This window comes from Pseudophaeobacter leonis, from assembly GCF_002087335.1.
Taxonomy (GTDB): Bacteria; Pseudomonadota; Alphaproteobacteria; order Rhodobacterales; family Rhodobacteraceae; genus Pseudophaeobacter; species Pseudophaeobacter leonis.
This window is the reverse complement of the sequence record NZ_MWVJ01000034.1, coordinates 1-44,304: the sequence shown is the minus strand read 5'-3', so window position 1 is coordinate 44,304 and position 44,304 is coordinate 1. Positions and strand designations below refer to the sequence as shown.

The following is a 44,304-nucleotide window of genomic DNA, read 5'->3' as shown; positions in this document are numbered from 1 at the left end:
CCAGACATCCCGGCGATATAGACGCCATCAAGGATTTGCGGTGAATGCTTGTCAGCTATCGTGAGCCGCGTGCCCATCTTGGCGAGACCAACCGCCGTGCCGCGCGACCCATTCGGGCGTTGATGCCCGTGCATCCCGCATTCAATGCCCCCGCTATCTTGGCAGATCACGAATGAGCCGCCCATTGGCACGAAATCAATGCCCTCAAGCTCACGTGCATCCTCATTTTTGAGAGCCCACCGGCAAAGATTGAACCCCTCAACGCCCTCGCGGATCGACCGCAAGAGGGAAAGGTTGCACTCATGCCAATACTCAGCGTTGCCGGTATCCATCCGATCAGCATCGCGGCGCGCCCATTGCATCAAGCGATCATCATGATTGCTTTCAATCATCACCGTGCGGCAGGTTTCGCGTTCAATTGCGCGCAGGAATTTCGCACCCTCGCGCACTTGCCAGCGGATGCCGGAATGCCCGTCGGCATCCATCCGGGCGAGATGGATCGGATCACCATCAACATGGCGTGAGGCCATTTCAAACGACATCAGGTCATGAATAAATTGATATTCAGGACGCAGAACGCTCATCAGGCTATCAGCGTGATTGCCCCAAAGCGCCGCAAAGACATCATCGGCAAGGCTTGGAATGTGAATGTCACCAAACGTCACCGCCTTAACACGGTTTCCCGTGCTGATCCGCCCGGCGCGCACGATAGTATCCAGGTCTTGAAACGCCCCGTCATTGGTTGCCGAGATCTGGCGAACCCAAGCGCTGCCATCCTCGCGCGCCTCAACAATTGTGGCCCCCCAAAACGTGATGAAACTCAGCCTTGAGCCCGGCCTTTTTCTTCACATAGTTTGGCACCGTGCAAGCGCCCGTTGTCATGACCGATGGCACGAATTTTCCGGGCATCTCTGGCACGCTTTCAAAGGCAAGCTTGGCGTGCGGGAAAACCGCCGTGCGCCCCTGGGCATAGGTTGTCAGGCCGCTCAGCGGGCGCACCGCCGTTGGCAAAGTATTCATTTCAGCGCAGAACAATACCGGCCCGCAATCCATCGGGTCAAAGCGCAAATGAGGCAAGACCTCGCGCGCAAATTGAGCCGTTCGGGTTTGGTGAGCGGTATAAAGCGCGTGATTATAGGTGAAGCCACCAACCACAACCTCAGCGCCGACATGGCGCGCATAGGCTTGCAGGTTTGACCAAAAGCGCAAATGCACATCCGTATCATCCTGCGCGCTTGTCAAAATCCAGCGCCGCACCTCGCCCTTGCGGATCGCAGCAGCGGGCGCACCAGGGCGAGCGAATAGATCCCAATCAGGCATGAAATGATCATCACCGCGAGCCTCAGCCTCGCCCTGCGTCTTGAGGAACCCGCGCACCATGCGCTCAGTTGTCTCATAGCCCTTTTGCGTGAGACTGCGCGCCGCCTCAGGCACGCAAGAACCCTTGCCGCCGCGCGGATCGCGGAACGGGTCAAAGCCATTCCTCAACGCCGCCTCAAGGGCATCTTTGATCCGCTGCGCGCGGGCCGGGTCTAGCGCCCCGGTCTTGCGTTGACTTTTCATTCTGATTTCCCACCCTTTAACCGCCGGATGCGCCCATAAAATTGCGAGGCGTCCGTTAGGGCCTGCACAATCAAATCATGGCGCGGCGCGGCGTCGATCTCTGCCGCAAGCGCGCGTTTAAAATCCACCGTGTAGCGGGGCGGCTCAGGCACCGCCGCCGCATCAAAGACAGCCCGATCCACCCCGCCGCAGGCAGTCAAGAAACTCAGAGCTGCTAGGGCGAGGCCCCGGCGCAGATCGCTTGATTGCATCTTTCACCTCTTGGATTTGCTGCGCGTCCAGATCCCGGCGCAGATCATCCACCGCATCAGATCGCTCACGCGCTATAAACGCCGCCACGGCACCCCAAAGGGCGAGAGCGGCCACCACAATCAAAAACGCCCGCCGCAATACAGGGCGGGCGCTCAGGGCGCGCAGGGCGGCAAAGGCCGCGCCGATCATTTGCGATCAACGCGGCTCATGCCCGCCTTGATCAGCGAGCGGGTGCAAAGGTCATGCTCAGCCTTGCGACGATTGACCAAACCGGGCACCACCCGGCCCCCCGCCCGGTTCCAGCGCAACAGCTCATCACAAGCCCCGAACAGATCGCCCGCGTTTGCCTTGCGCACTGCCGTTGAGCGACACGCCGCGCCGGTGCCTACATTGTAAGACCAGCTCAGGAACGCGACCCCTGCGCCCTCAGGCATTGGGGCATTGAGGCACTTGCCGAGCCCAACCGCGTATTGCCGCAGCTCCTTATCAAGCATCGCCTCACATTCCGCCGATGTGTAAGCATCACCGGGCTCAACGCCCTTGGTTTCGCCATAACAAACCGTCCAAATCCCAATGACATCCTGATATGCTTGCGTGCGCAGCCCTTCCCATTGCGCCACAAAGGGAGAGGCAGCAATTGCGAGAGCCGCGACAGCCCCGGCCAACGTGCGTTTGCGCACCCGCATCGCGCCGCTTTCACCCTCCCTGAAACGCTTGAGCGCGCCGCTGATGGCCGCTTGCTGGATCACGCGAGCGATCACCGCCAAAGCGCTCACCAAAGACGCGAGGGCGGCAAAAACGACCGGATCAACGCCGAGCAATTCGGCATCAACCAAGCCAAAGAACACCGGCAGCGCCGAGAGGATTGCAGCAAGCACCATCAAACGCACCGACCATGCGGCAACGAAGATTGAGCGCCAGTTTTCCACAAGTTTCATTTGTCATTCCTCCAAAACAAAAAGCCCCGCAAAAGCGAGGTGATTTAACGTGTCAAAATTTGATTTTCCGCCTCAGCCTTAGCTCAGGACGTTAAGGCTCAGAACGCCGCGTCAAAGGCCGCGACTACATCGAACCCGACCAACTCCCCATCAGTCAGCGCCGAGACCTGCATATCCACAGCGCGCTCAGCCGAGAAACACGCCTGAACATGCGCGGCCACTACCTGCGCAATCGGTGTAAACGCGGCCAGATCAAGAGCCATCCAGCCGGTGACCGCCTTCCATTCCACCGAGGACACAAGGCCATCTTTCAGGGCGCTATAGGTGCTGCCGATCTGCGCCTGTGCTTCGCGGGTTGTTTCGATCTGCGCGCCGCCTAGGGTCACGCCGCCGGTTTCAACAGCCCAGCGATGCGCCGCCAGTTCCGCGATCAACTGCGCCCGCAGCGCGTCATGCTCTGCTGTAATTTCCTCTGGCGTCTTGTCGTGCAGCACCCAGTCACCATCGCCCCAGGTGACAAACTGATTGACGCCGGGGGCTGGCTTGGGATCGACCGCGACAAAGCCAGCATCGGCAATTTCTTCCGGCGTGAAGCTGGCCGGATTTGTGCGGGTTCGGCCATCAGGCAGACGAATGCGGAATGGCATGGGGGCAGGCTTCGCGCCGCCTTTCGTAAATAGGGTCATTATGGGTTCCCAATATCTATTGATGTGGCAGTTACGGTCACGCCATCCAAACTGGGAAAGTCGCCGCGCCCCCAAACAATATTCACACCGCCAGGGGCTGCTGAACCGGCCAGCATCGTGCGCGCATCCTTGGCGGCAATGGTGATCTGATAGGCCAGCCGCGTGACTGCATTCGCATCGCTCGCATCCGTCCACTGCAAGGTCACATCCACACCGTTTGCGCCATCCACATTGGCAATCTGCACCTGCAGGATATGGCGCACCTTGCTTGCAGGCACGGTAAAGAGATCAGCGGCAACCGTGGTCAGAGGAACGCCGATCACGTCTGGAATTGGGTTTGTCATGAGTTATGATCCTGTCCAAAGGGAATGAAGGCGGCTGCGGCGGATCGCAAGTGTCAGCCCGTCAGTTTGAATTGCCGTGTCAGCTTTTCCGCCCTGTGCAGCCGTTGCGTAGTCCACATCGCTGAAATCTGTGATCTGAGATTTGGTGTGAGCGTGCGCGGTTGGCGCGCGGGCGTCACTCAGACGGCTGTCATTTCCTTTCACCACCTCACCAGCGGCGGCAGCCTCAACCGCAGACTGAGCGGTCAACATGGTTTCAGCGCGCATGATGTCGCGCGCCGCATCCGGGGAGATCCCAGCGCGTGCGGCGTAAACCCCGGCATATGCCCCGGCCATCACGTCCAGCTCAGCAGCAGAGGCGGCAAGCGATAGCAGGGTTGCCATATGCGCCAATTGAAGGATCATGGATGAGCATCAGAGAGCCCGCCGACATTTCAATTCGATCCGCCGCCATGATCATCAGCGAGGCGGCAGAATGCGCATTCCCGGTGACTTTCACCGTGACCATTCCGGGGTGAGCCTCAAGCGCCGCCCGGATCGCCTCGCCCTCAGAGGGCATCCCGCCATCCGAATTGACAACAAGTGTGACATCACCCTGCATCCCGGCGAGGGCAAAGCAGACAAAATCTTAAGTTTTGACCCCATTTCGAGCGCCTTGATCACTTCGGTCTGAGTTCCCCGAGGATCTGGCTGGCGCTCCGTTGCTGTTGCTGGCTATGATCAAGCCAACATTTGGGTTCGGCGAGATAAGGGCATGATGAGCATGAACTATTACTGGACGAAGACCTGGGGTGCCCCCGATGTTCCTGAATATGATGGCCTCGCACTGAGCCATGAGGGATATCGCGCCAAGATCCTTGAGTACATTCAGCCTGGCGATATCGTGCTCTACTTGACCAGTGACGCGAAGGAGGCGGATCCAAAGTTGCATGGACGCCTTGCAGGTGCTGTCCAGATCTCGGATCCAATCGAAATCATCGACATTGAATTCCGGCGTCCCGGCATCAAAAGGCCAGCCGAACACTATCGTAAGGACGGAAAATTCCGCTGGCCATTTGGAATTGCTATCTCGCGATCATGGAAATTCATTGATCAGGTTAGTAACAACGTACTGATCCCCGACCATGCCGACTACGGAATGCAGGGCGCTGCGACCATTCACCCGATGTCTCATGATCAGGTCGCCCAGCTTCATGTCCCTGCAGGTACGCGAGGTCATAAAGGATGGTAGAGCAGAACGGCTTCCATTCGCGGGGTCACTGAAACGCCCATGGCACCAGAAGGCGGGTCCCCGTGCAGCGACCGTGATCGATCCCGGACGTGAGCTCTACATCGCTTGGATCGCTGATAGCTATGGTTTGACCTACAAAATTGGCTCCGGCAAGGCGTCTGAGCGTGTGGCAGAGTTGAACAAGTATCGACGTGGCTCCCTTGGGGAGATGCTCTGGTCAAAGCAATCGAGCTACGAATTTGACAGCGTCGAAGGTGCCCGCGCCGCGGAGGACTATATTCTTGTTGAAGCTAAGACCGCTGGTCATGGCTCAAAAGACCATAGCGAGTTTTTGGTCGGCATCTCAAACAAAGATCTGAACCTGCTCTATGGCAAAGCCATCGAAATCGGTGTGGCGAAGGATCAGGAAGTACTAGCGAGTCGGAAAATGTTAGGCGACAAGCCGGTAGAGCAATTCAGTTCCTAACGCGAACGGCCCGCACCTGCCGTCAATTCCCAGCGTATCATCATGCAGGAGGTGAAATCCAGAGGCGGGTCCCAGCAGGTGCATAAAAGGAACCGACGCGCGGGCATGGACCCGACAAACGTAAATTAGTTGATGCGTCATCGTTGACGGAATCAAAACGCCCCCATTTCACGCGCCTTGATTCCAATATAGCAGCCATACAGTTACGAGGATTACGGCATTATGGGATAACATCATAAGCTCCAAGATTATCTTGAAGTGGAAAACATCCCGCCTCAAACCTACTTACTGGCGACAGTCTCTGGCGCAGCCCACACCCTCCTAGCAATATTGGTGTATAGATCACCTCTTTCTGACAGCTCAACTTTTCCAAATTCCTCGTAGGCGGAGAGCTTAATCTCGTCAAAATCTGTCATTAAGACTCTAATTCTCGGGTTGTTTTCATAAAAATTCGCCGTCAAACTTTGAGTCAAAATATTCTCCGTTCTGTACGCACCAAGCTTTTCCCCATAAGGCTTGTCCTGCAGGGATCTATTTCGTGACCTCGGAAGCAGCACAAGTGCACCGATTTTATTTCTTAGTAATCCGTATTCAACTTCATCGTTGAACGGATTAGTGCTATGGGCCGGGGATGCGCCAAAGGGCTTCGGGAGAATGTGCTCAATGTCATAAGTTTTGACGCCCTTGTCGCGTGCCCAGTACGCATTGAAATCGCTTTTTCCATCCTGATTGTAACCCTCTTCTAAGAAGCACGCTATCCGAGCCAAGACAAACAAAAGGTCAGATCTATCAGAGTAACTGTACTCCAAATCAGGCAGTTTATCGATTGTCGGATAGTATATCTTCCATTCACGCGCTGCATATTCCCTCAGCTGCCCTTCATTCATATTCCTAACGTCTTTTGTTATGGAAAATGCAAGTTCTTTGATGTTGTCGTAAGTATTACGCTTTCCTTCAATTACTCGACTGGTTAAAATCAAATCTAGCAACTTTGAAAGGATGTAAATTTTATTCTTCCAAACCTTGGTGGAGTCATTTTTATCTATTGCAGATAAAAATATCATTGATTGAGGACCAAACCTTCGGATGGCATTGAAGTAAACCGACTCAAATCCAGGAGTCAGATTTTCTTCCGCATCTTTAATGAACATGTAAACTTTAGCAAAGTTATGGATGTCAACTCTGACAAAATCAGCAAAGTCATCTGCAACCTCCAACCCAAGATCCTTCAGGTTGTCATCAAACCATCTATGGTAAGCATCGCCGATTATGTCAAAATCACCAGGCTCCGATCCTCTAGATTTACCTCTAGTTGTACTTGCCCATTTAGACCTAAAAAGTGTTCGGACGAAAAGAGAATCCTCTTCTGGATCATACTCCTTTAACCTCGAGAAGATGTTTGTCCACTTTTCATGGCAATCTGCCGTTTCGGTGTCATTTACAATTCTAGACAAAATCTGCCCCTTGAGGAGATCGATTGGAGAGAGGCGAAGGCCACGATCGTTCATCGTAACGAACACGCGATGAGCCTCGCTCTCCGTTTCAACTGAGATGTCAATAATAAGAACACGTTCAATTACATAGTCAGTGAAATATTCAATATTATTGACATCTCCTCATCGAGGCCTTCCTGAATAGATCGGAGCGCAGAAACTATTCTCTTGTCGCTCTCATTGGTCTCATCAATATCAGATACTGCGTCCAAAGATTCTTCAAGATCCATATCCTCGTTGAGGAATGTATCAAATATTGACTTTCTCTTTTCACTAAACTCTATTGTGTAGTCCATCTCTCCAAAGGCGACTGAACCTATCAATCCAGAAATATCTGTAATTGTAGCAGGTGAGCTGCTTCCAAGCTTCTTGAGGAAAGCCAGCAGAATAAATATTGACGTTAACCTTTGCTGTCCGTCTATCAAAGGCTTCTTGCCGTCTTTTGTGCCGGCTGTAATAATTGAGCCCAGAAAATAGGGCGGATACGTCGCTACTGCTTTGCGGCCAATCTCACGATCAAAGTTGAGCAGGAACGCCCCTTGAATATCATTAATCAACTCTAAGAAGTGCCGAGATTCCCATTTGTACTCCCGCTGAAAATACGGGAGGGCATAATGCTTTCCAAAACACGTTTTTATGGTTTGTGTTGCTGTTTGAACGTCAGACATGAAACTCTCTGCTCTTTGATTACATGGATCGTTTAGCACGAATGTAGATGATGTCCTAGCTCGTGATTTGGCTCACGATGATCCTCGCGCTGACCCGCGGTACGAGTGTGTCAGTCGCGCCGCGCCGATGGCAGATCAAGAATTTTTACACCTTGTTCGAGTAACTACTTCTGAGAATGCTACTTGGCAGGGCTCGGTCTGGTTGGGCCTCAGAGAGGGGCCGATCATCCCTGATACATGGGCTGTACCGTCGGGACTTTGCAAATGTCGCTTGCTGCGCATAGCTGACCTCGGTGCGCAGCGCAGCATGTGGGTTTCCGTCTGCTAGGGCTTGAATGGCCGCTTTTGCCTGTCTGGTACGGAACCTTCGCAGACGCAGCTAAGGTCCGCAATCCGCCCCTCGTGTCGATCAACGCGAACGGCCCTTAGCAGGCATTGGCAATCGCCTTTTTGCTTTCCTGAAGGCGGTCATTGATGCAGGTCCTAGGATTTCGCGCGAATTTGGATTGGCACCCTATGACGCAAGGGTATCTCGCGAGAGGAAGGCAAACAAAGACCCTGTTCTGACATTATCCAGTGAACAGGTGACGCAACACAGCTTGGGCTATGTCTAGGGTGGGAAATGCCAGCAATAAATAACCGACAACTCCGCACACAGCCGATGATATGCGGGCTGGTCGATATGTATGCATCATTCCGAACCACCATTCTCTAGCCAGGAAACCAATGTAGTCACCATGTTTCGAGAACATCGCCATTCTGGAATCAGGCCTATACCCTGAAACCAATGATTTTTTCGAGCGATTTTGTCCTAAAACAAGCCAGAAAGCTTCTGTTCGTTCCTTCCAACTCTCTGAGTGAACGTTCTCTTCCAACTTCGCGAGTTCATAGACGCTGTAGCGTTGCCTGACGATCTCGGAAAACTCCAAGTCGTTTTTTGAGATCTCCAGAACCTCAGGACGAAATACTCGATAGATCGAAAAAGAGATTAGCACTAAAAGGCTTCCGAGGAACACCAGCCGAAGCTTAGTCAGACCATCTAGGATAAAAGGCGACCTGTCATCTTCGCCAACGCCAGCTAAGGCATTGAATGAAGCCATTCGGACTATTTCGTCGTTAAACAGGATCAGATACCCGGCGACAGGGATCAGAGCCACGACTCGGGTGAAGTCGTTGTTTGCGACCCCTTTCACGAAATCCCAACGTACTATTTTCCAGTCCATGCTAGGCTTCGTTGTAAAATCGCACCTCCTTAAGAACTTACGGCACTGTACTTGTTCTTGAGCTGATTGCCAGCGTGTACGAAATCGGCCCCCACCTGCCGTTGGCCAGATATCCAAGTGCTGCGTTGCAGCTTCCCCGAAGCAGCCGTTCAACACATTGTGCAGCATTTTTGTTGGCCAGAGGCAACAGTGCGGACTAAGTCAACCTTGGGAAACGCGCCCCAATGAGGTATCTAACACAAACCCATGCTCATAATATTGGGTCAGTTAGCATGGAGCACAATTCCGAGTGAAACCCGCCCTTTTGTTTCTTGTACTTGTTTTCTGGATCAGCAGTTGGCTTCCAACCTCGCTGGATAAATGGGCGCTCTTTTCTAGCTTCATCTGCATACTCGGGCTATTCGCGGCACTTTTTGCCCAAAATCAAATCAAGGATCGCCGTTGGCCAGCAAAGACGCTACTGGCACTCGCAGTCCTTGTTCTGATTGGCGGAGCGTTTCTCGCTATTGTAGCATGGGGCTTGGGAACATCGGTGGATGGGGTAATTACACTATTTTTCGTCGTGGGATCTGCCGGTTATCTACATATGATTGCTAAGATTATTACGCCCGGACAAGTTTCGAATGTTCACTTTGGTGCAGGGTTCTTGGTTCTGTTTCTTCTTGCAAGTTGGTCCTGGGTTTCAGCGGTAGGCATGTTCGTTCATCGTGGAGCATCTGGCAACACCGATGAGGCGTGTATTCTGGTGCCCAAACCCATTCGATATGACACCGAATTAGGCTCTATCTGGGAAATGCGTCTTCCCCAAGTTGCGACGAGTAGAACAGGCCCGACAGGCACAGTCGTTTTGGATTACCACGCTATTCTTGTTGTACCAGGTAACGAGCGGACCGAAGTTTACAACTGGTCAAAAAGGCAAATGCGCTTCGAAGTTCTCGACACAAAACGAAATCCATATCTACCAACTGTATGTCCATAGATCCGTCAAAACGGGCTCACAGCGGACTTGCGGCGGTGCAGCGTGTGGTTTTCACCGACACTCTGTAGCCGGTCTGATCGGCACACCTGGTTGATTGCTGTCAGCCCAAAGCGGCTTTGGCGCTTCAGGGATAAATTGACATTGCGGACGTTCATGGTGTTATTTCCTAGCGACAGCTTGGCGGGGCGGTTTCAACGGGTCGACGCAACACTTTAGTCTTTATAGAAAGATGGAGTGTAAATCATGGCCTATCGCCGCAGACATTTTTTTACAGATAAACAGAAGTCAGAGATTTGGGATCGTTTGCAACGCGGAGAGTCGATGAGTTCGATTGGACGTGGATTTGATCGTGCATCATCATCTATTTATCCGCTGCTGGCGCGCACCGGTGGTATCCGCCCGTTAGATCGCATGAGGTCCCGATTGGCTCTGAGTTTGGCTGAACGTGAGGAGATATCACGAGGGCTTACTGCGCAACTATCTGTGCGATCAATTGCAAGATCCTTGAAACGGTCTGCGTCGACCATCAGCCGCGAGATCCGGCGCAACGGTGGTGCCAAATTTTATCGTGCGGCTCAATCAGATGCAGCTGCGTGGGACCGTGCCCACCGCCCAAAGCCCTGCAAATTGGAAGGCAATGTCTATCTCTGCCGCGCGATATCGGCCAAGCTGACGCGTAAATGGTCCCCGCAGCAAATCGCAGGCTGGCTGATGCGCGAACATCCCAATGAGGAAGACAAACGGGTCTCACATGAGACGATCTACCGAAGCCTGTTTATCCAGAATGGTGGCGTACTTAAGAAAGAACTGCTGTCGCACTTGCGGGAGACGCGATCCATTCGTCGCTCTCGCCACGCCACCATGAAGCGCAGCGGCCTTGGCCAGATCAAGGACACTATATCGATCCGACAAAGACCGGCGGATGTGGACGAACGTGCCGTGCCAGGCCACTGGGAGGGCGATCTGATTGCGGGTTCCGGCAACAGCTTCATTGCCACGTTGGTCGAGCGACATACGCGTTATGTGATGCTAGCCAAAGTTGGCAACAAAGACAGTCACAGCGTTATTCAGGCGCTGATCAAGCAAGCTCACAAGCTACCAAAAGAACTCTACCGTTCACTGACATGGGATCGTGGAAGCGAGATGGCGGGGCACAAAAAGTTTACCTTGGCGACTGATATCGACGTCTATTTCTGTGATCCGCGATCACCGTGGCAACGCGGCACGAACGAAAATAGCAACCGTTTGCTGCGACAATACTTCCCAAGGGGCACAGATTTGTCGATACATAGTCAAGCAAAGCTGAGTGCCGTCGCAAGACAGCTAAATGAACGACCTCGAAAAACGCTAGGATATGAGACACCAGCCGAGCGTTTCAATGCATGTGTTGCGTCGACCCGTTGAAACCGCCGGATCAAGCCGACATTCAGTTGTGCTGATTTCTGCGATGATCACGTACTCAACCAAGGGGAGCGCCAATGATCTGTTCCAAAAGGATCAGCTTTTTCGCCACATTCAGCTTGATCTCTGCCTCTGTCGCCCATGCTGCCGAGCAACGGGATCTCGGGGGCTTCATGCTGGGAGAAACGTTTGAAGCGGCTCAACAGCGCGCGTTAGAACAAGAGTGGAAGCTCGTGCCGCTTTCGGACAGCTTGCCAGGGCAGTGGGTTGTTGAGGGGGAGAACCTATCCCTGTTTATTTGCAATGGGATAGTTACTTCAGTCCTAAAACAGTTGCAAGGCGAGCTAGAGGAGTTCACGGCGCTCGTCTTCTCGATGCAGTTGGAAGTTGGAAAACCCGACATCCAAATAACGAACCTTCATTCTGGCATAGGAACCATATCGACGATAGATGCACGTTTCGAAACAGATAATGGTGGAGCCACCGTTCAGCTGCAAAGTATTGATGGAAAAAGAGGTTTCTCGGTAAATTATTGGATCGAAGGTGAATGTCACTGAACGCCAGCGCCTCACCTTTCTTTCGGTGTTCCATGGTTTCATTCCTGGCGTTAGCCGCATCTTTGCCTAATGGCGGCTTTGGTTCAATCGCCAAACTTTGCAAACCCCGCTTCCTGCGCTCAGCCGACCTTGATGCGCTGCGCAGCATCTGGGTTTCGCTCACGCTGGGCTTGAATGGCCGCTTCCACCTTTTGGAACCAAAGCTTTCGCAAGTGCAGCTAAAGTCCGGAATCCGCCCTTTGTGCGGCTCATCAAGACCGACCCATTGCTAACTTTCGCAACGGTTTTGGCCTGCAGAGGTTTTCTGCCGATAGCCGAAATCTTTCATGCGTGCCATGATTTTTGCTTTGTGATCCCAGATTTCATGCAATGACTCAGAGTTGTATCCAACGCGAGCGTCGCTTAAATCATCTGTACAATTTGTAAGTGGAGCTAAAACTCATGACTGATAACCTCGAGAAAGAGACGTTTTCCTTTCAGACCGAAGTTGGTCAACTGTTGGAAATTGTCGCGGGTTCGCTCTATTCCAATCGGGAAGTTTTCCTGCGTGAACTGGTGTCCAATGCGTCAGACGCATGCGATAAACTGCGCTATGCAGCCCTGACAGATACCAGCCTCGCCCCGTCGCAGGACTTGGCTGTCACGCTTGCGATTGATGCCAAAGCCGGAACATTGTCGGTTGCGGATAACGGTGTAGGCATGAGCCATGCCGATCTTTTGGAAACCCTTGGCACGATTGCAAAGTCCGGCACTGGCGCCTTTATTGAGGCGCTCAAGGCTGAAGAAAAAGATCAGGTTGGCCTGATCGGCCAGTTCGGTGTCGGTTTCTATTCTGCCTTTATGGTGGCGTCTCAAGTGGATGTCGTCACCCGCAAAGCCGGTGAGGCCGAAGCCTGGCTCTGGTCATCGGATGGCAAAGGCGCGTTCACCATTGAGACGGCACAGCGAGACAGCAGTGGCACCACGGTCACCTTGCACCTGAAAAAGGATGACAAGGAATTCGCAGAAGAGGCCCGGATCAGGCATATCATCAAGACCTACTCTGACCACATCAGCTTTCCGATCAAACTGGGTGACGAAACCCTGAACGCAGCTGAGGCGCTCTGGATACGGCCTGCACAGGACATCACCGAAGAGCAATATGCTGAGTTCTACCGCCACAGCTCGCACGCGTATGATGCGCCGTGGCATGTGATTCACAACAAGGTCGAAGGAACGCTCAATCACACGAGCCTGCTCTTTGTGCCAAGCGCCCAGCCCATGGATCTGTTTGATGCTGAGCGCAAAAGCCACGTACAGCTTTATGTGAACCGTGTCTTTATTTCTGAGACCACGACTGACCTTATTCCGGCTTATCTGCGCTTTTTGCGCGGGGTCGTGGACAGTCAGGATCTGTCACTGAACGTCTCGCGCGAAATGCTGCAAACCGACCCGAAACTCGCGAAAATCAAAGCGCAGGTTTCGAAGAAAATTCTGAGCGAGCTGAAGAAAAAGGCCACCAAGACGCCGGATGACTATGCGCAGTTTTGGGGCAACTTTGGCGCAGTTCTGAAGGAAGGTCTGGTCGAAGATCCATCCCTGCGCGATCGTATTTTGGAGATCTGCCGCTTTAGGTCCACCCGTGACGGGGCGCTCACCAGTCTGTCGGGCTACGTCGAGCGCATGAAAGAGGGGCAGGAGGCGATCTATTACATCACGGGCGAAGATGCCGGCAAACTGGCTCAGTCGCCCCATCTGGAGGGGTTCAAAGCCAAAGGCGTGGAAGTGCTGCTTCTGTCGGACCACGTCGATGAATTCTGGCTACAGCATATCACTGAGTACGAAGGCAAAACCCTTAAATCCATCACCCGCGGTGCCGCTGACCTGGATCAGGTAAAGGCCGAGGAGTCGCCAGAAGATCAAGACAAACCTGAAGAAGCGGATCTCTCCGCGCTCATTGCAGTCATCAAGGTCGAACTGGGCGAAACCGTCAAAGACGTGCGCCCCTCCAAGCGTCTGACAGAGAGCCCTGTTTGCCTCATCGCGGATGATGGGGATATGGATGTGAACCTTGAGCGCCTGCTAAAGCGCCACGGCCAGTTGCAAAACGGCGCGCCGCGCGTGCTGGAACTGAATCCCAGCCATGCCATTGTCGCCAAACTGGCAGAGCGTGCCAGCGCTGAGGGTGCCGCCTCTGACGATCTCCTGAGCGACGCGGCCCACCTCCTCTTCGATCAAGCCCGTATCATCGAAGGGGAAACGCCAAGCGACCCGTCCGATTTTGGCCCGACGTCTAGGTAGTATCATGGCGCGCGCCTTCGGCGCTTGATCCTGGTTAAACCAAAGAAACAGAGGCGCAAATTCGCCTCTGTTTCGCGCATGACCTCTACCTGCCAAGCCAGTTGCTGCGCACCTCTTGCGCAGGCTTTCGACACAAAGTGCTGAAATGACATTGAACAACAGCCGACCAAAGCCAATCGCCCACCCACGCCGTTTTGTGCTGACGCTCATGCAGACAGCGGGTTTTTTTGGACTGCGACCGCGTGATCCGTCTCAAGCTCCAAGAAACTCTACTTTGCCGGTTTGAACAAAAAACCCCGCTTTGATCCAGCGCGCCCGTATCTCACTGCCCTCGATCCAGGATTGCCGGATCGCATCGACATCCGAGCCAAAGACATCAGCCACGGCGGTAAGTGCGCTTGAGACATCCTGTGCTGCGGATAATGCGCGCAGGAATACAAAGTGTGGCTTAGAGAGTCGCACGATCGTGGTTCTGTAGTCCAAGCGCAGCACGGCGAAGTGATGTTGCAGTTGTGACGGAAGCTGCGGGTCGCCATCGCCACGCACCGCATGAAAATAGGACGCTACGTCAACGCATAGGCTGCCACGGTCAGGCTGGGTTGCACGGCCAGCTTGCTATCTGGAGTCTCAAGATCAGCCAGCTCTAGCCCACCGCCCTCGACCCCCTCGCAATCGTAGGCGACGTAGACTTGTCGCTCAAATCGGGTCAAGTCGATCAGGAAATCAATCCAAACCTCTTTCTGGCTTGCTTCCTTGTCTGGGCGTTGGTCTTTTAGAAACCCGGCGAAGCGCCGTCCAAGATCATGCAATGTGTAACTTTCTGGCGGCAAGGCCGCGACGTAGGTCTCGACAAAGTCGTTGAACAGAGGCGCGCCTAGCGCGTGGCACGTCGCGGGAAACTGCTCGCGCATGCAAGCGGCGAGGCGCAATGCGTAGCTGCGTTGGTAGATCGACAGTGACTGAGCCGCGTCAAGGTAGGCCATCGGCGTAAGGTGGTCCGCCACTGCGGCCTGAGCCTTTCCGCCAGGCTCCAATAGCGCGCCAAACATCCAATTCTGAACCTCGGTGAGCGAGGACATATACCGCTAAGCCCCGTCCACGCGGTGCGAGACCGTGCCGATTTCTGGAACGAGGAACTGCACTGGGTTCGACACATTGGTTGGAAGGGCGGTTACGCGCTCTGCAACCAAATCCTGGAAGGGGCCGTCCCTATAGGCCTCAGACTTCAAAAGCTCGGCATGACATGTCTCGAAGTTGGGTATGTTGCCGGCCCTCTCCAAGAGGGTCGCGGCACCACCCGTCATAGCATAGGCCGTCGCATAGAGTTGCCACACCTCGGGCCGCACCGGTTGGTCATGGGTGTCAATGATATGCGTGCCCAGGTCCGTGTGGCCCGCCAGATGCATCTGGATGACGCGGTCCATTGGGAATGCGTCAAGATAGGCCGCCGGATCGGTGCCTGCGTTCACGCAAGACACATAGACATTGTTGACGTCCAAAAGCAGACCGCAGCCAGTGCGGCATGCCAATTCGCGCAAAAACTGCGGTTCTTCAATCGTGGTGGCCTTGAACCCCACATAGGTGGACGGGTTTTCTAGAATGAGCGGCCTGCCAAGGAAGTCCTGGACCTTGTGCACGCGTGCGGCGATATGATCGAGCGTCTCGTCGTTCAAGGGCACAGGCAAGAGATCATGGCTGTTAAAGCCCATGACACCGGTCCAGCAAAGATGGTCACTGACCCAGGCTGGCGAGACCTCGGAGGCCAAGGTCTTAAGTCGGCTGAGGTAGTCCATATCCAGCGGATCGGTGGACCCGATGGACATGGAGACGCCATGCAAGACCACCGGGTAGCGCTCTGCCACGCGATGCAGCACGTCGCGCGGTCGGCCGCCGCTGTCCATGAAGTTCTCCGAGATCGCCTCGAACCAATCGACCTTGGGCCAGTGGTTCAAGATATGCTCGAAATGGACATTGCGCAGCCCAAAGTCCCAGTCCAAGGCGCGGCAACGATGCCAAGGCCTCTTGCGTGACGGATTGCTGCGTCACCCGCAACTGCCGCCGCCTGACATTCCGCTGGACCCGCAGGCCGCAAAACTGTCCTTTGTGCCATCGGGCACAGTCGTGATCCAGGTATAAGTTGGCCCGTCCGGGAACTCGGATGGCTGAGGCTTCAGCTTTGGCTGATCCGTGTCGGCGCCTTGAGCCTTGCTTTCGAATTTGTCCTGGAACACTTCACGCGCGCGATGCCACACGCTTGTGCCGCGATAGGCCCCGGTGGTGATGAAGCGCTCTGCGTTTATAGGCGTTGCGCATGACCCCATCGAGCGACAAGCATTGTCGCCGGGTTTGGACAGCTCGCTCTCGGAGCCATAAAGTCCACAGCCACCCTGGTTGGAGCAGTCGTTATTAGTATGGCAAGAGTGCATCTGCGTTGTCGCGCAATAGCCCTGGCCGGCGCAATCATTCGGCGCGAAGCCGGGTGCGCCATCCATGCCGAACCGGTCCTGACCCGCGCAGCTATTAAGCCCCATGCAGGCATGCAGCTCTTCGCCCGGCACTGGGACCCGCTTGAAATCCTGGGATGGGATAAACATTGGGGACTTTTGGCTCGGGGTATTGCACGAGTTCCCGCCACCGCTGGTCTTGCTTCCGCAACTATTGCTCATTTTTCAACCTCCGTCCCTGTCTCAGTTCTGAATAGCTGGCAGATTGCCTGACCAGTACTTGGCCGTGTCCGGCAAGTGCGTCGAGTGTCTGCCGTCGGGGCTTAGCTGACGAACCGTACGATCCACCAATTGTTGCACGCGTTCCGCCTCGGCTCCGGGGCTTAGCACTTTTGCGGCCGCCGCAGCCTTCCTGCCCAGTTCCTTCAGCGAATTGAACGCGTCCTGCCGGGTGCCTAGGCTTAGGTTCTCGAACGTGGGCGCACACAGCTTGCCCTTGTGCGGACCATGGGGCATCGCCGGAAGCTCGCGCATATACTGTATGTATTTATCCATGACCCAAGATCATCGACCTGTGCAGTGCCTCGTTAAAAAAGAGATGCTGTGGATCAATCTGCCCCTCGACCTGATCCTCACCATTGGACGGCACCAGGTAGATTGTTTCAGACAGGATCAGCATGTATTGGAAGAGGCCTGACAGAAAGTCATTTATGTCAGAGTAATGCTGCGGGTACTGCGCAGAAACGGGGCTGTTGGGAAAGTCATAGACCAACCCACCAGAGATCAGCGCATCGGCGCTGTAGTGCTCTTGATCTGCCGCGTCTTCCTTCAACTTATTAATCGAATCCTTCATCCACGGCAATGACCCGGACATCATGGGCAGCTGCTCCACCGAGCCTGGGAAAGCCGAGAACCGCGACTGCAGTTTGAGGAACTTCCAAAAGTGGCTGTCCTCTACGCTGTAGTTGCGCCATGCGCCGTCCTTGTCGTCTTGGCTGCCCGTTTGCTCGCCGGTCGGCTCTGATGTCGGTGCCTCTGGTAACCCGTAACCCTCGCCTTGTTCGCAGATCGTTTCGAGCGCAGTGAAGGCCTCTTGTTTGGAGGTCACCGGGATCAACTCTTCGTCGTCTTCCCAATCCGTGCCATGTCCACCGGAGTGGCTATCAGGCTCGTTCATGTAACCCGCTACATAGGCTGCGTTGGGTAAGGTACCTTCCGCGGGAATAGCCTTGGCGTCGCATGGTTTCGGTGCTGGCTTGGCCTGACTGAACGTTTCTGACGGGTATATCGTGTCGACATTGTTGGGCGCATAGTTGAACGCCTGAATCTGACAGGCGGCTTCCCCTGCTTTGAAGTCCTGGTCTGTGATGTGAGAAGACGCAATTAAACAGCGAATGTAGGAATAGAACTGACCGATCGAGTTCCAGTTCTCGTCAGATGGCCAGCCAAATTCCTTTAAGAACGCGCCATATTCATCCCCGTCGATAGTGTCTTCCGTCAACGCGCTTAAGCGTTTGTCGAAGGTCTCATAGACCTTGGCTTCGTCCACAATTTCAACGCCGACTGGCTTCATCGGGTATTCGATCTGCAGGAAGTGCCACATCTGTTCAAAGCTAAAGCCGCGCAAGGGAATGGGGGTGTCGCCACCCGTCTTGCCACCAGGCCCCGGAGGGCCGACCGGATTGTGGTGCGGCAGTATGGTCGGGTAAGTCTCTGGGGCATTCATGTAGAGCTTGGGCGGCTTGCCCGTCAGTGCGAAGTAGATGTTGCTGGACAAGGACATGTGCAGCATCTCTTCAACCGCCACAGACATGATTGCAGCACCTGCGTTATTGGTGAACTTCGAGCTGGGTTTGAGGTCTTTTCCGTTGGTTCGTGTCCGATTGATCGAGTAATATGTATAAAGGTAAATCGGGATCGTCGCCAGCTCGACCGCGATCGCCGCTTGCAAGTCAGCCGTCAGCCGTGTCTTCACCTGATCGCTCGACATGGTCAAATTTATCACAAACACCATAAACGTCTCAGAGGGCGAAAGCTCTAGTTGCTCCTCTGCTGCGCGCGCATCTTGCCACGCCCTTGTTATGTCGTTCAAAGAAAAATCCTTTCCTCTATTGCGGGCTTCTCACGCGACGCATGGGGGGAGATACGGTCGGGGCAATGACTGTCTCCCACACACGTGTCACTGGCAATATTCACTGGCAATATCTCGGATTGTCACCGACTAAAAAAATCAACTCAAGGTAGTTTTACAGCAACGCATTTCCTTTTCAACAATAATTTTCCTAGGTTGCATGCATCGCAACACGCAATTCAACCCTCATCCGATTGCGCCCTGATTTGCCTATTCACGTCTGGTCGTATGACTTTGCAGACCACAGAACAGACGATGGCAGGGCGTTCAGGACGCTCAATATCTTGGATGAGCATAGCCGGGAACGTCTGGCAATCCGGGTGAAGCGCAAGCAGAACTCAACCGAAGTTTTCAACGCGCTGACAGACCTGCCCCACTAGAACCTCAACCTGGCGTAGCTTAATGACAATCTCTTCGGGATTGGGTCTCTTAATGGCCACCGTTGGTCCTCCGCTTTCCTAACTATAGGCGCGGGCCACTTCAAAGCGGGTAGCTCAATAATCCATAAACTTTCTTAGACCGGATGTTCGCGGCGGCCATATTTCTGTGTAATGTCCACCTCTTCACCCAAATCCATGGCAGCGCGATAGCCGCTTTGTACGGCAGCGGCGATGATATGTGGCGCTTCGGCGTCCCCGATGCGGATCAGGGATTGCACCCCGGCCTTGGCCAAACCAACCCCCATGTCACGCAGCCCATCATAGAAGCCCAGAACCGGTAAGCGACGCGTCAGTGGCATCACCGCATCACATGTTAGCGCACGACGTTCCCCTGTCAGGGTGCACTCCAATATAACCTCTCCTTGGTTGGCCTGAACCAGTAATGTGTTGGTCACCACCTCAACCCCTGCCTCAATCAAAGCCGTGTTGGATTGATAGACTTCGGTGGTCCATTGGCCCCAATCACAGGGTCGCCCCGCCGGAGTAACAAGAGACACTCGGTGGCCATCCTTGCGCAGCTGCAGCGCCAGAACCGAACCCAGATAGTAGTGATCGTCATCATAGATCACCAGATGATCCGCCGTGATCTTCGCGCCTGCCAGCGCGGTTTCTGCGCTGATCACCATACCAGGGGTCTCCGCCTCGAGCCCCGTGTCGGAATGGCGTCCTACCGTATCGCTGGCCCAGCGGGCACCAGTGGGCCAGCGATCACATGGGATACCCCAAGGTCAAAGACGTCATGCGCCTCTAGCGGGCTTTCGGGATAGACTTCAACATTCGCCAGCTTGCCGATCTGACCGACACGCCAATCGCGGACCCGCCCCCATTCACGCATCCCCGGCAGCCGGGATTCACAATTGATCCGCCCGCCAAGTTCACGACTGGCCTCTGCCAGGATCACCGAATGGCCCCGTTCGCCCAACACCCGCGCCGCCTCAAGCCCCGCAGGACCGGCGCCAACCACCAGGACCTTTTCGGGTTTGCGGCTTGGGACTACTTTCTCAGGGTGCCAGCCCTGACGCCATTCCTCGCCCATGGTTGGGTTTTGGGTACAGCGCAGCGGCACCCCCAGTGAGTCATGCGCATAGCAGATGTTACAGCCGATACATTCGCGGATCTCGTCAGATCGGCCCTGGTCAATTTTGTTGGGCAAAAACGGATCGGCAATCGACGGGCGTGCTGCCCCGATCAGATCCTGCCCACCCTGACGCAACACCTGCGCCATGGTGTCCGGCGAGGTGAACCGCCCCACAGCAACGACGGGTTTTGTGGTGAGCCGTTTGGCCCGCGCAATCTCATCGGTAAACGACGCCTCTTTGACAAAACGGCTGGCCCCCATCTCGACGCCGTAATCCGGCACCACCAGGTCCCAAAGATCCGGTAGCTCTGCGAGCATGGCAAAAGCGTCATAGCTTTCAGCATCCTCCAGCCCTACTGAAAACCGGGTGGCGACGGCGCATTTGTGGCCGACCGCATCTTTGGTTTCCTCGATCAGCTCGCGCACCAGCCGAATGCGGTTTGCCAAGGAGCCACCATATTCATCGCTGCGCGTGTTGTTCACAGGATCCATGAATTCAGAGAGCAAATAGCCGTGCGTGGCGTAAACATAGACAATGTCGAACCCCGCATCCACTGCCCGAAGCGCCGCGTCTCGGTGCCATTTACGGATGTTGCGAATGTCTTCACGGTCAATCTGGCGCGCCTGTCCCGGATGTAGCACGGTGTAGTCCGTCTGCGGTCGATTGCGCAGCCCAAGTGGCGCCAGCCGGGTACCAAAATTGGTCACCATGCCGCCACCAACCCAGAGCTCTACCCCCGCCAGCGCGCCATGTTCATGCACGGCCTCGGTCATCAGCCGGTTGGCGCGAATGTCGTCTTCGTCCCACAGGGCAGCATAGGGATAGCTATCGTTATCCGATGTTGGGTGGATCGAGGAGAACGCGGTATTGACCACACCCCAGCCGCCCTCAGCCTTCATCCCCCGCATCGCCGCCACTGTGCGGGGTCGTCGCCAACCCATCCCGAGCAATGCGGAACCTGGTAAAACCGGTTTTTAGTGGTGACGGGACCGATCTGCAGTGGCTGGAACAGAATGTCGTGGCGGGCGTCGCGCATAAATTCTCTTTCTGCGTGCTTGGCTTAGCTATTGTTTATTTGAGCGCTCAATTAAATTTAGTCAAGAGGGAACCCGACCTAACCTAGCCCCAGGCCTGAAGAGCGAAACAAAATGCCACGGCCCTATCCAACTGGGAGACACCGATGAAACACCTAAAGACAGCAGCAGCCCTTGCCTGCGCATTTAGCCTGCCCACAGGCGCCGCTCTGGCTCAGGAAGACAGTCTGACCATTTTTGACTGGGCCGGATACGAGGACCCGAGTTCTTTTCCGCCTATACCGACAAGCACGGCACCGCACCCACCTTTGCGTTTTTTGGCGACGAAGAAGAAGCCTTTCAGAAACTCCGCTCGGGCTTTCGCGCCGATGCGGCACATCCCTGCTCGCAGTCGGTGCCCAAATGGATCGAGGCCGGCCTGCTAGAGCCGCTGGACACCTCGCGCATCCCCCGCTGGACCGAACTGGAAGCCAGCGTTCGCGATATTCCCGCCTTTCAGAAAGACGGCAAACCCTATTTTGTTCCCGTTGATTGGGGCAACACGGCCATCACCTATCACACTGACCACCTGAAGGACGCAGACGTCACCTCGCTGCAGGCCTTTGCTGATCCCAAACACGCAGGCCGCATCTCGATTGGTGACAATGTGGACGATGCCTATGCCCTCGGCTTCCTCGCCACTGGCGTCAAAGACTGGACCCAGGCGACAGACGCAGAATTCCAGGCGGCATCAGCCTTTCTACGTCAGGTACATGGCAATGTGCGCACCTATTGGGCAGATGGCGCCTCGCTGGCCCAGCTGATGCAAAGCGGCGAAGTATATTTGTCCTGGGCCTGGAACGAGACCTTTTCGACCATGACCTATGAAGGCCACCCGATCGCCATGAAGCGCGACACTGACGAAGGTGCCTCGAGCTGGGTTTGCGGTTATTCCAAGCTGGCCAATGGCCCGGGATCTGACGATAAGTTCTATGATTTCATCAATGCCTGGCTAGATCCAAAGACCGCCAACTACCTGGTAAGTGCTTGGGGCTATGGTCACGGCAACGCAAAAGCGATGGCAGAGATGGATACCGCCGACTTGGCCGCTGTTGGTCTCGATTCAACCGAGAACCTGCGAGCCAATACCCTGTGGCAGGCCCCTGTTCCGGTTGCGTTGCGCGAAAAGATGATCGCCGAATTCGAGCTGATCAAGGCTGGTTTCTAGTCACCGCCTGCCCTCTCCCCATAAAAAATAAATTAAGGCCCCAGGTTTCATTCCCGGGGCCTTTATTTATGCTTCACTCTCGCGACGTCTCAGTTTGCTGTGTGTTTCCCAAGGGACTGCAAGTAGCTGTCGACAAAACGCTTGGTGTAGGTCTCCATCTCAACAAAGGGTCCGGGCTCATAGTAGCGGGAATTCACCCCCTCCTGGTTCTTCTCGATAATAGTCTTGTCGGATTTGGTTGTCACATCCCAAAGCCAGACAAGCCGGTCCAAATCATAGTCTTCGCCCTCGACTGCATCCTCGCGCACCAGCCAAAGAATTTCCTGAATGGAGTTATCTTTGTCGACCGGGATAAAGCGATAAATCACCATATGGTCGCAGTAGATCAGCATCGGGTTGAGGATGCCGACATAAAGATCCGACGCACCACTGTCATATCCAGTTAGATCCCCCAGCAGTGGTGCCAGTGGCTCACCATCTTCGCTGCCAGTGACGTAGCCTTCAAACAGGCTATAACGGTTATAGGCATAGTCGGGCGATCCCGTCTGACGATTGACGGCAATGCGATCAACAAAATCAGTCGGGACACCACAATTCGCCGACCGCGCCTCCATAGCCGCATTCAGTGGCTCGATCCGCTCAGAGATCATATGGGTGGCGTGTGAGCGCGAAAACTCGGGGTGCGCCGCTGTGCAATGATAACATTCATTGTAGTTCTCGACCAAAAGCTTCCAATTGGCCTTGACCGGATATTGAACCCGATGGGCGATCTTGGCCTTGTCCAGCCCAAAGGGGCGCAGCAGATGATCCAGCTCTTGTCGGACCTTGTCAAAACTATCCGGTGTCTCGGCCAGTGAGACAAAGATCATGCCGTGAAAGACCGCAACCGCAATCCGCTTCAGTCCCAGCTTGCTGCGATCGACCTGTTTGTCGAGCATCCGGGCGTTGAACAGGCTGCCATCCAGATTGAAGATCCAGGCATGATACGGGCAGGTGAACCGCTTGGTATTGCCACGTGGCTCAATGCAGACCCGCGAGCCGCGGTGTCGGCAGACATTGGCCAGCGCATGCACTTCGCCATCATCGCCACGTGTGATGATGACGGATTCATCCATCATCTCCCACAGAAAATAGGCGCCGACTTCTGCCAGCTCGCTGACATGGCCCGCCAGTTGCCATTCATGGTGAAAAACACGATCCAGATCCTGCTGGAACACCGCGTCCGAGCGGTAAAAGGCTTGCTCCAGTGCATATCCAGGGGTGTGACGCGCGATAAGAGCGCCAAGATCGCCTGACGTTTTGCTAGAATTCATCATTGCTTTGGTCCTGCTTCAAGACCCTTTTGCAAGGTCCGGTTATTGAAATCAACACGATCGAATCCGCGCCCCAGCCCACCGACACCTTCCTGCCGACACTGAGAATAGAGCGGCCCGCCGTGTTGCGCATCGAAATCATCACCTCTTCGGTGTGACCGGGAAGCAGCACAGAATAATAAGTCATGTCGCCATAATAGGAGGTGCCCACGACCTGCGCCTCGGCGATACGTTCGGCGCTTTGATCGCCATCATACAACACGGTTAGCATTTCCGGTCGGATGCCGATGGTGTGGATGTCCTGCGGGTTCAGCCCCTCGGGCAGGTAGCTTTGCGGAACCTCTACCTCTCCCAACGCCGGAATGTTGAGATGCAGTCCGGTTTCCGTGCAGCTGGTAACCTGCGCGTCGAGAAAGTTCATCGCCCCGATAAAAGACGCAACCCGGCGACTGTTGGGGCGACGGTACAGCTCCTCCGGTGAGGCGAGCTGGGCGATCTTGCCCTCAAACATCACCGCGATGCGATCCGACATGATCAGGGCTTCTTCCTGATCATGGGTCACCAGAATAAAGGTGATCCCCAAAGACTGTTGCAAGCGGCGCAGCTCTACTTGCATTTGGTCACGCAGCTTTTTGTCCAGGCTGAAAGCGGCTCATCCAGCAGCACCACTTTGGGGCGCATTACCAGCGCCCGCGCCAAGGCCACTCGTTGACGTTGACCACCCGACAGCTCATGCGCGGCGCGCTTGCCATAGCCAACCAGGTCGACCATCTCAAGCGCCTTAACAACTTCGGCAGCCTGCTCGGACTTGCTTAGCTTGCCCTTCTTGAGGCCATAGCCGACGTTTTCAGCCACGTTGAGATGCGGAAAAATCGCGTAGCTCTGGAACACCATATTGGTCGGGCGTTGATTGGCCGAAATCCCGGCCATGGATTTGCCACCAATCACGATAGTGCCTGCAGTTGGCTCCTCAAAGCCGGCGATCATCCGCAGCAGCGTGGTCTTGCCGCACCCCGAAGGCCCCAGCAACGAGAAGAACTCACCCTCTTTGATCTCGGCATCAATGCCTTTCAGCGCATGGAAGGTGCCAAAATACTTGGTCACACCACTCAGATCGATGATGGGTTGGGCGTTGGGTGACGTCATATCAGACAAAACCTCCGGTGGAAGATGCATCAGCACCTTGTTTGCGGGCAGAGCGGCGACGGAACCATTCCGCCAGGATCAACAGAAGGACAGACATCGCCAGCAAGATTGTCCCCAGCGCCATGACCGAGGGTAGCTTGGAGGGGAAGCGCAGCTGGCTCCAGATATAGACCGGCAGGGTTACATCAGTGCCGGTAAGGAAAAAGGCGATGATGAATTCATCCAGCGAGATGGTGAAGCTGATAAGCAAGCTTGAGATCACACCGGGCATCACCAGGGGCAGGGTCACACGCCGGAATGTCCCCCAGCGGCTTTCGCCCAGATCCTGCGAGGCTTCTTCCAGGCTGTGATCCAGCCCGTTGAAAGCAGAGGTGAGAATGGCGATGCAAAAGGGGACACAGATCAGAACGTGACCGCCCACAACAGTCCAAAGCGACAGCGGCAGGCCAAGCTGCATCAGCAGCACCAGCAGTGCCACTGCAACGATGATTTCGGGCAACACCATCGGCAGCATGATGAACCCGATTATGCCACGCTTAAGTGGAAAGTTATACCGCGCCGCGGCCCGCGCGGCACAGGCGCCAAGGACTGTGCTCAGGATGGCCGACGACACCCCCACCAGCAGCGAGTTCTTCACCGCCACATGCAGGGATTCCGTGTTCCAAAGAACGTCGAACCATTTGGTGGTATAGCCCGACAGCGGAAAGGCGATGATGGTTGCGTCGTTAAAGGCAAAGAGCGGCAGCAAAATGACCGGCGCATAAAGGAACGCCATGTAGATCACAGCATAGAGGCCCAGAAGTTTGGCAAATGGGTTCGATTTCATTCTACTTTGCCTCTGAATTTCTTACCAATCAGGTAAATCATCAAACTGACCGAGGCGACAATTCCCATCGACGAGACCGCGAGTGCCGCCCCAAGAGGCGCGTTGTTGGCTTTGCCAAACTGGATCTGAATCATGTTGGAAATCATCAAACCATCGGTCCCCCCCACCAGACGCGGAGTGATGAAATCACCCACTGTGGGGATCAGTACAATCAAGGTCGCCGCGATCACACCGGGCATCGCTAAGGGCAAGGTCACCCGAAAGAAGCGCCGCACAGGCCCGTCGCCAAGGTCCTCGGCTGCCTCAAGCAATGAGCGGTCGATCTTTTCCAATGCTACAAAGATCGGAAGGATTGCAAAGGGCGCCCAGGCATGGGCCAGGGTCAGCACCACCGCATTGGCGTTGTAGAGCAGGAAAGTCATCGGTTCATCAATAACTCCCAGCCACAAAAACGCGCTGTTCAGCACCCCATTGTAGCCCAGGATGACCTTCCACAAAAACACCCGCAGCAAATAGCTGGTCCAGAACGGGATGGTGATCAGAAACAGCCATAGCGCCTTACGCCGATGCACGTGGAACGACAGGTAATAGGCAATAGGAAAGGCAAACAGCACGGTGACAACCGTCACCAGTACCGAGATCCGCAAGCTGCGCATCATCAGGGCCTGATAGATCGGCTTGGTCCAGGCCTCGTGATAGTTCGCCAGACTAAAGCTGCGGTCGATATCCAGATAATTTTGCGTCCAAAAGCTGAAGGCGACAACCATCAGCAATGGCGCTGCCAGCAGGGCAATCGCAAACATCAGCGGCGGGCTGATCAGCGTCAGCCCCCGGCGCCCCTCGCTATCCATGTTCGCGCTCCCCTGCCCTGTTCACTTTTAGGGTGTCGTTTCGGCCAACAGGGCCTGGTTTACTATGGCGAGCTGCCCCGGCAGAGGTTCATCCTCAGCCAACACCGGAAAAAGCATCCGCAAAGCATCGTGATAGCTGCGCACGCCGGATTCCAGATCCGACAGGATCACCCCATCAAAACCACTGGAAAACGACGCCTCCCAGCACCACTCTATCAGTTGCTCGTCTTCCTTGGTGGTGATCCGGTCGATCCTGCCGCTCAGATACCGCGCCACGCGCATCTGCCGATCCTCAACGGGCCGTTTGTAGCAGGCACCGCGCTGGATGGTCTTGCCGTTCGCCACCGGGTATTCCTGATAAAAGATCACCGAATCCGGATAGATGCCAAAGACCGCATTGGGAAAGACACCAAGGTAAAGCCAGGACGTGTTCTGCTCGTCGCTCAATCCTTCGATCTGCGGCATCAGATTTTTGTACTTCTCAACGCTCCAAAGCCGCCCCTTGCCTTCGCGAAACCGCGAATAGGACCGGGATGCGCCCTGAGCCAGATCCTCGTCATGATAATTAGAGCCAAAGAGATCATGCAGGCCGGGATGCGCCATTGGTACGTGGTAACCCTCGTTGTCGACATCGCGCACGCATTTCCAGTTGGCGGCAATATCTTCGCTCCAAACACCCGCACCATCGGGCAGCAGATCTTTCAGCCCATATGGCGCAACCTCCGCCTCAAAACGCGCCATGATCTGCGACACGCTGGGCTGGGGACCGGGCTTGAATCGCACAAAGACAAAACCCTGCCAGATATCCATCTCGACGGGTTTGAGACCGAATTTCACTGGATCCATCTTCGGCAGGGTGCCGGGATGCGACGCCCCTCGCAAAGTGCCGTCCAAATTATAGGCCCAGCCATGGAACGGGCAAATGATTGCTGATTTGCAATGGCCCTTTTCCTCAGCGACAACCCGCGACCCACGGTGGCGGCACAGGTTGTGAAAGGCCCGTACTTCACCGTCGTTGCCACGTACCACCAGGGCTCGTTCGCCCACCAGGTCCAGTGTCATAAAGTCACCGGCATTGGGTATATCATTGACATGGCACACCAACTGCCAGTGACGGCGGAACAAAAGATCCTTTTCCGCCTCCAGCATTTCAGGATTGGTATAGCTCCAGGCCGGCAGACCTGAGCGGTCCGCAAAGTCTTGTTCTGCTGCAGAGTTCTGGGTGTTCATCCGACTATCCTTGCTCGCTACATCTAACGCCTAACAATTTTTGTTTAAGCGCTCAATCAAAATTTTGATGCAAAGGTAAAACCAAGCTCTTTCATACGCTGTATCGTATACGGCATTGTTGATGGCGGGGATGCCTCCCCGACCCTATACGCGAAAAATCAATTACTTAAGCGTTCCAAAACCCCTGGCAAAACGCTTTGAGTTTTGGGGGCGTTGTTGGGACTGTTGCATCAATTGGTTCGTTTGAGGATTGTCAGGTTTTTGGGGTTGATCATGCCGCACATTTTCCCGCTCAAGCACCACCGGTTTCCGCGCGACATTATCCTTTGCGCCAAGCGCTGGTATCTGCGCTATCCCTTGTCTTATCAGATTATGGTCGATCTTCTTGCCTAACGCGGCATTTCGCTTGATCGCTCGACAGTCTACCGCTGGCATCAGACGTTTGGCCCTGAACTGACTAAGCGGACCGAGAAACATCTGCGGCGGGCGAGTTCGACTTCCTTGATCCACTCTTTGATCGTGCCGCATGACCTACTGCCCTGACTCTCGCGCAGTTTCACCCGAATAATGCAACAGTCCCCCCCTACCCTGACCACAAAAAGAGTCGTGGTTCACGTATCGCTCACAGAGATGACATTCTGCAGATCCCGCTTGCGCCCTTTCATCCTTCCTTTCAATGTGGGTTTTTTTCTCCAATTTCCCGATCGCGTAGAAAAAGGTTAGACCGCCGGTTTCGGGCAATCGGCGTCAGTTTTGACATACCCCCCTAACGATGAAATACCTCGCGGGCTGTCTTGCGACTGTGGCAGCGCTGACAGAGGCTCTGCCAGTTACTCCCATCCCAGAATAGTTTGCGATCACCTTTGTGCGGTGTGACGTGTTCCACATCCATGGCCGCCTCAACAACGCACAACTCATTGCTTTCTTTCCAGATCGGGTTGCAGCGCAAGTGAACCAACCGCGCCGCTTTCCATTTGGGACCTATCAGATGCGCCTTCACCCGTTTCTTTGCGTCTTTCAGGTCTGCTGACCCCATCACCTCAATCTTTTCTCAGCTCTGCCCAACTTATCCACAACCAAATCCGCAAATTGTGGCACGGCTGCATTTATCTTTTCATTATCATTTCTTCTCTTCTCCTTTCAGCACGGCGTTTTTTGGAAGAAAAAAAACTTCCAAAAACTTCCTGCGGAATTCCGTTTTCTTCCGGCGGAAGATTTCTGGAAGAAATTCACTGGCGCGAGGACAAAGCATTCAACGCTTCCCTCACCCGCGTCACGGTACAACTGCCGACAGGATACTCGCCCTCGAACCAAGAGCTGATCTGTTCAACCATCGACTGGCTTTCAGCAAACCGACCACCGTCAGAAATGTTCCTGACGAGAATCTAGAGTATACTGGTGAACCGATTGCGCGCCCAATTGTTCAGCTAGGCTACCGCGTACTGGCACCGGCTGTCAAAGACTTCTAACGAAATCCCGAGCCGCTTTGAATTGGTTGGCAAGGTGCCGACCGCTGTCAGCATACTTTTTCAATTGGCCGCTCAACTTTCATCCCTAATTTTTCCGTGACGTCGTAACCCAAGCAACAAATACCGCACCCCTGTGTATCTGCAGATACACAGCCCATCGGAGACCAAATCTTAGTCACCCTCTGCAAAGTGAGCCTTTAGGAAAAGTTGCAAAGCCTCTGAAACATCGGCCTCCCCTGCCCCAGCATCAAATTCCAGCACCATCTTTTTGCCGCGCCGCTTGGCTGTGACTGCAGTCACAGCCCCCTTGCGTCGATACTCTACGACCTCCGTGGACGCTTCCCTTGGCTGCTCTACTTTCGGCTTGCCAGCGTCAACCCATGACTTGACGCTGGCTACCAGGCCCCGGATTTTGACCTGCGGCATATCTTTCACGGCACCATCAGAGAACTCCAAAAGCTCTCTTTGATACTGCCAAACAGATTGACCAACCGAAACTTCAGGACGCTGAACGTTCAACAGATCCGAGACCTGGGACTGGCTTGCATCTGGCATTGTCGCCGCGATTTGCCCGATGCTGAGATACCGCTCAAAGGCACTCAGATCCGCACGGACAGTGTTTTCCTCAAAACGCTCAATCAAATCCTCGCGGGTCTCATCGCCTTCTGTAACTGCAGATACAATCGCCAAGACGTCCCGGTTCAACAGCTTGCAGACAGCCAACCGCCGCCGCCCGGATTGCAAAATGAATTTGTCATCTGGACGCGCGCGGCCTGCAGCGTCTGGCGTCCAATCTGAAAGGGCAGGGCGCAAACGGATTGGCTGCGTCTGGCCACGCGCCTCGATGCTGGCGCGTAGATCATTGAACTGATCATCGCTACCAAATTCCTGCAGGCGATCCGTTCCAACCTCATCAATGATCTGATCCACCGACAGCCGAAGCACCAGAGAGCCGTCTTGGTATCGATCACCAACGGAAGACCGCGCGGCATCGATCTCTTCACGCATCGCGGCAACCTGACCATCAGCAGCTACGGCCAAAGGACCACCGCGCAGCTTGGGTCTCTTGGTTTCCGTTGCGCTTGATCCCGTAGGCACAGGCTTCTTTATCGGTGCTTTTCTAGCCACGTTTATTCCCCCCAGCGATCAGAGATAAATTGCGCTCCAAAGCCGCGATCCGGAAGATGGGGCAGGGCGCGTGATACGATATAGTCATTCACTGCATTTGCATTGTCGGTAAAGTTCTTGGCGCTGACCTTACGCCCGTCTGGCGGGGTGTATTCATAAATCGACATATACTGCTCAGAGGCATTGGCAACAGCGGCGCTGCGATCGTACCAGACCTGCGCGACCATATCGCCACCATGCGCCCGCAAATCAGCGATTTGGTGGACGTCCTTTTCATTGTCGCCCTGAACAATGCTCGGCAAAACAAAATGATCACCGGACCCAAATTTGAAAGAGGGATCAGCCTCTGAAATGACATCAAGATAGCTGGCCAATGACTCTGCATAGACTGACAAGGTAGACAGATCAAAGCCCTTCATAGTCATAGGGACCACAAGGCTATCTGCAGATACTGTGCCGCACATCTGCATAAAGGTCATGCTTGGCTGCTGATCAATAACGATCACGTCCAGCGTCTCTGTCAACGCGGTGCGGTATTTGTCTAGGTTGAATGTACCGTCGTCATTCCGCAGATCAGTGGCAATCGCTTTTGGCTGATGCGCCTTGGACCAATGATCGATCGCTTCAGACAGTGCAGCATAGATCCGATTGTTGCCACTCTGATACATCCGCATCAGTGCCATATCACCATTCATAATATCCATCCCACCCGGAATCATCCTCACCCCAGGCCAGGGCGTTTGCTGCCAGATATCATTTTGCTCAGCAGCAGGGGGCAGGGCAGGGGGCTTTCCATCCAGCGCACTCAGCCCCATGAAATCAATTGCGGTACGAGATGTTTCTGTAAATACATCCATCCCGTCACCTGCAAAATACAGGCTACAAGTCGCCTGCGGGTCGCTGTCAATAACGCCAACTCGCAACCCATAGGCAAGGGCGAGATACTGCGCGAAATGTGCGGAACTAAGCGTCTTACCTGTGCCCCCCTTCAGCGCACCAAAGGCGATCACTTTCAGCGGATCACCCGGCTTTCGCCAATGAATGTGAGCGGGCTTTATACGAGGTTTTGAACCTAGCAGCGCGCGAATAATTCCCACTTCATCGGCGCTAAACGTAACCTCTCGGCCACTACGCTTGCCTGTTGGGAATAGCTCCGTATCGGCTTTGGCTGCATGGGCAAGAAAGGTGACATCGACACCCAGAAAAGCCGCTACCTCCCGTTTGGTAAAACGTCTGGAAACGCGACGCTCAAAAGTATCCTCGCGAAAAGTCTGCGTATCTACTCGCTCCATCACATCGGACAGGGAGTGCATGAAATCCCTCAGATCCTTGTGGCCTGTATCTGTAGATACACTATCTGTCACGGCTCTTAACTCCACTTTTTTCGGCTGTGTTTTCGGCTGAATACAGGGTGCAAATATGTTTGCACAGTGCCTTCATGCGTGGAGCTTTCGATATTGCCGGAAATCGTGCTCAATAAGCCGCAACATTGTATCTGCAGATACAGCGTTCTTTGCGGAACTTAGCATGGTTGCAAATTGCTTTGTGGCAGGAGGTTTTTTCCAGTGCCCTTTCCAAACAGCCTGAATTTCACTTTCCAAAGCATCAAGCTGACCCTCAGAAAACGAATTATTTTTGCACCTCATGACCATTTCAGACAACTCGCTGATTGAGACAGTAACACCCAGACCACCCCAGAGATCTTTCAAACGAGACGCTATGCCCTCAATTGGAACCGGAGCAGGGGGCTGCGATGTTGCTAGAATTTTCTCGCTGTCTTTCATCAAGGCTGGGGATGCAGCTCCAGAAAATTGGCCATAGGTCACGCCGGAGGTCAGACCCTTCCAGGCTTTATAAACTTTTTTGATAAGTTCACTGGCCGCAGGCTCACTGTGGTGTGTTTTTATGGGTTTGTGTTTTACTTTAGTAGGGCGTTCAGCGGGCTGTATGCTGCGTTCAGTTTTTTGCGGGGCAGGGGAGGCGCATTTCTTGCGGGCCTGGACCCACTTCGACCAGAATAGAACTTTGATTTTCAGGCGGTAGTTTGCGCCATTGCTGCGGGTTTGTGTTTCTGTGGATACAAGGCCAGCCGCCCGCAGCTCGACCAGATAGGAGCTGACAGAGCTGCGGGCCCGATGAACCCATTCAGCGAGCTGTTCCAGCGAAGCCCAGGAGTAGCCCTGGGGATCCGACAGGTTGCAAAGGACGGACAAGGCGCGAAAGGCACCTGGGGAAATTTCCAGATCAAAGATCGAGGCGGGCAGGGCGACAAAGCCGCGCGCCGGATCGATCGAGATTGCTTTAGACATAGCTTTCTCCTCCGCACAAACTCATTGTGCGTTGAATCACGTCCTGCTATGCTGAGAGCGTTGAGTATCTCAGTTTCGCAAGATCTGTTTTCAATTCAAAAGGGTTCAAGCGTTGGCGCGCTTGGCCCTTTTTCTTTTTTGCGGTTTGTTTGTTGCTCGATCCGCTGTGTTTGCTCTTTGCTTTAGTCTCTATTGATTGCTTGAAAGCAGAGAACTAATCAACAAGTTTTTGCTGGATTGATGCCGGTCAGGCAATGAGTGGCTAAAGAATATTATGTAACATACTGAAAAATAATAAGAAATAATATTTGAATTCTAGCGTCGAACCCTTGATTGAACCACTAGATACCCTCTCTAGTGATGCCCCAACCACTAGATCTGCCCAATTAGAGCCTAAAAACCGACTCGGAATGGGAAACTGTGTCCCGTCAGAAGTGTTTTGATCACGGATTCTTTGCGCACAATATGTGATAGTCCAAGGAGAACTGGGTTTTCCTAAAGTTACCCTATACAGGACTGTTGCACTATTTTGGCAAGGCTGCGCGAGGGTCAGGGTAGTACATTAGGGCATGCGGCACGATCAAAGAGTTGATCAATGAAGTCGAGCACGCCTCTGACGCCTAGTTGTTTGTGATGATTGTGGCCTCGTTTGATGGTGCGAATTGTCTCTATCCCGCTCAAGGTTGCTTTGACAGTTCGGAAGGACCGGAAGCCTTGCCGATACGTTTGCGCCTTATCGGAAAACACCTCGGTCAGCCCATCAATGGCCTGCCGTTTCCACGTCGTCACCTGCGTCGGATGAACCCTGTGCCTCTCTGCAATCTCTTGCGCGGTTCTGTCACCACGCAGCGCCTCGAGCGCTACCGGACCACTTCACATGTCGGGTGGGTTATTTTTAAGCGCTCATTGGCAAGCAGATCAACCTGCGGGTTCTCAGAATGCGGCGGCCTCGTCGGGAAACAGGGTGCGCAGCAGGCCAAAAGTGGTCTCAAGCGCGTGCTCGCGGGAATAGTCCTTCGGAAAAAGATGCAGTTTTTGCCAACAGCCATCGGTGAAGGAGTCGATCCATTCTGCGGCCTGCACTGCGTGGGTGGGATCCTCTGGCACCAGTTCTGCGCAGATTTCGCGAATGGCTTGGGTCCGGCGGGCGATGAACTCTTCGGTGACCTCGGCGTATTGCGGAGTGAACTTTTGTTCTCCCCAAAAGGCGAACCAGACGGACAGGGTTTCTGAGTTACAAATATCCGGGGCAAAGTCTGCTTCGATAATTGCGCGCAGCCGACCTGCCGGGGCTTGCGCGGATTTGGAAAGCTTGCTCTGCCAACGGTCTTCGTATTTCTGGTACTGATCGCGCAGCGCTTCGGCCAAAAGTCCGCCCTTGGATTTGAAATAGAACACAGCAACGCCCTGCGACAGCCCGGCTTCGCCTGCCACGGTCGCCAGCGTCGTCTTGGCCAGCCCGTTGGCCACGATTGAGCGAAAGGTGGCGTCCAAAATTTGGCGACGCCGCATATCTGCGTTGCCTTTTCGCTCTTTTCGCGGTTTCGGCCCACTCTCTACTGCAGTGTTCATCTATCTTCCATTCTACAATACCTTTCCCTTTTTTCACAAAACGGGACGGCTGTCAGCTTGATAATTTTATTTGAGCGCTCAAAAAAACTTTACGCCGAAAACTGCATCACCTAGGGTCACAGCAACGACGGAGGAAGATCATGAGTCAGCACGACAGATACGACGCCATTGTGGCGGGCGCCGGGCACAACGGGCTCACCACTGCCTGTTATCTGGCCAAGGCCGGACTCAAGGTTTTGGTGGTGGAAAAGAACGACTGGATCGGTGGTGCAGCCGTCAGCCGGGCGCTGCATGATGGCTGGACTTATTCCAACTGTTCCTACGTCTGTTCGCTGCTGCGCCGTGAAATTGTGCGCGATCTCGAGCTGCCCAAATACGGCTTGCAGGTGATCCCCTATGAAGGTGGTGCCAGCTTTACCAAAGGCGGCGACTACTTCGCCTATATGTCTGACCATGACGCCCTGCGTCGTGAGATCGCGCGTCATTCCCTTCGTGATGTCGACGCCTATGAACGCTTTAGCCAGACGGTAATCCGTCAGTGTCGCTTTATTCGCCCCTTCCTGCTGCGTAACGCGCCTGATCCCACCTCGATGAAGCCGCGTGACATCAGCGAGTTGCTGTTCCTGGTCAAACAGGCCCATGATCTCGGCTCCAAAGAGCTGGGCGAAACCCTGCGGTTTTGGTCGATGTCGATTGGCGACTTTCTGGACGAACATTTTGAAAGCGACCTGATCAAGGCGCATATTGCGGGCGCAGGCATCATTGGCACTGGGCTTGGTGTCTACTCTCCCGGCACCGCCTATGTGCTACTGCATCACTACATGGGGGATGTGGATGGGACCATCGGTGCCTGGGGTTTTGCCCGCGGTGGCATGGGCGCAATCTCCAACGCGCTAGGGGCCTGCTTTGAGGAGGCCGGCGGCAAGATCGTCATGGGTTCGGGGGTCGACCAATTCCTGGTCCGCGATGGCAAGGTAACGGGTGTGGCGCTGGAAAACGGCGACGAATACCACGCGCCGATCGTCGCCTCCAATATGGATGTCAAACGCACCTTCCTGCAGCACACCGAGACCAAGCCCCTGCCGGATGATTTCACCAAGGCAGTGAAACGCTTCAAGATTCGTGGATCGTCAGGCAAGCTGAACATCGCGCTGGACGCACTGCCCGACTTTCCCGCCGCTCCCAAAGGCGCGTCCTTCCTGCGCGGTGACATGCATTGTTCGGAGTCCCTGAACGAGCTGGAGCGCGCTTATGACGATTGGAAAGAGGGTCGCTGGTCGCAAAACCCCTATTTCGACATGCTCATCCCCAGCCAGATCGATCCCACCATGGCGCCTCCGGGCAAGCATATGATGACGGTCTTTGTGCAATACGCGCCATATGATCTTGAGGTCGACGGCGTACGCGCTGGCACCAATTGGAACGACGCCACCCGCAAGGCCTTTTCCGACTGCGTCTTTGATAAACTCGAGCAGGCCTGCCCCGACATTCGCTCCAAAGCCCTGCACGCCGAGATCCGCACGCCTTGGGACATTGAAAACGAGGTAGGCCTCACCGAGGGCAATATCTTCCAGGGCGAGCTGACATTTGACCAGCTGTTGTTCAACCGTCCAGTGCCGGGCTACGCGCAATATGACACGCCCATCGACGGCATGTATATTGTCGGCTCCTCCGCGCATCCAGGTGGTGGCGTGATGGCAGCCCCCGGCGCCAACGCGGCAAAGGAAATCCTGCGAAACATCGGCAAGCGCGGCGCTATGTCCGGCTATGCGGCCTGAGGAGAGAGCAATGAGCACTAAAACCTATGATGCCATTGTGATTGGTGGCGGCCATAACGGATTGGCCGCAGCGGCCACTCTGGCCCGCAAAGGCAAATCCGTCTGCGTGATTGAGCGTAACGAAACCTGCGGCGGCATGGCCCGCAATGCAGCTTTTACCAATGGATCCCTGGCGGCGCAGATCGCGCATCTGCTGTACAACCTAAACCCCAAGGTCGCCAAAGAACTGGGCATCGGCAGTGCTAAAGCGCCGTTGCAGACCAAGGAACTACCCACCGTCTCGCTGCAAGAAGATGGTAATCATGTGGTCATCCGCGGCACCAGTGCGAGCCTCTCGACAGGTGCCGCGCACCCCGAGGCCGCCGCCTTTGATGCGCTAATCAGCCGTCTCACTCGTTTTGCCGCCTTGCTTGGGCAAATGTCGACCAAATCGCCCCCCGCACTCGAGGGTGGTCTGATGGACCTGGCCACACTGGGAGAACTCGCGGGCCTGGCAAAACTGGGCTTTGATCTCAAACGCATGGGCAAAAAAGAGATGCGAGAATTCCTGCGGGTGATCCTGTCGAACGTCTACGACTTAATTTTGGACGACCTCGAAGACAGCCCGTTGGCCGGTGCCATGGCGGCAGACGCAGTGCGCGGTGCCTATGCGGGTCCACGTTCGCCCGGCACCGTATTTTCCCTGATGTATCGCTTGGGCCAAGGAGGCGGCGCGCAGCTGCCTATGGGGGGCATGGGTGCGGTTTCAAACGCTTTTGAGGCGGCAGCCCGCGCCGCTGGTGTCGAGATCCTCACTGGCAAGGGCGTTGCCCGCGTGCTGATCGAAGGCGACCGCGCCGCAGGGGTGGAGCTGGATGATGGCGGTAGCCTGCAGGCACGCGCAGTGCTGTCCAACGCTGGGCCCAATGCAACAATGATGCTGGCCGGGCCGGAACATTACGATGTCGAGGCTGTACGTCGCATGCGCAACCAGCGTTGCAAAGGCACGGCAGCCAAAGTGAACCTGTTGCTGAAATCAGCACCACAGTGCACCGGCCTAAATGCCGATTTGACCGCAGGGCGGATACTGATCGCCCCCAGTGCCACCTATGTGGAACGCGCTTTTAACCCGGCGAAATACGGCGAGTTGCCCAAGGATCCGGTGATCGAACTCGTGATCCCCTCGCTGACGGACGCAAGCATTGTCAAGGATGGCCAGCATGTTCTGTCTGCCGTGGTCAGCTTTGTGCCCTACGGGCTAGAAGGTGGCTGGGATGAGGCTGCACAGCAACGCGATCAGGCGTTGACACTGGCGACCCTGGAAAAATACGCCCCCGGCATCAGCGATCTGGTGATGGAGCAGCAGGTGATGAGTCCCGCCGATATCGAGGCTAAGACCGGCGCTCCTGGCGGTCACTGGCATCACGCCGAAATGGGGATCGACCAGATCCTTACGGTGCGCCCTGCCAATGGCACGGCCCATTACCGCTTTGGCCCCGAGGGCTACTATCTTTGTGGCGCTGGTGCCCATCCAGGCGGTGATGTTACCGGCGTGGCCGGTCGCAACAGGGCCTTTCAACTACTAAAGGACGGGGTGCTGTGATGAGCAAACATGTTCCCATCGGATTGATTGAGACACCCTTCCAGCCCCGGCTGGAAGCAATCAGCACTGCCAAAAGCTGGACCAACTGGGCTGGCTATATCTCGCCCTTGACGCTGGACCCGATTGAGTTTGAATACTTCGCCATCCGCAACCAGTCGACCCTGTTCGACATCTCGCCGATGCATAAGTACCGCGTCACCGGGCCGGATGCGCTGAAGGTGATGAACCGCCTGGTCACCCGCAATCTGGCCAAGCTGCGCGATGGCCGCGTCGGCTATGCCATGTGGTGCGACGAAGAGGGTCTGCTGATCGATGACGGCACCATTTTTCGCTACTCCGAAACCGATTTTCGCCTCTGCTGCCAAGAGACCATGTACACATGGCTACTGGACACAGCCTGGGGTTTTGACGTCGAAATCCGCGACGAAAGCCACGAGATTGCCGGGCTCTCATTGCAGGGGCCGACGTCGTTTTCGCTGCTGAAGGACGCCGGGCTTGGGGCCGTGGCTGATATGAAACCTTTTGACTGGCGCGAGATTGAACCCGATTTGTGGATCTCGCGCACCGGCTTTACTGGCGATCTCGGCTCTGAGCTTTGGGTGCCTTGGGACGAGGCTTTGGATCTGGGACCGGCTTTGGGGCGCCGGTGACCACTGGGGTCTGCGCGCCATCGGTTTTGAGGCTCTGAACATCTGTCGCATCGAGGCAGGCTTCATCGCCGCAGGCGTAGATTTTCAACCGGTGCATACGGCGGTGCGTTTGGGGCGCGGCCGTAGCCCGCTGGAACTGGGCTTTGGCAAGATGGTGGCCTTTGACAAAGGGCACTTTAACGGCCGCCGCGCGCTGCAAAAACAAAAGAAACAGGGGCTGCGCTACCATCTGCGCAAGATCGACATTGGTGGTTTTAAGCCCGCCGATGGCGCCCTTCTCTACCATCGTAAAAAGAAAGAAGTCGGCCATGTCACCTCGGGCGTCTGGTCGCCTACGACAAAGCGCAACATCGCCCTGGCCGAGTTCAAAGCGCCTTACGGCGACACTATCACCGATGATCTCTGGGCCGAAGTCTATGTCAACGAGGAAGGCCAGTGGGACAAACGCCTGGTGAAAGTCGAGTTCGAAGACAAACCCTTCTTGAGCAATCCTCGGTCGCGCAGCACTCCGCCCCTGCCCTTTTAGATTTGGAGCTATCAGTATGACAAAAATGAGCACACGCACCTTCTCCAATGAACCCAACACAGAGACTCTGCTGGAATGGGATCGGACCCATCAAATCCATCCTTGGATGGCCACCGATGATTGGCGCGGTTACGACAACATGCTGGTGGACACTGCCGACGGCATTTACATGTGGGACGGGAATGGCAAGCGCTACATCGACGGCCCCGGCGGCATGTGGTGTACCCAGATCGGCTATGGTCGCCGCGATATGGCCGATGCCATCGCAGCCCAGGTTCTGAAACTGCCCTATACTTCGCCCTTCACCAACACGACCGAGCCTTCGGCTGTGCTGGCCAAAAAGCTGGCGGACTTGGCGCCGGGTGATCTTAACAACGTGTTCTTCACCACTGGTGGCTCCACCGCAGTCGATACCGCGCTGCGCACCATGCAGTATATGAACAACCGCCTGGGTCGCCCCAATAAGAAAAAGATCATCGCGCGGGAAAAAGGCTATCACGGCTCCACCTATCTGGCCCATTCGGTGACCGGTAAGGAACGCGACAAAAGTCATTTTGATTTTGAAACCCGGCTGGTGCATTTCCTGCCCGACGTGAACCCCTATCGCCGCCCCAAAGGCATGAGCATCGAGGAATGGTGCGACGCCAAGGTGCAGGATCTGGAAACCGTCATTTCTGAGGTCGGGGCTGACAACATCGGTGCCTTTATTGCCGAGCCAGTGCTGAGTTCCGGCGGCGTCATCGTGCCGGCCCCCGGCTATCACAAACGCACCCTCGAGATCTGCCGCGCCCATGATATCCTTTATATCTCCGATGAAGTCGTCACCGGTTTTGGACGGCTTGGTCACTGGTTTGCCTCCGAAGAGGTCTTTGGCATCGTGCCCGACATGATCACCTGCGCCAAAGGGCTTACCTCGGGCTATCTGCCGATGGGGGCCTGTATCATCTCGGACAAGGTGATGGAACGGATGAGCGGACTTGGAGAAGATTCGACCTTTGCAAATGGTTACACCTATTCCGGTCATCCCGTCTGTTGTGTTGCCGCACTGAAGAATATCTCTATCTTCGAGGAAGAAGGCCTTCTCGAGCACGTGCGCGCCGTGACACCACATTTCCAATCCCGCCTGCGGGATTGATGAAATACGACATCGTCGGTGACGCCCGTGGTGAGGGCCTGCTGGGTTGCATCGAATGTCAGGCTGAAGATCTGGAGGCAGAACGTCAGATTGGCTCACAAATTGACGCCGCCTGCGAAGAAATGGGGCTGATCGTGCGTCCTTTAATCAACATGGCGGTGTTCTCGCCACCGCTGATCATCACGCTTGAGCAGATCGACGAAATGTTCGACATTCTGGAAATGGCCATTCAAAAGGTGGAGGGCACCTTGGTCAAGAACTAGGCTGACCTCGCCAGAAATCAGGACTTAAAAATTCATGCCCGACGCCATCACAATTCGCTCCCTCACCGCCAAGACCGAGACCGGTTGGCGTCGGCTTTGGACTGCCTATTTCCAGTTCTATTAAGGGTCTGATGCCAATAGAACGCTAAGGTGCTTGGATCATTTTTGCAGCCACCTGTATTCGCCGGTGAGAATGATGTGGGCCCATCCAAGTGGCGAGATGTGCGACCCTCGGCCAATGAACATCATGTATCCGTAATACTCACGCCAGGCGAGCAGGTGTTCACGGTGGGTTTCCTCCCACATCGCATAGTCTACCGGATCATCAGGTTTCAGCCCGAGTTGCGCAGACAAGAAGCGTTGCCCGCAGGTGGTGAGACAACATTATCCGGCGGGGCATGTGGTTCCCTCCAAGATCAGGGGAAATGACTGTCCGTAAAGGGATCGCTCAACGGACGGATTTGGGAACGGATTGAAACCCAGTAAATCAGGCCTCAAATCCGTCTCATATAAATGGTACGGAAAGATTTGCAAAAGAGGGGCCTTATTCGTACAATTTCAACATGAAAACTACCCTCATCGGATATGCCCGCTGCTCAACCGAAAAACAGGATTTGTCGGCACAAAGGCAGGCTCTTTTGGAGCTGGGTGTGAGTGAAAATCTCATTTATACGGACCACGGCCTGACCGGCACCAATCGTGACCGTCCTGGCCTTGATCAGGCCATTGCCGCTGTCCGGGAAGGCGATACATTGGTCGTGCCCAAGCTGGATCGTCTCGCCCGGTCCGTCCCTGATGCCCGCGCGATAGCAGAACAACTTGAATCCAAAGGTGTGAGGCTCGCTTTGGGAGTTTCTGTTTATGATCCAACAGACCCCATGGGAAAGATGTTCTTCAACATCCTGGCCACGTTCGCTGAATTTGAGTCCGACCTTATCCGCATGCGCACCCGCGAAGGCATGGCCATCGCCCGAGCCAAAGGAAAATTGCGAGGGAAACAACCAAAACTATCTGAAAAGCAACAAAGAGAACTTGGCCGCATGCATGCAACCGGCGAGTATTCTGTCAGCGATCTGGCTGAGCTGTTCGCGGTCTCCAGGCCAACAATCTATAGAACATTGCACCGCATAGGAGCTAAAATCAGTCCTAGTCTAGCGAGCCACTTCCCATTGCAGCAAAATATTCGCCCCTTTGGCAGGGGCTGATGACCGGTTCCAGCCCGTGCAGGCCCATGCCAAAGGGGGCAGGTGCAGTAGCTGCGGCTACAGGAACGGCCCAAAGCGGACTTGCGAAAACATGGAGTGCTGCATCGCAGCCAAAAAAAGCCCAACTTGTGGGCTATGAGCCAGCTAATCTGTTCCAAGTTAGATGCTTTTTGGACCAATGTTCTTCGATGGATTGAGTAAAGTCATGCCTTACAAGTTTCGCCCGTCCGATATTCCATGAGTGGCTGTCATTTCTTAAAACAAACCCTTCCAATCTCTCATTGGAGTATTTACTTTGTTTTAGCTCTAAGCACTCAATCAATTTGATCAAACTAGCGTCCTCGATGTCCACTTTTGGGACTGTCTGCAACCCAGCCGAGGAGGCCAGAACGTTTCGCCGAAGCACACTCCAAAAACGCTTCTCTTTTAAGTCATACACATCAAAGAGAAGAAAAAGATCAGGCAACGAAGAGTATTCGATCGAATGTTTGGCAGCGCACCACTCACCAAACAGAATTACTTTTTTCGGCAACACTTCTTGCAGTCTGTCAGAATTCATAGCCAGCCAGGAAGGCAAGCGTGAGAATTGCCCACGGTAAGGTGCAGCTAGGTAGCTTCCACGGTTTTGGACACGGAGTTTACCATTTGGTGCTCTTGAGATGCCTATGTTGGCTCCATCTAACTTCTCCTCGACTATGAGGTCGTTCTTTAAGAAAGCCTGTTGCTCTTCGGCTGACATGACTTTGTCTTGCCGTGAAACCGAGGGGCTGGCCGTCAAATGTATGGTCGAAGGAAACTTAAAAAAATCGGGCATCAAAAAACTGGTACAGTTTGATTGGGGAACTTATTAGAATAGAAGCGGCAGATATCATCTGGGCAAATATATTCGACGTCGATACCCGCCGCCTTCAGGCGAACATTCCAGTTGAGCCACTTGCAATCGGCTGCCTGAATTACCTTGGGGTCACAACCGTCCGCTCCTGCAACTGCAACAAATTTTCGATCTGGTGGGTCAAATTCATCTTGAAGCACTTGGTCCGGAAATTCGACATATGTGTCAGGGCATGGACCCCGAGTGAGCGGAACCTGTCGGCAATGTCTTACGTTGGTCGAATTGTTTAGAAGCCATTTAAGAAAAACACCCCCAACCGCCTTTCCTTTAGAAGGCATAGTTTTGTTTTGATATTCCTTGAGGATTTCATAACCGTCATCGATGATCACAACGGACGATTTCATTACAGAAAAGAGTTGCTGCGAGCAATTGGCTACGCATTCTGGTGAGACACCCTCATGTTGACCACTTGCCGTCAAGATTACGTTTGTGTCGATAACTACTTTAGTCATCATTGAATTCTTTAGATTTACGCGCTGAGGCTGCTTCTACACGCGCAACCAAGTCAGCCATCTCATTACCAAAAAATCCATCAGGCCAATTACTAATTTCCCCAAAATCGTCGATTTTAAGTTCCTCCAGCTCTGCGCCAGACTTAGATCTTTTGCAAAAATAAACAGCAACATCATCTGGCAGAAGTTCACCTTCAGCAATCCTTCGTTGAACTCGTTGCAATAAATGCTCTGAATGGCTTTCAATGATCAATTGTGTGTTTCGCGGCTTTCCATCTTGAACTGACTTAGTCGCAGATATGAGGGCATCTGCGAGTTCAGCCTGCACCTGAGGGTGTAAGTGAATTTCTGGCTGCTCCATCCATACAGTTGAATTAGGTTGGCAATAGAACGCTTGAACCAAAGCTGGTAGAACTTGCGAAACTCCGAAACCAACATCAGTGATTTTTACTTCAGAACTATCTGGGTGAGTTTTTACAAGAACTTCATACTCTTTCCGACCCTCCGATAGTGGCTTGACCGAAAAGCTATGGATAATCCCCATTTCTTTCATCCACCACGCGATGAACTCATCGAAAGGTCTCTTTGTCGACTTCGGTCCCTTATTGATTTTCAAACCGCTTTGAGCGGCGGAAAGGATCGCTGGAATTGTATTCTCTCCCTCCATCCCGACGAAGCTTGGCGCATCCCCTGACCATTGATATACGCGGCTTGGAGACTTCCTCAAAGGCCCTAAGTAGTAGAGTTGCGAGAACATTTCTTCCGTTTCCAGGGCAAAGTCAGTTAAGAACTCGGCGTTCTGAAACCTTGCACGACTTTGGTCAGAGATTCTATAAAATTTGTCGGGGGCCTCTAAAGGCCATTGACGACCTGTTGTTTTGACCAGTTTATAGGTGTCGCCTGTTTCCCAGTAGTGCTTTCCGTTTTCCCTGAAGTAGCGGACCTTTAGGTTTTCGGCGCCGCCAGAAAGTTTGTAACGCAAGCTTTCAACTTGATTTTGCCCGGTTGCGGCCTGTGATCCAAGCTCAACCGATTTCTTTAGTTTGTTCCCGCCGATCTTTTTCTTCTCAAGGGAGTTCCTCACTTCCAAGGTTGCAGGCAAACTCCAACCGATTGAGAACCTTATTTTGCTCTCAACGTCATGATTGTAGACACAATCCTCAAACGTACCTAAATCGATAGAGGTATTGTCATCCCCGAGATGGAAAGCGCGTTTCCTGTCTGACGATTCAACCGTTTGCTTTAGAGCCAAAAGTAGGTGCCCTAAACTGCTTTTCCCAGCACTGTTTCCACCAAAGAAGATCGTCAGCGGAGCCAAGCGAACTGGTCCGGTGTCACGCCACTCCTTAAAGTTCTCTACTCTCATGGTTCTAAGCATGTTGACACCTTAGCTTTTGCATCTCCAATTGCGATTTCTTTGGAGATATTTTCATAACACTAGTTCCTCGGCGAACATGTTTGCCACCAATTTAAGTTTGAGGGACGGTAGCCGCATGACCAACCTTTCGCAAGCGCAGCGAACTTCCGCTTTCCGCCCTTCGTGCCGAAATGTGCATGGTGC

Annotated in this window: 45 protein-coding genes and 4 pseudogenes; 17 read left to right on the top strand and 32 right to left on the bottom strand. The window is 54.4% G+C overall.

What is annotated here, in order from left to right:
- From B4968_RS09555 to B4968_RS26125, 8 genes are all read right to left on the bottom strand, one after another.
- Window positions 1-584 (bottom strand): hypothetical protein (locus B4968_RS09555; RefSeq protein ID WP_206601089.1); only part of this gene is annotated, 584 nt, incomplete at its 3' end.
- Between the two features lie 202 nt (window positions 585-786).
- A complete protein-coding gene (locus tag B4968_RS09550) occupies window positions 787-1,563 on the bottom strand; it encodes a hypothetical protein (protein ID WP_083098506.1) in 777 nt (258 codons plus the stop codon).
- Window positions 1,560-1,814 carry a hypothetical protein gene (locus tag B4968_RS09545; RefSeq protein ID WP_139792703.1) on the bottom strand — a complete coding sequence of 85 codons (255 nt, stop codon included), beginning with the start codon at window positions 1,812-1,814 and terminating at the stop codon, window positions 1,560-1,562. Before B4968_RS09545 ends, B4968_RS09550 begins: the two co-directional genes overlap by 4 nt.
- A gap of 186 nt (window positions 1,815-2,000) precedes the next feature.
- Window positions 2,001-2,753, bottom strand: coding sequence for a lysozyme (locus B4968_RS09535; protein WP_083098499.1), 753 nt, complete (start codon window positions 2,751-2,753; stop codon window positions 2,001-2,003).
- 98 nt (window positions 2,754-2,851) lie between these two features.
- Window positions 2,852-3,439 (bottom strand): DUF4376 domain-containing protein, encoded by a 588-nt coding sequence (locus B4968_RS09530; RefSeq protein WP_083098497.1) that lies wholly within the window; start codon window positions 3,437-3,439, stop codon window positions 2,852-2,854.
- A complete protein-coding gene (locus B4968_RS09525; protein ID WP_083098495.1) occupies window positions 3,439-3,783 on the bottom strand; it encodes a hypothetical protein in 345 nt (114 codons plus the stop codon). Before B4968_RS09525 ends, B4968_RS09530 begins: the two co-directional genes overlap by 1 nt.
- Window positions 3,784-3,786: 3 nt before the next feature.
- The gene (locus B4968_RS09520) at window positions 3,787-4,188 is read right to left on the bottom strand and encodes a hypothetical protein (protein WP_139792701.1); all 402 of its coding nucleotides are present in this window, start codon (window positions 4,186-4,188) and stop codon (window positions 3,787-3,789) included.
- A complete protein-coding gene (locus tag B4968_RS26125) occupies window positions 4,130-4,342 on the bottom strand; it encodes an ATP-dependent Clp protease proteolytic subunit (RefSeq protein ID WP_161492566.1) in 213 nt (70 codons plus the stop codon). The genes B4968_RS09520 and B4968_RS26125 overlap by 59 nt, the downstream gene beginning before the upstream one ends.
- Before the next feature lie 204 nt (window positions 4,343-4,546).
- Here B4968_RS26125 and B4968_RS09510 point away from each other — a divergent pair, with 204 nt between their 5' ends.
- Complete coding sequence (locus B4968_RS09510) at window positions 4,547-5,014, top strand: hypothetical protein (RefSeq protein ID WP_139792699.1); 468 nt, start codon at window positions 4,547-4,549, stop codon at window positions 5,012-5,014.
- Between the two features lie 73 nt (window positions 5,015-5,087).
- Window positions 5,088-5,480: a hypothetical protein gene (locus B4968_RS09505; protein ID WP_083098487.1), complete on the top strand. Its 393-nt coding sequence runs from the start codon at window positions 5,088-5,090 to the stop codon at window positions 5,478-5,480.
- A gap of 281 nt (window positions 5,481-5,761) precedes the next feature.
- On the opposite strand, the gene B4968_RS09500 is transcribed toward B4968_RS09505, so the two are convergent.
- From B4968_RS09500 to B4968_RS09495, 3 genes are all read right to left on the bottom strand, one after another.
- The gene (locus tag B4968_RS09500) at window positions 5,762-7,000 is read right to left on the bottom strand and encodes a GmrSD restriction endonuclease domain-containing protein (RefSeq protein WP_206601088.1); all 1,239 of its coding nucleotides are present in this window, start codon (window positions 6,998-7,000) and stop codon (window positions 5,762-5,764) included.
- A gap of 56 nt (window positions 7,001-7,056) precedes the next feature.
- Complete coding sequence (locus B4968_RS23805) at window positions 7,057-7,641, bottom strand: DUF262 domain-containing protein (protein WP_206601087.1); 585 nt, start codon at window positions 7,639-7,641, stop codon at window positions 7,057-7,059.
- 569 nt (window positions 7,642-8,210) lie between these two features.
- Window positions 8,211-9,032 (bottom strand): hypothetical protein, encoded by an 822-nt coding sequence (locus B4968_RS09495; RefSeq protein ID WP_241525662.1) that lies wholly within the window; start codon window positions 9,030-9,032, stop codon window positions 8,211-8,213.
- Between the two features lie 121 nt (window positions 9,033-9,153).
- Here B4968_RS09495 and B4968_RS23040 point away from each other — a divergent pair, with 121 nt between their 5' ends.
- The 5 genes from B4968_RS23040 (at window position 9,154) to htpG (ending at window position 14,081) form a co-directional block, all read left to right on the top strand.
- The gene (locus B4968_RS23040; protein WP_139792697.1) at window positions 9,154-9,843 is read left to right on the top strand and encodes a hypothetical protein; all 690 of its coding nucleotides are present in this window, start codon (window positions 9,154-9,156) and stop codon (window positions 9,841-9,843) included.
- Between the two features lie 243 nt (window positions 9,844-10,086).
- On the top strand, window positions 10,087-11,247 hold the full coding sequence (locus B4968_RS09490) for an IS30 family transposase (protein WP_083098483.1): 1,161 nt from the start codon (window positions 10,087-10,089) through the stop codon (window positions 11,245-11,247).
- 74 nt (window positions 11,248-11,321) lie between these two features.
- Window positions 11,322-11,801 (top strand): hypothetical protein, encoded by a 480-nt coding sequence (locus tag B4968_RS09485; RefSeq protein WP_083098481.1) that lies wholly within the window; start codon window positions 11,322-11,324, stop codon window positions 11,799-11,801.
- The gene (locus B4968_RS23035) at window positions 11,792-12,073 is read left to right on the top strand and encodes a hypothetical protein (protein WP_139792695.1); all 282 of its coding nucleotides are present in this window, start codon (window positions 11,792-11,794) and stop codon (window positions 12,071-12,073) included. The genes B4968_RS09485 and B4968_RS23035 overlap by 10 nt, the downstream gene beginning before the upstream one ends.
- A gap of 169 nt (window positions 12,074-12,242) precedes the next feature.
- The gene (gene htpG, locus B4968_RS09480; RefSeq protein WP_139792693.1) at window positions 12,243-14,081 is read left to right on the top strand and encodes a molecular chaperone HtpG; all 1,839 of its coding nucleotides are present in this window, start codon (window positions 12,243-12,245) and stop codon (window positions 14,079-14,081) included.
- A 252-nt stretch (window positions 14,082-14,333) separates the two neighbouring features.
- On the opposite strand, the gene B4968_RS23030 is transcribed toward htpG, so the two are convergent.
- From B4968_RS23030 to B4968_RS09455, 6 genes are all read right to left on the bottom strand, one after another.
- On the bottom strand, window positions 14,334-14,543 hold the full coding sequence (locus B4968_RS23030; RefSeq protein ID WP_139792691.1) for a hypothetical protein: 210 nt from the start codon (window positions 14,541-14,543) through the stop codon (window positions 14,334-14,336).
- A gap of 101 nt (window positions 14,544-14,644) precedes the next feature.
- Window positions 14,645-15,160, bottom strand: coding sequence for an HvfC/BufC N-terminal domain-containing protein (locus B4968_RS09475; protein WP_083098479.1), 516 nt, complete (start codon window positions 15,158-15,160; stop codon window positions 14,645-14,647).
- A 6-nt stretch (window positions 15,161-15,166) separates the two neighbouring features.
- Window positions 15,167-16,078 (bottom strand): MNIO family bufferin maturase, encoded by a 912-nt coding sequence (gene bufB / locus B4968_RS09470; protein WP_206601086.1) that lies wholly within the window; start codon window positions 16,076-16,078, stop codon window positions 15,167-15,169.
- A gap of 45 nt (window positions 16,079-16,123) precedes the next feature.
- Window positions 16,124-16,675, bottom strand: a complete 552-nt coding sequence (locus B4968_RS09465) for a hypothetical protein (RefSeq protein WP_083098477.1) — start codon at window positions 16,673-16,675, stop codon at window positions 16,124-16,126.
- A 93-nt stretch (window positions 16,676-16,768) separates the two neighbouring features.
- Window positions 16,769-17,080 (bottom strand): hypothetical protein, encoded by a 312-nt coding sequence (locus B4968_RS09460; RefSeq protein ID WP_083098475.1) that lies wholly within the window; start codon window positions 17,078-17,080, stop codon window positions 16,769-16,771.
- Window positions 17,073-18,617: a ferritin-like domain-containing protein gene (locus tag B4968_RS09455; RefSeq protein WP_083098473.1), complete on the bottom strand. Its 1,545-nt coding sequence runs from the start codon at window positions 18,615-18,617 to the stop codon at window positions 17,073-17,075. The genes B4968_RS09460 and B4968_RS09455 overlap by 8 nt, the downstream gene beginning before the upstream one ends.
- Window positions 18,618-18,844: 227 nt before the next feature.
- Here B4968_RS09455 and B4968_RS09450 point away from each other — a divergent pair.
- Window positions 18,845-19,027, top strand: a pseudogene (locus B4968_RS09450) (IS3 family transposase); the annotation flags it as partial.
- A gap of 143 nt (window positions 19,028-19,170) precedes the next feature.
- Here B4968_RS09450 and B4968_RS23800 read toward each other — a convergent pair.
- Window positions 19,171-19,722, bottom strand: a complete 552-nt coding sequence (locus tag B4968_RS23800) for a hypothetical protein (protein WP_206601085.1) — start codon at window positions 19,720-19,722, stop codon at window positions 19,171-19,173.
- Window positions 19,723-19,763: 41 nt separating this feature from the next.
- A complete protein-coding gene (locus tag B4968_RS25190) occupies window positions 19,764-21,074 on the bottom strand; it encodes an oxidoreductase (RefSeq protein ID WP_206601084.1) in 1,311 nt (436 codons plus the stop codon).
- A 376-nt stretch (window positions 21,075-21,450) separates the two neighbouring features.
- Between B4968_RS25190 and B4968_RS09440 the strand changes: the two genes are divergently transcribed.
- The gene (locus tag B4968_RS09440) at window positions 21,451-22,416 is read left to right on the top strand and encodes an extracellular solute-binding protein (protein ID WP_139792689.1); all 966 of its coding nucleotides are present in this window, start codon (window positions 21,451-21,453) and stop codon (window positions 22,414-22,416) included.
- Between the two features lie 89 nt (window positions 22,417-22,505).
- Here the strand turns inward: B4968_RS09440 and B4968_RS09435 are convergent, their stop codons facing one another.
- From B4968_RS09435 to B4968_RS09415, 5 genes and pseudogenes are all read right to left on the bottom strand, one after another.
- Window positions 22,506-23,732, bottom strand: coding sequence for an aromatic ring-hydroxylating oxygenase subunit alpha (locus B4968_RS09435; RefSeq protein ID WP_083098471.1), 1,227 nt, complete (start codon window positions 23,730-23,732; stop codon window positions 22,506-22,508).
- A pseudogene (locus B4968_RS09430) lies at window positions 23,719-24,875 on the bottom strand (ABC transporter ATP-binding protein). The gene B4968_RS09435 and the pseudogene B4968_RS09430 overlap by 14 nt, the downstream one beginning before the upstream one ends.
- Window position 24,876: 1 nt before the next feature.
- Window positions 24,877-25,701: an ABC transporter permease gene (locus B4968_RS09425; RefSeq protein WP_083098469.1), complete on the bottom strand. Its 825-nt coding sequence runs from the start codon at window positions 25,699-25,701 to the stop codon at window positions 24,877-24,879.
- A complete protein-coding gene (locus B4968_RS09420; RefSeq protein WP_083098467.1) occupies window positions 25,698-26,552 on the bottom strand; it encodes an ABC transporter permease in 855 nt (284 codons plus the stop codon). The genes B4968_RS09425 and B4968_RS09420 overlap by 4 nt, the downstream gene beginning before the upstream one ends.
- Before the next feature lie 27 nt (window positions 26,553-26,579).
- Window positions 26,580-27,782 (bottom strand): aromatic ring-hydroxylating oxygenase subunit alpha, encoded by a 1,203-nt coding sequence (locus B4968_RS09415; protein WP_083098465.1) that lies wholly within the window; start codon window positions 27,780-27,782, stop codon window positions 26,580-26,582.
- A 273-nt stretch (window positions 27,783-28,055) separates the two neighbouring features.
- On the opposite strand from B4968_RS09415, the pseudogene B4968_RS26120 reads away from it, so the two are divergent.
- Window positions 28,056-28,274: pseudogene (locus B4968_RS26120) on the top strand (IS6 family transposase); the annotation flags it as partial.
- Window positions 28,275-28,548: 274 nt separating this feature from the next.
- Here B4968_RS26120 and B4968_RS24330 read toward each other — a convergent pair.
- A complete protein-coding gene (locus B4968_RS24330; RefSeq protein WP_241525664.1) occupies window positions 28,549-28,674 on the bottom strand; it encodes an HNH endonuclease in 126 nt (41 codons plus the stop codon).
- A 199-nt stretch (window positions 28,675-28,873) separates the two neighbouring features.
- Between B4968_RS24330 and B4968_RS23475 the strand changes: the two genes are divergently transcribed.
- The gene (locus B4968_RS23475) at window positions 28,874-29,251 is read left to right on the top strand and encodes a hypothetical protein (RefSeq protein ID WP_161492564.1); all 378 of its coding nucleotides are present in this window, start codon (window positions 28,874-28,876) and stop codon (window positions 29,249-29,251) included.
- Window positions 29,252-29,422: 171 nt separating this feature from the next.
- On the opposite strand, the gene B4968_RS09400 is transcribed toward B4968_RS23475, so the two are convergent.
- From B4968_RS09400 to B4968_RS09380, 4 genes are all read right to left on the bottom strand, one after another.
- Window positions 29,423-30,379 (bottom strand): ParB/RepB/Spo0J family partition protein, encoded by a 957-nt coding sequence (locus tag B4968_RS09400; protein WP_161492563.1) that lies wholly within the window; start codon window positions 30,377-30,379, stop codon window positions 29,423-29,425.
- A gap of 2 nt (window positions 30,380-30,381) precedes the next feature.
- On the bottom strand, window positions 30,382-31,743 hold the full coding sequence (locus tag B4968_RS09395; protein ID WP_139792685.1) for a ParA family protein: 1,362 nt from the start codon (window positions 31,741-31,743) through the stop codon (window positions 30,382-30,384).
- Between the two features lie 72 nt (window positions 31,744-31,815).
- Window positions 31,816-32,688, bottom strand: coding sequence for a helix-turn-helix domain-containing protein (locus tag B4968_RS09390; RefSeq protein WP_083098457.1), 873 nt, complete (start codon window positions 32,686-32,688; stop codon window positions 31,816-31,818).
- A gap of 933 nt (window positions 32,689-33,621) precedes the next feature.
- A complete protein-coding gene (locus B4968_RS09380; RefSeq protein ID WP_241525661.1) occupies window positions 33,622-34,200 on the bottom strand; it encodes a TetR family transcriptional regulator C-terminal domain-containing protein in 579 nt (192 codons plus the stop codon).
- A 200-nt stretch (window positions 34,201-34,400) separates the two neighbouring features.
- On the opposite strand from B4968_RS09380, the gene B4968_RS09375 reads away from it, so the two are divergent.
- The 6 genes and pseudogenes from B4968_RS09375 (at window position 34,401) to B4968_RS09350 (ending at window position 41,399) form a co-directional block, all read left to right on the top strand.
- The gene (locus B4968_RS09375; RefSeq protein WP_083098454.1) at window positions 34,401-36,038 is read left to right on the top strand and encodes a phytoene desaturase family protein; all 1,638 of its coding nucleotides are present in this window, start codon (window positions 34,401-34,403) and stop codon (window positions 36,036-36,038) included.
- A gap of 10 nt (window positions 36,039-36,048) precedes the next feature.
- Window positions 36,049-37,620 carry a phytoene desaturase family protein gene (locus B4968_RS09370; RefSeq protein ID WP_241525660.1) on the top strand — a complete coding sequence of 524 codons (1,572 nt, stop codon included), beginning with the start codon at window positions 36,049-36,051 and terminating at the stop codon, window positions 37,618-37,620.
- The gene (locus B4968_RS24325) at window positions 37,620-38,270 is read left to right on the top strand and encodes a hypothetical protein (protein ID WP_241525659.1); all 651 of its coding nucleotides are present in this window, start codon (window positions 37,620-37,622) and stop codon (window positions 38,268-38,270) included. Before B4968_RS09370 ends, B4968_RS24325 begins: the two co-directional genes overlap by 1 nt.
- A 151-nt stretch (window positions 38,271-38,421) precedes the next feature.
- Complete coding sequence (locus B4968_RS26115) at window positions 38,422-38,796, top strand: glycine cleavage T C-terminal barrel domain-containing protein (protein WP_420916501.1); 375 nt, start codon at window positions 38,422-38,424, stop codon at window positions 38,794-38,796.
- Between the two features lie 25 nt (window positions 38,797-38,821).
- Window positions 38,822-40,194, top strand: a pseudogene (locus B4968_RS09360) (aminotransferase).
- 563 nt (window positions 40,195-40,757) lie between these two features.
- Entirely contained in the window at window positions 40,758-41,399 is a 642-nt protein-coding gene (locus B4968_RS09350) for a recombinase family protein (RefSeq protein ID WP_083098447.1), read from the top strand.
- 133 nt (window positions 41,400-41,532) lie between these two features.
- Here the strand turns inward: B4968_RS09350 and B4968_RS09345 are convergent, their stop codons facing one another.
- The 3 genes from B4968_RS09345 to B4968_RS09335 all read right to left on the bottom strand — a co-directional run bounded on the left by B4968_RS09345 (window position 41,533) and on the right by B4968_RS09335 (window position 44,121).
- Entirely contained in the window at window positions 41,533-42,138 is a 606-nt protein-coding gene (locus B4968_RS09345; RefSeq protein ID WP_206601083.1) for an RNA ligase family protein, read from the bottom strand.
- Between the two features lie 74 nt (window positions 42,139-42,212).
- Entirely contained in the window at window positions 42,213-42,620 is a 408-nt protein-coding gene (locus B4968_RS09340; protein WP_206601082.1) for a hypothetical protein, read from the bottom strand.
- Window positions 42,621-42,735: 115 nt separating this feature from the next.
- Window positions 42,736-44,121, bottom strand: a complete 1,386-nt coding sequence (locus tag B4968_RS09335) for a DUF3696 domain-containing protein (RefSeq protein ID WP_083098443.1) — start codon at window positions 44,119-44,121, stop codon at window positions 42,736-42,738.
- Window positions 44,122-44,304: the final 183 nt, after the last annotated feature.

What these genes read in the sequence shown, in the direction of transcription:
- B4968_RS09550 (WP_083098506.1), bottom strand. Translation starts at nt 1,563, where the DNA reads ATGAAAAGTCAACGCAAGACCGGGGCGCTAGACCCGGCCCGCGCGCAG.
- B4968_RS09545 (WP_139792703.1), bottom strand. Translation starts at nt 1,814, where the DNA reads ATGCAATCAAGCGATCTGCGCCGGGGCCTCGCCCTAGCAGCTCTGAGT.
- B4968_RS09535 (WP_083098499.1), bottom strand. Translation starts at nt 2,753, where the DNA reads ATGAAACTTGTGGAAAACTGGCGCTCAATCTTCGTTGCCGCATGGTCG.
- B4968_RS09530 (WP_083098497.1), bottom strand. Translation starts at nt 3,439, where the DNA reads ATGACCCTATTTACGAAAGGCGGCGCGAAGCCTGCCCCCATGCCATTC.
- B4968_RS09525 (WP_083098495.1), bottom strand. Translation starts at nt 3,783, where the DNA reads ATGACAAACCCAATTCCAGACGTGATCGGCGTTCCTCTGACCACGGTT.
- B4968_RS09520 (WP_139792701.1), bottom strand. Translation starts at nt 4,188, where the DNA reads ATGATCCTTCAATTGGCGCATATGGCAACCCTGCTATCGCTTGCCGCC.
- B4968_RS26125 (WP_161492566.1), bottom strand. Translation starts at nt 4,342, where the DNA reads ATGCCCTCTGAGGGCGAGGCGATCCGGGCGGCGCTTGAGGCTCACCCC.
- B4968_RS09510 (WP_139792699.1), top strand. Translation starts at nt 4,547, where the DNA reads ATGAACTATTACTGGACGAAGACCTGGGGTGCCCCCGATGTTCCTGAA.
- B4968_RS23805 (WP_206601087.1), bottom strand. Translation starts at nt 7,641, where the DNA reads ATGTCTGACGTTCAAACAGCAACACAAACCATAAAAACGTGTTTTGGA.
- B4968_RS09495 (WP_241525662.1), bottom strand. Translation starts at nt 9,032, where the DNA reads ATGCTGCACAATGTGTTGAACGGCTGCTTCGGGGAAGCTGCAACGCAG.
- B4968_RS09490 (WP_083098483.1), top strand. Translation starts at nt 10,087, where the DNA reads ATGGCCTATCGCCGCAGACATTTTTTTACAGATAAACAGAAGTCAGAG.
- B4968_RS09485 (WP_083098481.1), top strand. Translation starts at nt 11,322, where the DNA reads ATGATCTGTTCCAAAAGGATCAGCTTTTTCGCCACATTCAGCTTGATC.
- B4968_RS23035 (WP_139792695.1), top strand. Translation starts at nt 11,792, where the DNA reads ATGTCACTGAACGCCAGCGCCTCACCTTTCTTTCGGTGTTCCATGGTT.
- htpG (WP_139792693.1), top strand. Translation starts at nt 12,243, where the DNA reads ATGACTGATAACCTCGAGAAAGAGACGTTTTCCTTTCAGACCGAAGTT.
- B4968_RS09475 (WP_083098479.1), bottom strand. Translation starts at nt 15,160, where the DNA reads ATGTCCTCGCTCACCGAGGTTCAGAATTGGATGTTTGGCGCGCTATTG.
- B4968_RS09465 (WP_083098477.1), bottom strand. Translation starts at nt 16,675, where the DNA reads ATGTTTATCCCATCCCAGGATTTCAAGCGGGTCCCAGTGCCGGGCGAA.
- B4968_RS09460 (WP_083098475.1), bottom strand. Translation starts at nt 17,080, where the DNA reads ATGGATAAATACATACAGTATATGCGCGAGCTTCCGGCGATGCCCCAT.
- B4968_RS23800 (WP_206601085.1), bottom strand. Translation starts at nt 19,722, where the DNA reads ATGGTGATCAGCGCAGAAACCGCGCTGGCAGGCGCGAAGATCACGGCG.
- B4968_RS25190 (WP_206601084.1), bottom strand. Translation starts at nt 21,074, where the DNA reads ATGAAGGCTGAGGGCGGCTGGGGTGTGGTCAATACCGCGTTCTCCTCG.
- B4968_RS09435 (WP_083098471.1), bottom strand. Translation starts at nt 23,732, where the DNA reads ATGATGAATTCTAGCAAAACGTCAGGCGATCTTGGCGCTCTTATCGCG.
- B4968_RS09425 (WP_083098469.1), bottom strand. Translation starts at nt 25,701, where the DNA reads ATGAAATCGAACCCATTTGCCAAACTTCTGGGCCTCTATGCTGTGATC.
- B4968_RS09420 (WP_083098467.1), bottom strand. Translation starts at nt 26,552, where the DNA reads ATGGATAGCGAGGGGCGCCGGGGGCTGACGCTGATCAGCCCGCCGCTG.
- B4968_RS09415 (WP_083098465.1), bottom strand. Translation starts at nt 27,782, where the DNA reads ATGAACACCCAGAACTCTGCAGCAGAACAAGACTTTGCGGACCGCTCA.
- B4968_RS24330 (WP_241525664.1), bottom strand. Translation starts at nt 28,674, where the DNA reads ATGGATGTGGAACACGTCACACCGCACAAAGGTGATCGCAAACTATTC.
- B4968_RS09390 (WP_083098457.1), bottom strand. Translation starts at nt 32,688, where the DNA reads ATGTCTAAAGCAATCTCGATCGATCCGGCGCGCGGCTTTGTCGCCCTG.
- B4968_RS09380 (WP_241525661.1), bottom strand. Translation starts at nt 34,200, where the DNA reads ATGCGGCGTCGCCAAATTTTGGACGCCACCTTTCGCTCAATCGTGGCC.
- B4968_RS09375 (WP_083098454.1), top strand. Translation starts at nt 34,401, where the DNA reads ATGAGTCAGCACGACAGATACGACGCCATTGTGGCGGGCGCCGGGCAC.
- B4968_RS09370 (WP_241525660.1), top strand. Translation starts at nt 36,049, where the DNA reads ATGAGCACTAAAACCTATGATGCCATTGTGATTGGTGGCGGCCATAAC.
- B4968_RS24325 (WP_241525659.1), top strand. Translation starts at nt 37,620, where the DNA reads ATGAGCAAACATGTTCCCATCGGATTGATTGAGACACCCTTCCAGCCC.
- B4968_RS26115 (WP_420916501.1), top strand. Translation starts at nt 38,422, where the DNA reads ATGGTGGCCTTTGACAAAGGGCACTTTAACGGCCGCCGCGCGCTGCAA.
- B4968_RS09350 (WP_083098447.1), top strand. Translation starts at nt 40,758, where the DNA reads ATGAAAACTACCCTCATCGGATATGCCCGCTGCTCAACCGAAAAACAG.
- B4968_RS09345 (WP_206601083.1), bottom strand. Translation starts at nt 42,138, where the DNA reads ATGTCAGCCGAAGAGCAACAGGCTTTCTTAAAGAACGACCTCATAGTC.
- B4968_RS09335 (WP_083098443.1), bottom strand. Translation starts at nt 44,121, where the DNA reads ATGCTTAGAACCATGAGAGTAGAGAACTTTAAGGAGTGGCGTGACACC.